The organism is Paenibacillus sp. FSL H7-0918, from assembly GCF_038007025.1.
GTDB classification, from domain to species: domain Bacteria; phylum Bacillota; class Bacilli; order Paenibacillales; family Paenibacillaceae; genus Paenibacillus_AQ; species Paenibacillus_AQ odorifer.
The window spans coordinates 2360124-2417284 of sequence record NZ_JBBOWJ010000001.1; the positions used below are offsets into that span (position 1 = coordinate 2360124).

A 57161-nucleotide genomic window follows, 5' to 3' on the forward strand; every position below is an offset into this window, starting at 1 on the left:
GAGAGAAGAAGCGAAGGTTTTCTGGGGAGCTATAACCTGCATTTGATCTTTGGTGGGGAGGGTTATGTATTCCATGAGGGCGAACGTATTCCGATGAGTAGAGGACGAGGTTTTCTGTACCCTAAAGGGGCTTATCAGCAATACGGCTCTGACCCAGGCGAGCCTTGGGATGTCCGCTGGGTTCATTTTAACACTGAAATTGTCCTTCCCTTATTAGAAGAAGTGGACCAGTCTCGTGCATACCTGTTCACTTTTGATTTGGATGCTAAGCTGGACGAGCTATTCGAGGAAATGTACCTACTAAGCGCTTCCTACGTGACCCGTAGCGAGCCAAGACTATCTGCTCTGCTGTATGAGCTTCTAGTAAAATTGCTGCAGAACTCCGAGCCGCTTCACGGCTCAGTACCGCACGAGGTTAGGCAGTCCATCCGCAGTGCTGCAGATATCATCCATGTCGAATGTGCCAGCCCTTGGTCTCTGGAATCGATGGCAAGATTGACCGGGTACAGCAGCTATCATTTTCTAAGGCTGTTCCGGGTGGTTATGGGTAAAACACCTAACCGTTATTTAACCGATTGTCGGCTGGCTAAAGCCAAGCTTTTACTAGTTTCCACAGGACTCTCCATTGCTCAGGTTGCTACTCAGTCCGGTTTTGCCCAGTCCAGCTATTTCATTAAAGTGTTCAGAAGGTTTGAAGGCATGTCTCCTGTGAAGTACCGGCAGGCTTTTGGGGCGTAGAGGATCTTCCTTCAGTCCGTAGAGATTCAATCTTAGTCTCTTGGATTTATCACCCTTAAAGATCATCCTTAAGAGAAATTTCACTCTCAATATCTAAACTTATTGTTTCGGAATGAATCTCCCCTTCATTATCATTCCATGTAATAGATAAAGTGGTATTTTCATAATTTTGTCTATTTTTATTTAATTCGTCATACGAATACGGACCTGTTATAGACGCGATATCAGTGTTACTTAATATTGAAACGGGTCCATCCGTTGACCTAGCTTCATTTACAAGAACTGTTTCATCCTTATTATTATTTTGTAATCTAAAACATCCCATGTATCCCCTGTACCCTTAAGCGTATATACTTGAACACCAGTGTTTAAATTTGTTTCGACCTCTTTATTGAAATATAAATAACTCCATATCGCATTCGAAATAATAACCACAGCTACAAGTACTAGGATTAGTTTTTTCATATCTGCTCCTTTATAAATACTCCCCAGCCATTATTTATATCTTAAATTCCACTCCTTAGACCATTTCGGGAAAGCTTCTCCGGTCAATTCTTCGAGTGTTTTTCCATCAATGGTGTAAACCCAGCCCATATGTAATTCATCGAAATCAGGAAAACTATAGCCTTCTATCACTTGATCGTCTGCTTCTAGCAGAAAAATCAGGGTTTGTTTTTTTGTATTATCCTTCTCATTATCTATGGGGTGGTTTTTAACGATGAACTTACTTGTAGTTATTTCCTTGCCTATATAATCGATTGGATCAACACTTTGAACACTCCAATATTGTATGTATGGCATTTCCGTCAGCAGTTTTTTATCTAATAAATATTCAGAAACAATTCCTTCATTACTAATGATCAGATAGCCCATATCGGTAATAAATTGTTCAGCTTTGCTATATTCTTTTTTTGAATTATCGCTAATTTGCTCCTTACTACATCCCAATAAAAAGATTAAGAATAACGGAACTATGATTGCCCTTAATTTGTTCATAGGTTCCTCTCCTTGGAGTGTTTATTATCTCCTTAATAGTCTCATAGATTAATCTTATTGTATGAATTTAGTATCATCAAACTCTTTAGCGTCTTATAGGCTCTCCATTCCAACCTCGCTGTTTCACCGGGAGGCTCCCATGTTATCTGCCATCCTCCATCATCCTCCTGTTGGTGTTCTAATACTTTTAAGTGATCAAGAATGGTTTCATCAGAAAATATGCTGCTACAGTAAGAAGTGGGTGATGGCGAAAATTCTAGAGGAGAGAGTCCATAACTGTGGGATGCGGCATCCATACAAAAGAAGTTGGCAGTAATAAGCTCCTTAGATAATTTTTGAAATAATCCTTTGATATAATCCGATTGAGGTAGGCTTTCCAATAAATAAAATGCAGTCAAAATTGTATGCGCATCGTCATATGCTTGTGCGTGAATATCTTCCAAACAAATTTCTGTCGCCTTATCAAGCCAGGAATGTTCTATCCCTTGCCACTTAAGAAGCCCGACAAGACTAGTAAGTCTGCTAAATGATGGCTCTGTAGAAAGAGGGTTACTCCAATGTTCTGCTCTTGGATAGTTTGCTGATGAAGGAAATATTGTTGGAATCCCTTTTTTTAAATCAGCATGCTTTGAAATATAATCACATGCTTTTTGAGAAAGTTCTTCGTCTTTTATGTTACAGTCATATAAAAAACGTAGTGCAAATTCCATGAAAAGTGGCTGACTACCGGGTACCCGTAAATCCGGCTCTATTGCATTTCCAAACCCACCATCTTCGTTTTGGTAGGCTGTTAGTGAAGTCATAACATTGCTCATTGATCCACCGTGGAAAATATATTCAAAAACCCTTCTTTCTAATAATCTGCCATGTGCCCAAATGAAATGGGCTGCTTTCTCAAAATCCATCTGTTCCCCTCCTCAAAATTTAGGCTAAGTATTTAAGTATTCAATGACACTTTTAATATAGGATTCAATCGGTTCCTTTGTATTAACAATATGTATTCTGACATTAGATGGCTTTTTAGCATTTTCAATAGTTTTTAGCAATGTCTCTTCAGAAGGCACTCTTTCAATCTGGCTAATCATTCTTTTTCTATTTCGCAGTCTATTATTGAGCTCATCATAGTCATTTAATAGACATTCTACATATTTATATTCCACATTATATTTCCGGGTCAGATTCAATCCTCTCTCTATCATTTCAGAGTATAAACAAGGGCTATCGAGTATAACATTATGACCTTGAGATAAGTGGAAATCTATCAAAGCCCATTCAATGTCATACGAAATTTTTCCAACTTCCTTGAACCCAATGTTTGCTCCAAGTGATTCCATAAGAGAAGACTTTACAATGTCGTGATCAAGAATAACAGCAGAAGTATGCTGCGCTATTACTCTGGCTAATGAAGACTTCCCTGATCCGGGGTATCCAGACATCTGAAGAAAAAACAACGAGGGCCACTTCCTTTCAGAATAGATTCTTATAAGCATTTATCGATTTCCATATAAGCTCCTCATCCTTAATTCCTTCATGGACAAATAACTTTATTGGAAAAAAGATTCCTTCCATAATCGATAATCTAACGTCCTCCACAAATTGTGTGTACGTGTATGCGCTCCTGATTTTATTGTTAATTGAATGAAAATACAGATCAAAAATACGTGTAGTCTCCTCACTGCCATGAAACAAATCGTGGATAAATAACATAACGAGATCCTCGGTACAAAGCCCAACCTTCACTGCTTCAAGATCAATGATGCACGGCCTTGAACTGCTGAACATCGGATATAATAAATTGCCAACATTTAGATCACCATGGATGCATGTTGTATTTTGATATCTGGAGATACGACTAATATGTTTCTGGGCATTTTCACGCAAGCTAAGTAAACACTTCTCGTAAATACTAAACTGTTCTTCCCCAAGGTTATAAGTCTGGTGCTTTCTAAAATCCAGATAATCTCTCTCCAAATACGAAATATGCTTTAAATAATGCTCTATACTTTTCAAATGCTCGGGATGAGCTAACTCGCTTGTCTCCCAAGAAGCAGAATGAAACTGTGCGATCACATCAATAATGTTTGCTAATTTATCAGATTCAATAGGTACTTCCCAGTCATCTAAATTGTTATGTGTCGGGGTCAGATCTTCCATCAACAATATCCCTTCTTGTCCAACTGTATCATATTTATTAAAAAAGACTCTCGGAACGGATACATCCTTGGTAGAGTAATGATTGTAAATAGTATTTTCAAATGGGATATGATCTGACTTCGTAATTTTCTCTAATAACGACAAAACCTTATTGTCTTTCGTATACACTTCTATTTTATTGAGTGCTGCTCGATTGCGTATTTCTTGTTTTGTTCTTTTAATCTCAAGAATCTCAGGAATACCCTGACCTCTTAATAGCTCTAATAGTTGATCATCGTTTAGTGGCATTTTCATCCTCCAATCTGAATTAGCTCTCGCCTACAGTAGCCATTTGTCTCACTTCCATTTTTCATCATTCAGCAGGTTGAACTAACGTGTATAAATTCGCTTCCAACATTCCGTCCACCTTCCAAAATATTGAATATTTCGTGCTGAGAATTCAAATAAAAAAGACAAATCACATATTAAAAGTGACTTGTCCTCCGGTGCTTCCACATATAAATTTGCTTAAAATGAATTAAACGCTAAATAATACGTTTTATTTCCGCCAAAAAGTTGAACAGTCTGCCTTATCCAAAATATTAAACTCGATCATTTTTTCAAGTAATGAGAAATCAACGGGACTTTCCCACCGGATGCGTAACAACTGCTTGGTGTGATCATAACCTGCCTGCAATATTTCATCAGAAAAACGATTAATTCCTGCAATTTCAGGGGCAACCGCCAAATGATGTTTGGATACACTAAAACCAATAATAAAAGTATCGTGATCGGTAAACATAGGCTGATTCCACGCAACTTTTGGCTTTAAATCAGTAAATTTTCCAGCTACCCAAGCCAAAACTTCTTCCATTCTTTCCCGATGTTGCGGGTTATCAATTTGCGCTAAATATTCTGAAAATACTTCCATGTCATTCTCTCCTAATAAAATATTTTCGAATGGTCTAATTGATGTTACGTCATTCCAATTACATTCTCTTAGCATAATAATTAAACAGGAAAATTCCTAAGGAGATTTGAAAAACAAAAACACCACATAACACAGTGACTACAGTTTGATCTACTCCCATTAAACTAAATACAACAGTTAGAGCCATTAGGATGTAAAAGTTAACAATATTAGTTTTCCAACCCGCTTTTTCTCTTATTCTTATTTTCCGTTCATCATTAGCCTCAATTTTACTCATTCTAACTTTCTCATCATTCTTTATTTTGTTCTGGGGCTTATTAAGCCATAACGAATACACCATATTTCCTACTCCAAGCACTGCAAGGACTGAACCCACACCAATGAGCAAACCGGAAATTCCTTTTAGCTTCTCGTCAGTTAAAATAAATCCACCCATATAAACCATAATAGCACCTGCAATTGTTAAGAGCACCCATTTACTTGCCGTTTTCATTACCCAGCTCCTCCTCGTAAATGAAAATATCTTCAATACTCATTTCAAAAAATCGCGCAATCTTAAATGCAAGAATGATGGATGGGTTATACCGGCCATTTTCAAGTGAACCAATCGTTTGCCTGGATACTTCCAATTTATCCGCTAGTTCTTCTTGTTTAATGCCCTTTTCTTTTCTAATCTCTTCAAGCCTGTTTTTCAATATCTTACCTCCTGAAGCAATTATGGAAAGTTAACTTTCCGTAAGAATAACATATTGGATTATACATGTAAAGCTAACTTTCCATCAGCTGAAGTTGATTGCAATTTAACCCGTGATCTTTATAGGTGTAATGATTTAGGGCACGCCTTGTTGATACTACATCTGTAGAATCGGGCATGAAAAAACGCCACCCGTTAACTCCCTTATAGGAGTACGGGGTGACGTTGAGTGTTTCACGGGCGACAACTTATGAAAGAAAAGTTCAGTTTGCTTAGCCTGCCTCAAGAATATACCCTCCGAAAATTTGCCTTTTGAATAAAAAGTCCCGATGATTATTCACATCATCGGGACTAACGTGTCATTGTCAGCAGAAAATAAAATATTAGACTGTCTCTGTTTCATTGAACAAAAGTCTCCTGTTAGCTTAAACGACATTACACACCGAGTTTAGCATTGCAAGGTTGTCTGCTGGCGTAGATATGATTTAATAAGCTGTCGGCAGCTTCTTCGACTATAGATTCAAATTTTTCTCTTACTGACTATGGTTTATTAAATGAGCAATTTCTTTAACTCTCTCCATTGTAATTCCTTCTCTTTGTTCAACTGCAAGTGGATGATTCATTTGTTCTAATTCTATTAACGGAACAGCACCAACCTCTTGTGTATGCACCATTGTCTTTAACGATAATGTAGTTATTGGATATATTGAAAGTTCAGTCGATAACCAACCAAAATAAGGTTCTTCCGTCTCCCTTCCTTCTACGTGCAATAATTCATTAGACTTCAGAAAGTTTTCTTCACTAAGAGAAACCCACACACTCCATATAAATTTCTCTTTGCTATCGATTATTGGTATTTCAATATGGCCTCTAATAAAGAAATGCTGTTCATCAATTACACAAAAATCTCTAATTAATTCTGTTCTTTTCTCTTCTGGTACAGTGTAAAAATAATATGGTGCTTCACTTCCGTAACATAAAGGAAGTTCACTTAATTCGTTGTTACAGTGAGGGCATTTCATGTTTTCTGCTCCTTATAGTTTCTCGCCGATTTCTTATAACGTCTTATTCGGGAACTTTGTGATAATTCCATCTTTTGAGTATTCGCGAAATTACTGAGTTATCCTGCCCCTCTACTTCAATAAAAACGGCAGCTGATCCTCTGATCGGCTGCCTTCTTGTTGCGATTAAACTATCGTGATCCGTTATTTTAATCATATCAACTCTGAGATAAACATTGGTGTAGCTCCATCCTCTGTATTAAAGCCAAACTTATTATAGAAATCCACTGCATGCGGATAAGAAATTAATACCTTTGTTTTACACCCTTTATATCTATCAAGCATTATATTCATCATTTCCTTACCTATACCTATACTCTGATAACTCGGATTAATAAGCATATAATGAAAATATACCGTTAAAACACCATCTGACAAAGCATTTATTAAACCGACAAGCTTTCCTCCTTCCCAAGCGGTAACAATTGAATGAGACCCTCCGATTGCTTGTAAAAGCTCGTTTGGATACTTGCCAGACTCCCATTCTACCGAAAGAAACAACTCTTGGAGTGCATCCTTAGTGATATCCTCTTTGCTTGAAGCGTAATAAATACTCACCCCTATACCTTCCTTTCATAAAACTAACTACGGCACACATCTGTTTTAAACTCCCATATTTCGATGGTTTTGCAATCCTTACGAAGCCATAAAATAATACCGACAAAGCAATTTCGGATTTATCAAAGTGAAAAAATCACTTTATTTACCTCAATATACTATTAAAAATATGTATAGAAAATGGATTAACTGCAGTGGAATTTGTATTTATTCACATTAGAGAATTCATTAGAATACTTTTTTCACTTAATCATACTATTCCTAAGAGGCTTATAGCGTTAATCTGCCAGTTAGCTAAATAGATAACATTGAACTATAGTTAAATGTTATCTATTTAGCTAATCGGCGAAGTATAACGTTCTTGTCCTCAGCCTGGGGCAAGAAACGTGATTGCTTAATCAAAAAAAAGCCGCTAAATTAGCGACTTTTAATCAAACGATTTTCTCTTCCTAAACCTTTTCCTTTGTATTTAATCTAACATGTGCGTTTCTTAATGAACAGTTGTATCTGATAATCCCACTGCAATATTCCAGTCACAGTAATGTTATGAAGAACAAAATCTGGACACACATCGTATTCCGTCTTTGCCCTTTCAAGTAAATTTTGTAATACAGCATTCTTATTCTCTTCGGTACAGTTTGCACACAGATAGTCCCCTTCTGGTAGCACAGTCAACCCCTCTAAAGACGGATATTTTAAGCAAACAGCAAATAACCGTGTTATTCCTTCAGTCGTGAACATTCCCGCCATATCTTCAAATAGAAATTGTGAATGCAGTGAAGTCTCAATTTGTTGATAGAAATGTCTGTGATAGTCCCATAAATTCTTAAGTGTGGGGCTTTCCATTTTATTCGAAAGCATAATTACCCTTGCCTCTATGTTTCTGATAAAGTAATTTTCACTTTGACTATAACCGTTGTGGAACTTATTTTCATAATGTAGATAGGCACGTTTAATTTTCGATTTTGCATACTGCAGACGAGCAATTTTATCGTCTGCTCTTTTTTCTGCCTGTTTTAGAAATTCAATTACTTTAGAGAGATCATTCTGCTGCAATATATCTTTAATATCCATTAAAGTAAGATCCATTGCTTTGAGCAGTTCAATGGTTTGCAGCTTTACGAGCTCCTGCTCGGAATAGTATCGATATCCCGACAATTCATCTTTATGGCATGGCTTGACTAATCCAATACGATCATAGTGCCGCAAGGTCTCACTGGTCGTCTCTACGATTTCTGCTGCTTGCTTAATTGTAAAATAGTTGTTCATATCTACCCTCTTGACCTTTTTGTAACACAAAAGTTTATGATGATTAAAACATATGCGACTGATAAACGCAACGAAATACAAAAATGATCCGATCCAACTCTTGCAACATATTTGGGTAGACTTTTCAAGATCATTATGTTCAACTCTAATACTTTGTTGCATATCGCAATTTTTTTTGCAGAGCAGCTTAGGATTGGTATTCGTAGGACTGGCTATATTAAAAAGAAAAATGATTTAACAAAGGAGCATTTTATAATGAAAAGTACTGCAAAAAAATTACTAACTACTATAGGCATATTGGTGACACTATTGATATCATTGGCAGGATGCTCCTCCCACTCCACTTCCATGGAGGAAAAAAATTACATCATCCCTGCCCAAAAGATTGATACCTTAACAATTGATGTAAAGGACAAAAAAATAACTATTCTCCAATCTAAAGATGAACAAATTCATATTGTTTACTATGAAAGTGAGAAAGATTTTTACAAGATTGATCTATCTGACGATAAAGAACTGTCAATGGTAAGTGACAGTAATAAGGAATGGAACGACTATATCGGAGGAAAAGACTCGCAAGTAACCAGAACTATTCAGGTATGGATACCTGATGCAACTTTAAAAAATTTGACATTAAAAACATCAAATGAAAATATTGTATTACCAACAATCGCGTTTTTAGGGACAGTGGAAGTAAACATAAATAACGGAAATATCCAACTGGACAAATTGAATGTAGGGACGGCTATAACCCTTGAAACAAAAAATGGAAATATTAGCGGTTCTATTCTAGGGTCATATGATGATTTCGCGATCTTAAGCAAGGTAAAGAAAGGAGATAGCAATTTGCCTGCCAATAAAGAGAATGGTTCAAAAAAATTATCTGCTTATACAAATAACGGCGATATTACCTTACAATTTTCTGAGTAGCCAGTAGTTAAATATTAGCTCGTATGAAGTCAGATACAATATTGAAAGGGATAACCCCTGTTTCACTTTTGAAACTTCTGGTCCTACCTCTTCGACTATTCCACCGGCCTATGACCGATACAATATCCCTCCCTCTTGTAATGGAAAATCACCTTGATAAAGTTGTTAATCTGACCCGTAAATCGATTATCTTATGATGTACCCGAGGGCCAAAATTAAGCTTGATCGTGAATTCCATTAAAATAAGGTATAAGCCGCATTATAGCGGCTTATACCTTCATGATTTTGTTTGACTGTTTTGAACCATCCTTTGGAACTGAATGTATCCGATGCATATAAAAAGTACTACTATCGATATAATTAAAATAATACCGTATATTTAAACTATCCTGCCAGTTAGCTTAATGAAGCATCGTCAGTCTAATCGGGTTTTCATCTGTTTCATTTAAGGTTTCATTTAAGAGCAACGAATTGGGATACGATTTAAGAAATGTTGATTCATCTACTTTTAAAAAAAACTCGCCTTCAAAAATTAGTTGATTCGTATTAGGCCCGATTTGATCTAAATTTCTTGCTATCTCCGATTCCTTAAAGATACTTTGTTTATCTGCTCGCAAGAACATGCCATGAGGTGTATATAGTTGACTATAATACCCTTTTGCGATTTTTGATTCTACGGATTCTACGTTTTTTACTGATTCTACGGATTCTACGGATTTTACGTTATTTGTTGAAAAATTAGTGTTAACAGGATTTTCAACTGTCTTATTTACGGTTTCCATTTCTGGATAGGTGTCTGCTTTTGAATTTGATATTAATGCCACTCCTGAAATAATAGTCACTGCAAAGGCTATTAAATATATTTTTTTAAACATATTATCCCGCCCTTTCTATACCAATAAATTATTTCCTACTTTAAAACATTATATTCACTTAAATGTTGAACGAATGGATAAGGTCCGTAAAGGAAAAAATTAAACTATAAAATGTATTATTTTCCTTATTTTATTATACTACCTTTTAAAGTGCATGTGAACATCAGTTTACTATAATATTAATTTCCTTGCGCAATAATCTCCAATTCTCCTCTATGTAATATTATGTTCTAATAAGTCTTTTAATGTGTAGTCTACATAGACACAGATCAATCCACTTACAAAGAGTAGCCGAAGTATGGTGAAATTATTGAAGAACAGGTGCTTCGGTATCCTGTCCTTTGTTAAACTATTCTCCCTCTATGAGGAATCACTTTTCTCTTGAATGCTCATAATATCTTAGGTTTCTGATTTTATTCGTTCAGTGCAGACGACTTCATGGTGGAATCAAGTTGAAATCGAAGAAAATGTTGGGATGAGGAAAAGCGCAAAAGAACATCTCCTTAACCACAGTCTGAAGAAAGTGGTTACCTAGGAAAAGTATGGTTGCACTTATGGATCTCCACATTCCTCATGGAGGTCAACCCTCCCAAGTCTCACAGTCCACGCCCCCACATTCCTTCATTCAACCTGTCCATGAGGTGGAGGTCAGATATGCTGCCCGACAGGATCTTCGTCCGTATGATAGTTTCGTTCCGACTCATCCGTGCTTTCAGTTGTCTGTATCTCACTGTTTTGGTTCGAACGCTAATGAACTACTGTTTCGTTATGCTGCCGTACTTAAAACATTGAATTGAGGGATATCCTCCCGTTAGTTTAATAAAAAGAACGCTCCCGCGCCTTCGCTTGGGCTGCGTCCTCCTCATTATATTCCATTTCCAATTACCTATTAAAGAACGTACGCGGGTAGCACACCATCAACATATTAACAAAATTAGATATCCTCGTCGAATAACCAGTTTAAATCAACATTAATTTCTTTCCTTAATTCTTTTAGAGTTTCGGTAGAGGGTTTAGTCTTTCCCTGCTCAATTTCACTAAGTCGGCCTTGTGAGATCATCTTCCCCCATATAAAAAAAGATAAAGCCGCCCTGTATTTTCAGGACGGCTCTAGATGTCAGTGTTGCTGTTCCACACTCATTTTTTTCTTAAGCTTTTCAAAACACAACTTTATTGCAATTTTGTTACTCAAAACAATACTTTAATGTTCAGAACAACACATTAATGTAATTAGTCAAACAACTGTACTTTCACATCACCAATTCTACTCCACAGTAACACTCTTCGCCAAGTTACGTGGTTTATCTACATCATGACCCAGCGCAAGAGAAGCATAATAGGACAATAATTGCAGAGGCACTACGGACAAAGCTGCTGTCAGCATTGGAAGTGTTTTAGGAATCACGAACACTTGATCAACTGATCTAAGCAGGTCCGTCAAATGCTCTTGGTGCGTGATTGCCAGCACATCTGCGCCCCGAGCTTTCACTTCTTTGATGTTGCTGACGGTCTTCTCAAGTACAGCTTCCTGAGTTGCCAGGGCAATAACTGGAACGCCTTCTTCGATCAGAGCCAATGTACCGTGTTTCAATTCCCCTGCAGCATAAGCTTCGGAGTGAATATAAGAAATTTCTTTCAGCTTCAAGGATCCTTCTTGAGCAACAGCGTAGTCTACGCCGCGGCCGATGAAGAACAAGTTTTTGTGCTCAGAAATTTGTTCAGCATAACCTTTGATCGCTTCTTTTTGAGCTAGGATCTCTTCCACTTGCTCTGGCAGAGATTGCATAGCTGCAAGAATCTTAGTAACTTGTGCTTCGGTTTGTGTACCACGAACTTCAGCCAAGTAAAGAGCAAACAATCCAAATGCGATCAATTGTGAAGTGTAAGCTTTGGTCGAAGCTACTGCAATTTCTGGACCTGCCAAGGTTACCAACACATCATTTGCTTCGCGAGCGATAGAACTGCCCACAACGTTAGTGATCGCCAATACATGTGCCCCGTTAGCTTGTGCTTCACGCAGAGCTGCCAAAGTATCTGCAGTCTCACCGGATTGGCTTACTACGATAACCAAAGTTTCTGGAGTCACGATTGGTGAACGGTAACGATATTCCGAAGCGATATCATTCTCAACCGGAATACGAACCAAAGATTCGATCATAGTACGTCCTACCACACCAGCGTTGTATGCCGTTCCGCAAGCAACGACTTGAATGTTACGAATGTTCTTGATTTGTTCTTCAGTCATGTTCAGTTCAGGCAATACAACCTTGTTACCTTCGGCATTGATACGACCACGCATGGTGTCGCGGTAAGCCTTAGGTTGCTCGTGTATTTCTTTCAGCATGAAATGCTCGTAGCCGCCTTTTTCTGCGGTAACTGCATCCCAATCGACAGTAATCATTTCCCGAGAAATAAAATTGCCTTCAATCGTCATCAATTCGACAGCATCTCTTGTCAGCACAGCCATTTCGCCGTCGTTCAAAATATATACGTTACGGGTATATTCAAGCAGTGCCGGAATATCTGACCCGATAAAGTTTTCTCCTTCGCCAAGACCGATAATGAGCGGGCTAGCTTGACGCACAGCCACCAGTTTATCTGGTTCATATTCAGTCAGGACGCCTAATGCAAACGCACCGCGCATGAACGTAATCGCTTTTTGTACAGCCTTCACGATATCTCCGTCATATTCGCGAGCAATCAGATGTGAAATAACTTCTGTATCGGTTTCAGAGACAAAGTGGCATCCGCCAGCGATCAGCTCTTCTTTCAGATCCAGATAGTTTTCGACAATACCGTTATGAACTACCGAGAACTTCATGCTGTTATCCGTATGTGGATGTGAATTCTCATCGGATGGTTTACCGTGAGTCGCCCAGCGTGTGTGTCCGATACCTGCGCTACCTGCCAGCGGGCTGTCTTCGAGCTTCGACTGCAGATTCGCCAAACGGCCTTGAGCTTTCACTACTTGCAGTCCTTCTTGGGTAAATACAGCAATACCAGCGGAATCATATCCACGATATTCCAATTTCTTCAAACCCTCAACCAAGATCCCCTGCGAATTCTGATTACCAATATATCCTACAATACCACACATTATAATTTCCCCCGTCCGAGTTATCGTAATGTGGCGGCATAAGGAAAGAAACGTGCCGTGCGGCATGTTTTTGAGAAAAAGCAAATATTCTGTTGTATTTTAGGATCAACAAAATAAACTGTCACTTACATTCTAATGTTCATGAAATGCACAGCCTTCTCCTCTGCCGTGGCAGAAATAACGTGTTTCCTTCTGATGCGCGCACACATGAATAATATAATTTGTTGCACCCATGAAAACGTTGTGTGAAAGGTCGCCCTTTCATTTTCCGTATCCATTTACGGCTCTGGTGCATCACCGGGAGGTCCCCGCCGAACATTTCGAACACCTCCACCTCGTCAGCTTACGTCTGCCGTGATCCGTTCAAGCCATAGCCTACATAACAAGTAAGCAGCTTTCCCTTCTCCCCCGCGCTAGACCAAGCTCTGGCGCTTGCTATTGCTAACCTCACAATCCCCGCTTTCCTTCTAGAATGACACTTAATCTATTATATGCACCTTGTAGTACTTTGGCAATGGCGCATCAACCTAAATTTTACAAAAGCAGTTCAAACGATCCAATCCTAAAATAAAATAACACTGGTGCAACGAGTCCGAATCGCTCCCGCTCACTGCACCAGCCTCATAGTTAAGGTAATGGATTATACCAATTCGCGTTGAACTACTTCCACAATTTGATTCACATAAAGATCTAGATCTGACTTATCTGGTCCCTCTGCCATAACGCGGATTAGAGATTCCGTACCTGACGGACGTACAAGCACACGGCCATTGTCACCTAGCTTACCTTCCACTTCAGCGATAGCCGCTTCTATAGCCGGGTTATTAGGATAGTTAGTCTTATCCTGTACACGAACATTAACCAGCACCTGCGGGTATTTAGTCATCATACTCTTAACTTCGCTAAGCTGTTTGCCTGTAGCCTTAAGCGTATCTACCAGCTGAATAGCTGTAAGAATACCATCACCAGTTGTATTGTAATCCAGGAAAATAACATGTCCAGACTGTTCTCCACCTAGATTAAAGCCCCCACGACGCATTTCTTCCATAACATAACGATCCCCTACAGCTGTCTTAGCAGTATTCAGGGATAATTTCTCGGTAGCTTTATAGAATCCGATGTTACTCATAACGGTTGATACAATCGTGCTATCCTTCAGCTTACCTGCACGGTTCATGGCATCACCACAAATACAAAGGATAAAGTCGCCATCGACTTCATCACCGTTATTATCAATAGCGATCAGGCGGTCAGCATCTCCGTCAAAAGCAAGTCCCAAATCGGCTCCATGACGCAAGACTTCTTCACGCAAAGTCTCTGGATGTGTCGAACCAAATCCATCATTAATATTCAATCCATCTGGCTCAGCCCCGATAGAAATAACCTCAGCGCCAAGCTCTCTGAACAGTCTTGGAGCAAGCTCATACGCTGCGCCATGCGCACAGTCCAGTACAACCTTGATTCCCTTAAAGTCCTGAGAAATGGTAGTTTTCAAATACTCCAGATAAAGATACTTAGCATCATTATCTACGGTAACCATACCTAAACCCGAACCGATAGGACGTGGCAATTCATCTACCTCAGCATCCATAAGCTCTTCAATGCGCAGTTCAGTTTCATCTGTAAGCTTGAAGCCATCCCCACCAAAGAACTTAATGCCGTTATCCTCTACAGGATTGTGAGAAGCTGAAATCATGACGCCTGCGTCTGCTTTTAACAATCTCGTAATATAAGCAACAGCAGGGGTACTCACTACGCCTATACGGATTACATCGGCTCCAATAGACAATAAGCCCGCTATCAGCGCGGATTCCAATAAAGGACCGGAAATACGTGTATCCATTCCGATAACAACCTTCGGTTTATCCAAGTTACCCGCTAGTACATATCCTCCACAACGGCCAATACTATAAGCCATTTCTGCAGTCAATTCACGGTTTGCTACTCCCCGCACACCGTCAGTTCCAAAATACTTCCCCATTATTTTTCTCCTTTGAATACGCTACGTTAGCTTAATGTACTATCATATGAATTGCATACTATTTTGGTGTACCTCTGGGCTCAAAAGATTACGTCCCGCCTGTACCTACAGGATTCTCGGAATTCGTACTTGTGTTAGCTGTGCCGTTATTCTCCGGATTGCTATCCGTCGGGACAGGCGTTGGTGTTGCTCCACCAGCCTCTCCACTATGCGTGGGCTTCTCCGTAGGTTCCACATCGCCTATAACAGGTTCAGAACTCGGCTCAGGAGTAGTCACACCCCCCGTATCTGGATGAGGCGTAGGGACTGGTGCTGCAGGCGATAGCAGCTGCACGGTCACTGTAAGTGGCACCCCTGCATTGGCTAGTGCGATGAACTTGGGTAATGATACCCGCAAAGAAACCTCGTGAGTTCCAGCTGAAAGTCCGCTAACATCAGCCACAACCCCTATATTTTTCTTATCAAGTTGATCAAGTAAAGCAGGTGCACCCTTTAAGGTAAGCGCAATTTCCTTGCTTGAAGGATTAACAATACTTCCTTCCAAATCATCCCCCACGCCTTGGAGCTTGATGGGTACCGCCTCAATCGTCCGCTCAGCAATTTCTGAAATGGTTAATGAAACATTCACAGCTTCTGGCATAACTTTCTCCGTTCCAGCCGGTGCCTTCAGATCCACCTTCACTTGTTTCGTCCCCGCAGAATCTATTGCACTAAGGTCGACTGTAGCTTCATAAGCAGATAAAGCTTTTAAAGCCTCTGCTTGTCCATACACTACGACCGTTTCCTGCTCAGGGGTCACTTTGGATAATACAAGTGAATCTGGAAGTTGCCCAGTAAAGCCAATCTCCAGCGGCACACTCTTAAAAGGTAAGGTAATCGGCAATTCCACAGATACAGTAGAAGGCTCAATTACAGCATTTTTAATTTCATTTCCGTTATTATCATAAGCGTGTAGCTTCAGCTTTTTTTCTACAAAGGTTTCGTTCTCACCGTTAAGCTCAATAGTCCCTTGTATCTTGGCTACCTTGCTTAGTTCATTATCCGCAAGTGTCACTTTTACAGTATCTGTAGGCTGCAAGACAGGCGTGCCTATTTGATAGCCCGCTGCAGGTTTTCCCTTTGTAACCAATGTTATGGGAAAAGACTTCGTGTTTCGCGGTTCTACATGTACAGTAACCTCTTTAGGATTCATTCTTACCAGAGATACACCTTTGGGTAATTTATAGTAAAGTGGCAACGTGGTGTCCCCAGGTTCAACCTTACTCAGATCAAGCATCACTTTATAGTCATCCGAGAACTGAAAGGAGATATCGGAATTTTTACCCGCTACCTCCAGACTGACACTATCGACAGCCAAGGGTTCAAGGACATATTTGTCCTCGTCAAGGCCGGTCACTTCAATCTTCACATTCTCAATAGTTTTTGTTTTAATATCCACTGTTGTCTGTCCAGAAGGCGCAGTATCGACATGAACCATCGTAAACAAAATGATCCCAAACACAAGGGCCAGAATCTTATTGAAATTGTTATTGTTCATCCACTTATCCATGATTCTTGTCCCCCTTCCGTTTCCAGAAAGTTGAACCCTTCTCCTTCAGCGATGAGCTTACACTAAGCTCTTGATGGAGCTTCGATATCATAGATTCTTCCTTAATGTCTCTCACGATCTGGCCATTGATGGCAAGGGAAATCTGCCCTGTCTCCTCTGAGACAATGACAGACACCGAGTCCGCAACCTCACTTATTCCTATAGCAGCGCGATGCCGGGTTCCCAGTTCTTTGCTGATAAAAGGATTCTCGGACAAAGGCAAGTAACAAGCAGCCGCAGCAATCTGATTTCCCTGCATAATAAGGGCCCCGTCATGCAGAGGTGTATTGGGAATGAAAATGTTAATGAGCAATTCGGAGCTGACCAGGGAGCGCATGGGTATACCTGACTCTGTATATTCGTTTAGCCCCGTCTCCCGCTCAAAAACGATTAACGCCCCTATTTTTCTGCGAGATAAATAATTCACGGCTTTAATCACTTCGCCGATTAACTTACTGATCTCTTCGTCACTTTCTCCAGCCCGTCCGAAAAATCTGCCCCGTCCAAGCTGCTCCAGTCCCCTTCGTAGTTCCGGCTGAAAAATAATAAAGACAGCTAAGACCCCGAATGTAAACATTTGATTCATTAGCCATTTAAGTGTATACAAGTCCAAGATTGTGCTTACCGCCCAAATCAAGACCAGAACCAGTATCCCTTTTAAAAGCTGAATCGCCCGCGTCCCGCGTACCATATTAAGCACTTTATAAATAATGTAACTGACGATTAGGATATCAATTATATCTTTAATGGAATCTTTCCATGTTAGCTCAGTAAAATAACTCATTGCCTAAAACCCCCGTCATTTCAAATTAGCTGGGTTTATGTAAAATGTCTGTTAGCTCTGTATCATATCTAGGTTATAACGTTCGGGCTTCAGTTGCAAGTTTAGTCCCTCAATCCTTTCCAAAACCACCCAATTTAAGGAAACAAAAAAGCGCCATCTTTCCGGAAAAAGAGGCGCTAATTAATATTCCTGCTCAAGGTAACCACTGCCCGCATTAACGGTAGGCAACTTCAGAGAACATGTTCGTCACTTTATACCAGAACCAGCTTACTGCCTGGTCTATGCTTTTGACTTGCCCAGAAATATGAGCTGTTGAAGCCTGATATAGAGATCCGTCAATGACTGTCACGTTGCCGTTCACTTCTCCATATACCTGTGCTTTACCGTTCTCTATGGTAAGGTCTCCGGTAATTATTTTGCCGGAAGGTACAATTACAGTATCCCCTTTGATGACCACTTGATCCAAATCAACACCTCTAACTACAAGTTGTCTGTCTGGACTCCAAAAAGTTACGGTGCTCATCAGCATAACGACAAGGAATAGAGATGCCGCTGTAAGTGCAGGGTGCCTCTTGATCCAGGTAATAAAGGCTTTTTCTTTCTTAGTCTTTGGCAATGAACTCATTATCCGGCTCACAAGATCATCTGAAGCTACAGGATTCTGATGCATTAGGGAGAACATCAACATATCTGTCTGTTCCAATTCTTTAAACTTTGCACGGCAATCTGGACAGGATAGAAGATGCTCCTTCAATTCCCTCTGCTGCTGTTCGGGCAAGTCGTCATCCAAGTAGTCATGCATCATAGAGACGGCCAGTTTGCATTCCATAGGAGCCAATCCTTTCATGAGTGCTATTTAATTATCCTAAGACAAAGGGTCAGGACACATAAGACTTGCTTAACTTACATACGTCGCTCTCGAAAAGATGTTTCATAAATAAAATCTATTTTTACATTTTTGGGCCTAATTTTTTACGCAAAAATTCACGGCCTCGATGTACACGCGTCTTAATCGTGGTCACGGGCATATCCAGGACATCACTAATCTCCTGAAGGGACAGATCCTGCAGGTATCTCAGAATCATCACCGACCTGTATTTCACAGGCAGACTGTCAATCGCTTCATAGATTAGCCCCTGCGTCTCAGAGAGCAATAGTTCGGTCTCAGGTGTCACATTGTCGCTCGGAATCAATGAATAGCCATCAAGGCCCTCCTGATCGTTCATTTCAGCATCCAGCGAATAGGTTGGTTTTCGTTTACGCAATCTATCAATACAGAGGTTCGTTCCAATCCGGTAAATCCATGTGGAGAACTTCTGTTTATCATCATAACGATCCAAATTCCTATACACACGCAAAAAGGTCTCCTGAACAATATCCTCCGCCTCATGGCGATTGTTCAACATCCTGTAAGCTAAATGATATATTTTGTCTTTATATAGTTCCACAAGCTCGGCAAATGCCCTTTGGTCGCCCTTCAAGGCGAGCTTTGTCAATCTGCCTTCCAAATTCTCCACCTGTTAACTCCCCCAGACTTGCCGCCCTTGGTATTTCTTCGCAAATATCCACGGTACAAGCAATTAAATCGTAATTCAAGTTTGTGTAAAAATCAAGGATTGTATTGTAACCTTCTATGTAAACTGAGTTAAAAACTGGACAACTTGGTATAGGCGATTAAGTGCAACTCCGAGAAATATTTGAACTTCCGGTCGCTGTTATCCTCACATTTCCTGATTATAAACCGCATATAGCGGTCGAAATCTGAGGATAAAGGCGAACGCTGGCGCTCCTACAGTTCCAAATATTCTCTACGCTGCTCCATCACCGAAGTAATAAGTGCCACGTTAATTACCTCCGATTACATCTCGGTTACTTGGGTAGGGCAATAAAGATATATCGGGTATGACTCTCCAATATTTAGGAACAAATAAAGTTCACAGCAGCAATATACAGTTTATGATCACAACAACTTGTATTAGGCAAAAAAAGTCCGCCCCAAATAGGGCGGACTTTTTGTTGTTGAGACTATATCAGCCGGTATTCCGAAGACCGGCGGCAATGCCGTTGATGGTAAGCAATACTTCGCGAAGCAGCTCGCTATCATCTCCATCAATTTCACGGAGCGCTCTAAGCTCAGATAGCAATTGAACCTGCAGGTAGCTAAGCGGATCAACGTATGGATTACGGAGTCTGATCGACTCTTGAATCACAGGAACGTTATCCAGAATATCCTGCTGGCCTGTAATCTTCAGGATTAGCTCAGAAGTCAGATTAAATTCATCTTCAATCTGGCCAAAGATCCGTTGACGTGCTTCCTCGTTCTTGCCCATGCTGGCGTATTCCTTAGCAATGATCAAGTCCGCTTTTGAAATAGCCATTTGCAGCGTATCTATCAGTGTAGTAAAGAATGAGAAGTTCTCATACATATGTTGCATTATCTTCAGATTCTCTTCCTTACCCTCATAGAAACTCTGCAGTCCGGTTCCAGCAGCGTACCAGGCTGGGAGCAAATAACGGCTTTGTGTCCATGCAAATACCCAAGGAATTGCGCGCAGATCTTCAAAACGATCGCTGTTCTTCCGTTTGGAAGGACGGGAACCGATATTAAGCTCTCCTACCTCAGGCAGAGGTGTTGATTCTTTGAAATAAGTCAGGAAATCCGGATCACGGAAGATCAAATCCTGATATTTGTTCAGCGAGACCTCAGAAATACGGGCAACAATCTCTTCCCATTTCTCTTCATAAAGATCCGCTTGTGGCACTCTCGCACTAATTGCTGCTGTTACAAGCGCAGATGTCGCTTGCTCCAGACTGCGGTAAGCAATCCCTTGCATGGAGTAACGGGAGGAGATTACTTCTCCCTGCTCGGTAATCTTAATCCCGCCGCCAATTGTCGAAGCAGGCTGAGCAAGAATACTGCGGTTAAGTGGCATACCCCCGCGGCCGAGCGCTCCACCACGACCATGGAAGAACTTCAGCTTGATTCCGAACTTATCCGCTGTCGCTGTAATTTCTTTTAGGGCAACACGCAGTTCCCAGTTAGCAGTAACCACGCCGCCATCTTTATTACTATCTGAATATCCAAGCATGATTTCCTGCAAATCATTCATTGCTCTTACCGCATCACGGTAGATCGGCATATTGAGCAGTGTGTTCATAATTTGCGGTGCTTCATGCAAGTCATCAATCGTTTCAAAAAGTGGCACAGCTTGCAGGGTACATACAACTGTACCGTCGTTATCCTTGCGGAATAGTCCTACCTCTTTGGCGAAGACCATAACCTCCAGAATGTCACTCGCAGCTTCAGCCATACTGATCAGATAACTGGTGATACATTGTTTGCCGTACTCTTCCTGCGATGCGAAGATCGTCCGGTAAACAGCCAGACACTCCTCTGTACTTTCAGTATAAGTCTGGTAAGAAGAGGTCAACGGACGTGGATCATTCAGCAATTTCTCCAGCAGATCAATCTTCTCGATCTCCGTCAACTTAGAGTAGTCCGGCGAAATGTTCATCTTCGCCAAAATTTCTGTCATGGCATTCTCATGTTCTTGACTGTGTTGACGCACGTCAAGAGTTGCCGTATGGAATCCGAACAGCTCCACTTGGCGGATTAGCTTTTTAATATAAGTATCGGCCACATAGTCGGCATAGTGATGCCGTAGACTGCGGTCAATGACATTCAAATCATCTATGAACTCCTCAGGTGTAGCATAACGCTCAGGAGTATCTTTTTTCTCATCATCCAAAACATTTTGTGTCTTAGAGATCATGTAGCTAAGTTTAATACGGTAAGGTTCATTGTCATTGCGCCATTCTTCCATCTTGCCTAGGTTAATGATCTGACGATCAGCTTCGATGGATTCTACGAGCTCAGGCGTCACTTTAACAATACTTGTGCTAAAGCTTAGATATTTCATGAGTTCACGCATAATACGCTGATATTCACGAATGGCCAGCTTACGCTGCATGCGTAAAGTCTGCGCAGTGACTGTTGAGGTTACCGATGGGTTACCATCACGGTCTCCGCCAATCCATGATCCAAAACGTAAGTAGGTTGGCACATGCCAATTCTGTCCTGGATAATATTTGCTCAGACAGCGTTCAAGCTCTTGATACACGTCAGGCAATACATGGAAAATCGTCTCATGAAAATAGTACATTCCATTACGCACTTCATCGAGTACTGTAGGCTTGCGGTCACGCAGCTCATCCGTTTGCCAAAGCGTAATCACTTCATTCAATAACTTCTCGCGAAGCTGTTCACGTTCACGGAAAGTTAAAGTAGGGTTATCAAGACCCATAACATCATCGGATATCCGTTTATGAATATCGAGAATCGCACGGCGCATAGCTTCCGTTGGATGTGCCGTCATTACAAGTTCCAGAGACAATCCTTCAATAATCTCGTTGACTTCCTCATGAGAGAAATCACGTTCACGAAGCTCTTGAATAGCGCTTTCTATAGAACCGGGTTGTACTGTCTCCCCAGCTGAACGTTCATAGTCACGTTTACGGCGAATCCGGTGGTTCTGTTCGGCAATATTCACCAATTGAAAATAAATGGCGAACGCTCTTATTACCTGATGACGGTTCTCCGGATCCAAAGAATTGATTAACTCCTTAAATTCACTATGCAGTTCAGGTAAAAATAGTGAGCGTAGCGATTTACTGGTCTCGCGGATCTTCTCCACGATCTCTAGCAGTTCGTTACCGCCTTGGTGAACCAAGACCTCTCCTAAAATGTTCCCCAAGAACCGTACGTCCCGTCGCAGCAGATTGTTAGAGTTGCTTTTGCTGACGGTAGTCGTAAGTTCGGTCATGCTGCTCCCCCCATTCTCTTCCGGATCAATGTGTTAAGTTTGTCTGTCTAAATATCGTCTATTAAAGCTTCCTCATATCATACAATAAAACCGTTTGAAAATCTGCAACTTTTTTGCGCTGTAAAGCGACACAGCACCTAAGATTATACACCAATTTCTGAATTTATACAGTCCTTATATTTTATGTATTCTTTCATATATATAATGGCTCTATCGTATATTCTCTATGTATGCTTATATTCGGATTGTGCGGAGCTGATCAATGAACAGTCCAATTAAAGGAGAATAATGGCGATCACGGTTATACGAATAATAAATATGTCTTTCAAAATTATAATCCGGAATGGCTCGCATTAGCAATCTTCCTCTGGCTACCTGGTCCTCCACAGCAAGGCGTGAAATAAATGAAACATGTTGTCCACTCATGAGCGATTGCTTAATTGCCTCCAGTGAATCGAGCAAAATATGCGGTTTTGATTCTTTTCCCTCTCGTTCAAACCATTTATCCGTCAACTGGCGTGTGCTTGATTCCTTGTCATGTAAAATAAAGCTCGCTGAAGCAATCATCGCTGAGTTTAAATTAGAAAATCCGGCAAAATCATGTGTAGGTGCAAAAACAAGGACAAGCTCATCCTCACATAAGGCTTGAGTATGCAGATCAGGCAGATAAAAAGATTCCGTAGACAAAATACCAAGATCAATCTCATGGCTGGCAAGCATTTCTTTGATCACCGGTGAAGGCTTAACCGATAAAGAAATGGTAATCCCCGGATGCTGTTCGCCAAACTGCCCCAATATTTGTGGAAGAATATAAGTAGCTGGAACATAACTGGCGCCAATTTTCAGTGTCCCCCGACCTGCCTGACTGAACTCTTTTACTACCCGCTCCGCTTCCGCAGCAAGCGCATTGATTTTGATCGCATAATGAAGAAAAGCTTTGCCACTCTCCGTAAGAATCATTTTATCCATTCTGGATTCAAATAACTTCTCCCCCAATTGCTGCTCTAAATTCTTCAAATGATACGTAACGGTGGGCTGCTTTAGTCCGAGTTTATCTGCTACCGTGGTAATTTTTTTATGTTTATTCAGCAGTTCTACAATTTCCAGCTTCATTAGATTAAGGTTCATTCTCTTCCACTCCCTCGCCTTTTCCTAAACGGTAACATAGAAGAATTCTATGAATGTTAAAATAAATCGGCAAAAAAGTTAATATCACAGTTACATTCAGCAAATATAGCGGGAATTCTTTACCTTTACACTAAGAACAAGCTTAAGAACAGGCAGGTAGATAGAATGAAGGAAATTACAATCCACAGATTGGAAAAGAAATTCGGAGATGTGCATGCCTTGAAGGCTGCAGATCTGAAGATTCCCGCTGGAAGCTTTACGACATTACTCGGTCCTTCAGGTTGTGGAAAGACGACACTACTCCGTCTGATTGCTGGGCTGGAAACACCGGATGCAGGAGAAATTCTGATCGATGATGAGTTTATTTTTTCAGGCAGCAAAAGAATTAGCCACCCCATTCATCGCCGTAACTTTGGCATGGTTTTTCAAGATTTCGCCCTCTGGCCGCATCTGACTGTGTTCGAGAATGTAGCCTTCGGACTTCGAGCTTCCAAACAAAAAAAGAATTTACGGGTTCGGGTGCAGGAGGCGCTTCGATCGGTCAAGCTGGAGGGGCTGGAGCTGCGTTTTCCACATCAGCTGTCCGGTGGACAACAGCAGCGGGTTGCTTTTGCCAGAGCCGTAGTCATGCGCCCTCAGCTTGTATTATTCGATGAACCATTAAGTGCGCTGGATGCGGTCTTGCGAGATGAAATGAGGCTGGAGTTAATCTCCTTGGTGAAAAACATGGGCATTACAGCCCTGTATGTGACGCATGATCAAACCGAAGCGATGTCTATGTCAGATGAAGTAGTTGTAATGCAAGGTGGTACTATTTTACAAAGTGGATCTCCTGAGGACATTTATCGTAAACCGAGTCATCCTTTTGTAGCCCACTTTATTGGTAAATCCAACTGGATCGTTCCGGATAAACAGATGCTGCGTCCAGAACATTTACGCTGGTCTCAGGAGAATGCTTCCTCTCTTCCTTTTACAGGGACTATTCAGCATGTGAGTTATATGGGGGATCGCTATGAGATCATTCTGGACATGGAGCACAATGGGACTTGGACCGCTTATCATGAGCGGCGCCTACCTGTAGGGGAAAAGATTCAGCTGTACGCTTCAGAGCACCAAATCCATCATCTGAATTAAGCGTCCACTGCATGGAATGGCTCTATATGATGCTGTTCCATGCAGCAAGATGCACACAACAATATTAGGGAGGCAATAACATTGAATCAAATGAAAAAGACAAAAGGGTTAAGTTCACTTCTTCTAACAACTGTACTTGGTATTACTTTAGTGGGCTGCGGCTCCTCGAACACCCCTGCGGCTAACGCAAGCAACAACCAAACCGATACTGCGGCGGCGACGCAAACTGAAGCCCCACAACCAACAGAAAAGACACTAAGCGGCAATCTTGTCGTTTACAGTGCAGGCCCTGAAGGTTTAGCCAATAAAATCAAAGACGGATTTGAAGCCAAAACCGGCGTTAAGGTTGAAATGTTCCAAGGCACTACAGGAAAAATACTTGCCCGCATGGAAGCAGAAAAATCCAACCCGGTCGTTGATGTTGTTGTCCTCGCCTCTCTTCCGTCCATGCAAGGAATGAAAAACGACGGATTATTACTTCCATATAAAGAAGCGATTAATGCAGACAAGCTGGTTAGCGATTGGTCAGATATAGATGAAGGTAACTATTTCAGTTACAGTGCATCCGCACTCGGTATTGTCTACAATACCAAAAAAGTAAGCTCACCGCCGACCTCCTGGGATGACCTCAGCAAAGCGGAATGGAAGGGTGCAGTCAATATCCCTGATCCTTCACTTTCCGGCTCGGCTCTTGATTTCATGACTGGGTATTTAAGTGCTAAGGGGGACAGTGGCTGGGATCTTTTCAAACAATATAAAAGCAATGAAGTAGCTATGGCAGGCGCCAATCAAGAGGCACTTGATCCGGTGATTACCGGTGCTAAATCCGTCGTTGCTGCTGGCGTAGATTACATGGCTTATAAAGCAAAGGCTGACGGAGAACCTGTGGATATCGTCTATCCTGCTGAAGGAACTGTAATCAGCCCTCGTCCGGCTGCGATCATTAAGACAAGCCCGAATGTAGATAACGCCAAGGCTTTTATCGACTACCTTCTCTCCGATGAAGCGCAAGCCCTTGTTGCCAAAGCCTATTTGCTGCCAGGCAGAACTGACGTGAAGGCAGAAAATCGTGCCAATCTTGAAGAAATCAAAACATTTGATGTGAATTGGGAATGGATGAATGAGCACGGCGATGAAGTTTCCTCGACCTTCACACAAATTTTTAAATAAGCGTAATGAATACTAACTCTTTGCGCTCATTTAAATGGGTGAGCGGTGGACTGGCTTTATTTATACTAACCGTGCTCGTGCTGCTGCCACTCCTGCTCATATTCTGGACCAGTATTTATCCAGAGGAGCATCTCGACATAGCCGCACCGCTACGCACCATTATGGGGAGCAATGACCTAGTAGAGGTGCTGCTGAATTCTATCGGGCTTGGGGTAAGCGTCATTCTGCTAACTACTTTGTTTGCGCTGCCTCTAGCCTGGATTATGGCAAAAACCGACTTAGGGCGCCACAACTGGCTGGATGTCGTGCTGTTAATTCCATTTATGACGCCGCCTTACATTGGTTCTATGGGTTGGATGTTGTTTATGCAGACGGGTGGGTATATGGAGCAGTTTCTGCCCTCCTCCTCCGTGTTGACACCATATTTCTTTAGCTATGGGGGTATGGTGCTGATCATGAGCCTTCACCTGTTTCCCTTCCTGTACCTGCTGCTGCGCAATGCGCTTTTGCAGATCGGGGGCAATCTGGAGGAAGCAGCCTCGGTTCACGGCGCCCCCTTCTTTTACAGATTTAAAAGAGTGATTATTCCTTTACTGCTCTCTAGCTATGGGCTTGGAGCACTGCTCATCTTCGTCAAAACCATTGCTGAATTCGGTACCCCTGCGACCTTTGGCCGCAGGATCGGCTTTTACGTGCTGACCTCTGAGATCCATAAATATATCTCCAGTTGGCCGATTGATTTTGGTAAGGCTACTTCACTAGCCTCCTTGCTGCTCGGAGTTTGTCTTGTCATGTGGTACATCCAGACTATAATTAGCAGCCGCTACTCTTACCGTCTGATCGGTGGAAAAGGAACTCGTACTAAACGTTATAAGAGTACAGGCATCGTAGGGTTTCTTAGCTGGGGTTATGTTCTTCTGTTGCTTCTGGCATCCATCGGCATTCCTTATTTCTCTATCATAACAGCCTCATTATTGAAGCTTCGGGGAGAAGGTGTATCCTGGAGCAATTTAACCTTAAAACATTATGCAGAGCTGTTATCCCCGGGCTCACAAGGACTTGAGGCCTTATTAAATAGCTTCACATTAGCTATCGTTGCTTCCAGTATCGCTGTTATTCTGGGGACTTGGTTTGCCTTAACGGTAGGAAAAGGGGCTACATTCAAGCAGAAAATTACAGATTTATTCAGCTTGCTTCCAAATACAGTCCCTGGAATTGTAATTGTAGTAGGGCTAATTCTGCTGTGGAATGCCCGCTGGATGCCTATCCCGCTCTATAATTCCTACTGGATGGTTGTACTGACTTATGTCGTACTTTTCCTTCCTTATACTGTTCAGTATGTAAAAGCAAGCTATGGGCAAATCGATTCCTCTCTGATGCAAGCGGGACAAGTATTCGGAGGTAGTAAGCTGTATGTGTTCCGCCGTATCCTGCTTCCCCTCATCCTTCCGGGGATGGTGGCTGGCTGGATGATGACCTTCACCATTTCCAATCGGGAACTGGTAGCCTCATTACTCATTCTTCCGCCTTCAATGCAGACCTCGGCAACATATATTTTCGCCCAGTTTGAACAAGGTGCGGTAGCGATGGGGATGGCCATGGCTGTAATCTCTGTAGGCATCACTACCTTATTACTATTAGTCTTAGAATATTTAAGCCCAGATAGAAAGCGGAGACAACAATGAGCACACTAACGATTTGGGGAGGGGCCGGAGAGCATGGCCGTTCCTCCTATCTTTTGCAGGGCAAGGATTCACGAAATGGCATCCTGCTCGATTGTGGCGTAAAAAAAGAAGGCCCCGGTGAATACCCCCTACTTGATACGGATATTATTCCACATTTGCAGGCAGTATTTCTGTCTCATGCGCATGAGGATCATTCCATAGCGCTGCCCTTACTTTATAAACACGGATACAGAGGTAAGGTATGGACTACTAGATCTACCTCATTACAGCTTCCTGATTATTTCGAGGCCTGGGATAAATATGTGGCGGCTCAATCCGCCCCGCTCCCCTATGAGGAAACGGATAAAAAAGCTATTCAATTCATGTATTTAGAGGAGTATGTCTCCCCTCACACTTGGCTGACGCTTGCGCCTAACCTTCGAGTTCAATGGGGACGTAGCGGGCATTTAGCAGGTTCGGTTTGGTTGGCCCTAGAATGGGAGGGCAAGACTGTATTTTTCTCGGGGGATTATTCGGAGGAATCGCAGCTGCTCACGGCAGACACACCAGCAATTATGGAAGCCGAAGCTAAAAATGTGGCTGATCTGTCCATTATCGATGCCGCTTATGGGGCAGATCCTGATGAGCAGCTTGTAAAATTACAGCAATTAGAGATAGCCATCCACAACACCTTGCAAAAAGGGGGTTCTGTTCTCCTTCCCGTGCCTATCCATGGCAGAAGCCAGGAATTGATCGTATGGGCAAATGAATGTTTTCCAGATCATCAATTGATCGTTGAAGAAGCACTCGTCGCTCCTTTACGAGCATTAAGCGACAAGGTGGAATGGCTGAAAGAGGACGCTATTCAGCGCGTAAATGCGCTTTTTAACAGAAAAAACTTGTGTGTTGTATCTAATTCGGACGAACGCGCGAAGGCAATGCTGAATCTTAAGGGCGCTATCGTATTTACCAATGACGGGATGATGCAGTCAGCAAAAGCACAAGAATACTTTCAGCAACTCTCTGTTTCTCCTGACAACCATGTGATTTTTACGGGACATTTAGCGGCGGGAAGCTTTGGACATCGTCTTGTTGAGCAAGCTATGATCGGAGAATCTAGCAGCGTACGCTGTACAGTCTCACTTATCCGCTATAAAGTCCATCAAGGCTTGCCGGACATTCGCAAAATGCTCCAAACGATTCCCAGCCACCGGACAGTGCTTGTCCATGCTCCCAAACCACATATCGACCAAGTAGCTTCTATATTAAAAGGAGAAGGTTTCACAGGACTATATTCTTTACAACCCGGCAGCACGCTTTCGTTCTGAAACTTATTTATGTAATATCATGAGAAAAACAATGGGGCTCTTCCTTAGGTCTTTTTCAGACTTTTTGGAACAGCCCTTTTTATAATTCGTACCTATTATCCACTTACCCTTTCGTCGTGCCCGGGCGATCCTTAAAAGCTAGCTCAAACAACCCCGTCGCAGATAAACCTGCAAGGCCCCCAGCCCAAAGGCGAAGCACTAAATCTAGTTCGGTAAAAGGATACGCTACTACGCCGATGAACAAACCTATCAATAGTCCGATAATCGGTACTGCATTACGCGGGATGTTGATACTATTTTTGACCAACTGAACCAGTGCCAGTACGAATACTGCTAATATAGAGGCGAATGCCACAACATTATCTAAAATTGTTCCAGTTTCCATCCTTTTCCCTCCTTAGCGGGTACTTATAATCTCAACCGTTCGAGTCGCAGAATCATAACCTACCTGAGCACCCAGCGCTTCTGCAATAACACGTACAGGGACGTAGGTGATGCCTTTTTCAAGCACTCCATCTGCAACCTTAACCCCGTTAACCTTTACGACAGCAATAACATCACTCTTCAATTCTTCCTCCTCCTTCCGATTGATGACCTTATACGCTGACTCCACCGCAGATGTCGAGGGCTTTGTCCCTGCTCGTAACTGTGTGAGTGTTAACCCAAACGCCATTTGAAAATGGGGGTAATCCTTGAAGCTTGTCCAGTCGCCACCCCACTCGAAGCCCAGCCCTTTTGCCTCCTTCACAACCTCCTGCCAATCTGCGATCTGGTTGTTATTGCCGTCCCGGCACATATCCCATGACACACTCGATCCATTCGGCAGCAAAAGAGCAAAATCTACGGCCAATCCAAAATTGTGATAGCTATACCCGCCTCGCGCATTGGTTACAATCGCTCCGGGCTTGGTGCGGCCTTGTGCATAAAGAGCATCCTGCTCGGCAATTGTGCGAAGTCCCTGCGTAATGAGAATGGGGATGTTGAGTTTGTAACACCGCTCGATAAGCGCAGTAGCAGCGGAACGAACTACGGGATGTAGGTTGGTTAGGCGTTTACTTGATTTTTCTTTGATTTGGGACAAAGTGAGCATCTATACCCCTCCTTTAAATAAAAAGGCAATAATAGCAAAGATAGTTCCCGCCAGAACGTATTTAAGTAAATCGATAAACACTTTTCGTTCGCTCTTGCTGTCCGTCTGGGATTGTTGCAATAGCTGGAACACACGTGAGTCCAAAGTATCCCAACGCCGCATAATCTCGTTGAATTGAATTTTCATTTCTATCGTTGATTGTTTAATTTGCTTCACATCTTCCTCATGACGTGATTGTTTTTCTTTTAATAATACAAGCTCATTACTAAAACTTAGATGTTCTGTTCCAAATCTAAAGATCTCGTCTTGGATGACTACTAGTCTACTTTCAACATCTTCTAAACGGTGCTCAATGGGCGCTGCTTCAGCATCGCCTCCTCCTGAATTTACTCCCACAATGGTCATATAACAGCCCCCTTCTAAAGTGATAAATAAAACAGCCCTCGTAGCAGCTACGAGGGCAAAATAAAAACGCCTACTATATGGCGCTATCTGTAATCTCTTCAGCTTGTTCAACCGTTATCTTTTTAGAGGTAACAAAAACCTGTACCTGCTCCGCAGTATACAATCCTGCTTCAAAGTATCGCTTAACCAGTGCGTACCAGTGCATTTACAGTACATCTCCTTCCACAAGGCTTAGAAGTAGATTCGCTTGTTCATGCTCAGCTTGATCCAATCGAGATTGAGTCGTTGCTAGTTCGAATCCTATGCCAGCACTCTCTAATTCAAGTTTTTTTACCTTTCGGTTAAAGGCTCTTGATACACAGGCTCTTGTGGGTGCTCAGGCTCGGTGTTAGGGTCAGGATAACTGAACTCTAATTTCTTAGTATTAACGTTTACGCGGTATCCGTTGCATTCTGCAAAATCTTGCTTATATTCTTCATACTCTAGTTGAAGAATTCCAACCGTTTCAGGTACGCGTTCACTCAGAGCACGATATGCAGCAAAATCCTGATCTATAGTTGTCTCAATAACATCACCGGATCTCTCTCCGGTATCTTGAACAACATAACCTGTTGTTAGTTCATAAAATATTTTTCGTCCAATTTGCATTGTATTACCTTCCCCCCTCTTAATTCCACGCCGCCCATACATATTCCTGATAAGGCATTGTGTTTGGATTATACTGTTTATCTACCGAAAATGAACCTTCATAAAACGATATAATCAACGGAACGTCTTGCCCCATAATATACATCGCTTGTATTCCCATTCCAATAACAGGGTCTAAATAATAGATAAACATCGAACTCCAACCAAGACCACTATCAGGGTTATGTTTCATTGCGATCCCTGTTGGTCTGAACCCTAAACCACTCACATTAACAACACCCCCCGTAACTAGTGAGCCAGAAGCAAATTGTTTCGGTTGCAACGTGCCTTGCACCCCATACACCCATGTTCCGTTTCGAATATTAGATGCAATTATATTACTATCTGCCCTAGCCTGTGCAGCATTCACTACTATTTCGGGTACTCCTGTGCCCCCATTATTTAAATACGCGCCTCTTGGAATGCGAACCCATAAATTAATTCCGTCCCATGTCGTACTTACTGATGAAGCGCTGGCCGGTTGCTGCACAATCGCACCGTCAACGCCAAATATCGTCTTGCCTTGTAGAATGTTAGAAGGTACAAAATTAGGGTCACTTGCAATAATAGCACCAAAACCACCTGAATTTAATCCGCTTTTATAGTATCCGGTTTCAGGCTCTAGTACTAGACTACCAGACCAATCCCCTTTCGCACTTTTTGCGGCTTTATAGCCACTCGCAGGGGCTGAAGAAAAGTCGGGAATAGCTCCATCTACGCCAAATATCGACTTGCCTCGTAACCAGTTAGCTGTGTTATAGTTAGCGTCTTTAATATTTATCACAGTAGTTCCGTCGTTATATGCCTTAACCGGAGTAACGTCCAGATTTCCGTTGTAGCCCACTACTTTAGCAGGTGCCGCCCCTGCTGCCGCTGTGGGTATCGTCCCCGTCACTAGTCCGTTATCTTGTCCTACTGTGTAAGGCGCTAGCACCTGGGCTGCTGTTGCTGTTCCATATTCACCCCCTTCACCCTGTAAGATAAAAGCCGTGCCATCATATACAACCGTGTAAACTCCGTTCAGGGCAAGTGTTGCCGCATTTCCATTGGGTTTCTTGATTGCTTTGGCCCCTAATGTATTAGGATTGAGTGTAGGATTAGCTCCGCTATCAATGTGTGTTTTGAAACTAAATTTCAGTCCTGCTATCAGCGCCGTAGGTGCTGGGCTAAGTGTAAGAGTATATGCGGTAGCTGCACCAGCCGTAGTACCAAATCCAGTGTTGTTATTCAGTAGTGTCTTGTCCACAGCAGACATCAAGCCATTTGTAGAAGTTGTAGCTACGGCTGTACCAGCTTTTGCATTCCACGCCGTCTTTTCAGCATCCGTAACAAACCGATTACTCGCGTCTTGAGCAATAATAGCTGGTGGGTGGGTAACTGGGTGAGTATAATTATTCGCTCCTGTTGCAATCCCCGCCAGCTTCGTTTTCTCGGCGGCGGTGTAATCGTTCGTGGACAGCTGTTTGCCTGTTACTTTATCGACCTTACCATTAACGGCATTGTCCAAAATGTCCATATTCCCGTTCAGATCGGCAATATCAACGATATCTGTTCCCTCTGGCTTCTTTAAGCCCAAATTTCCTGTGGTTTGCATATGTCACTCTCCTATCTATAAGTTCTTAATTCGTTCCATGTTTTACTGTGAGCACTCTCCCAAGTCAAAGCCTTAACAGATTCCCACCAGGTATAGCTGAACACAAATTCATAAGCTAAATGCGCAGGTTTAATCTCTTCGATGATTTGAATCAACCCCGCCATATTCGGGGGAATGCCCAGCGTACTCACAAAATGAATCTCAAAACGGTACTCCTCAGGCACTTCCTTTACTTCAACCACTCCACCTGAAAAAGCTGACGCCGTCCGCTGAATCATCTCCGGTGTGGTCGTCCCATTTCCACGCAGCTTTGCCTTAATCATCTCTCGGCGTGTGGCATATGACTTGGATGAATCGATATTTAGTCCAAGCTCAGCTTCCCATCGTCCAAGGCTCACCGTTGCCGTTTCAACAAAAGCCTGATCCAGTACGTCTATAGTGCCCAGCTTCAGTCCACCAATTTCTAGCCCGATGGTCTCCTGAAGCTTCTCAATTTCGCGGACATCCTTATAATAGTCCGGCAAATACTGCATTAGATCAGGCGCCTCGACTTCACCCGGATGGCTCGAATCTTTATCTGCGGAATATTGCAATTCGCTGTATAAAGAGCTGCCGTAACTCATCCTCTACACCCCCTTCAGTTGATTCCAGGTTAGGGGGCCTTTGGGCAAATAATCATGTGTATGCGCCGCCGGAGGAAATACCACTGGTTTGCCTGCTACCCCCGCCCAAGCTACACTATCCGCTTGTTGCGCAAAATCCACCTTGCCATTGTTATTCGTATCGTAAATGCTTTTCAGCATATCCCCGGTACTCTGCGCGGCTACCAGCAAGACATTACCAGCGGCAGAACCAATGTACAGCTTGCCACTGTCTGTACAATACCCAAGCTCACCAATAGCCAGCGCTCCAATGGCGCTTTCCAAGCCGCGGCGTATTTGAATCAATGTTTTTAGAGCCATTGTCCCGCCCCCTAGAATGTTCCGCCATCAATACTGGCTACGGTAAGTCTATTGCCATTCGTTGCATCATAAACGATGCTGCTTCCATCCACACTTACAACTACACCGGATCCATCTACGGTGATCCCTTTTCCTGCCGTAACCGCAATCGCGTCTGCAGTAACCGTGATTCCATTGCCTGCACCAATATTGAGTGTCACAGCATCGGCCTGCCCCCCACCAATTAACCCGTTCCCAGCTGTAATGGTCTGTAGTGCACCACCCGTGCGTACCCATGCGCTGCCATTCCAGCTATAGATCTTTTGCTCATCATCGACGTAAGCGGTCCAACCGACGGCAGGAACATAAAATACCCAAGTGGCAGATTGGTATTCAACAATTTGATTCGTTTTGCCCGCCCATGCCCCGGTTGCCCCTGCTGGAATAATATATCGATCCCCCTCAACCGGACTGGCAGGTGGAGCCAGCAGGTTCTGGTCTTTTACCGACGCTTGCGGTTCGATGTTATGCTTAGCCAGCTCAATTTCATTTTTAATCTTTTGTGCAGACCACAAGTCTGTAATCGTAGTCCCTGTATCATTGATTGTCCGGTGCTTGGCCACATCATCAATGTGAGTCTTGATCTCAGCGGCAGTCTTTACGTTTGTGCCATCCGATACTTTATTGATATGTCCCGCACTAATATCCGCTTTAAGCACCTTCGCATAGGTTGCTCCATCAGCGATATCGTCAATTGTACCTGTCAGATCGCTAAGCTTCTGCGTGTTCACCCGCCGCCAAGCTGCCCCATCATCAAAATATAAATATCCGCTATTCGAACCCGTAGTCACGTAATACAAACGACCAACGGATCCTGCAACCGGACGCGAAGCTTCTGGCCCTGACAGCGCCCTGCCGACCATGGAATTGGACGTGCCGTCACCAATATAAACTTCCTTAGTATCACTGCAAAAACCAAGCTCGCCTGCCTTCAACACGCCATAACTCGTTAGCTCAGCCTTTGTACCCCGCTTTATTTGTATGGTCTGTGCCATTTTACACCTCTCTTTTAAATGATCCTCCGTCAATCTGGCCCTTGTTCTTATAACGCTCTATTTCAGTCTGGACAGCAGTAAGACTCACCTGCAAACCGTTAATATCCTCTGCTTCAACCGTATCGCCGGGAGTTTCGTAAGTCACATATACCTCAGGCACATCGGCAAAAATCTTAATCAACCGCCGCCAGGGCGCCTCATCCGGAAAAGACACAGTGAAATTGCGTAGCTCGATCCCGGAATACTGTGACCCTGTGTACACCGCAATGGTCTGATTATTAATATTGTCATGCGCTAGAAGACCACTGTAAACGCCATTTACAAGCGGTAATCTCTCTTCGATAACATAGCTGCTACCGTTTGCTTTTTTATTAAGTTTTTCTTGAAAAATATCAATTTGCTCTGGATAACCCATGCTACACCTCCAGTAGAACGTTGCCGAACAACGGTACTTCTTCTTCGTTCAACATCACATTGCCCGCTCCACTGTTCAACTTCAGCTCTGTGTAATCCGCAACTCCTTCAGTAGCAAGCAATAATGCCCCGATGACAGACTGACTGATATAGGTTGCTGAAAAAGCCTTCTCCTTGCGATATTTCTCAAGCATCACCTGAAAGCCTTGGTTTACAGCTTGCAGTGCATAGCCAGAAGCAAGGGTTACCTTGGCGCTTATACTGATGTTTTTGCCCGCAGCCGGTGCCACGGTCACAACAGCCCCTACCGGTGCTTGTCCCTCACCCGCTCCTGAGACCGGATCAATGTATTGCTGCACCTGAGCCGCCAACAGCTCGGATGCTGGTTTTTTTTCGGCGTCCACAATAATCACCTTCACAGTTTTAGGACCTTTCCATAATGGAAAAACACGTGCGCCTCCCACACCCGGAACTTGTAGTGCCCACTCCATATAGTGATATTTATTTCCGCTAGTAGCTGGGCGTCTGGCTGAATCCAAATAACGCTGGCGTAGTGCATCATCCGTTTCAATGTCCTCCCCAGGGATCAGAAGAGAAGCTATTTCTCCGCGCGCTAGGTCTGAAATATAATCCACTGGGAGTAAAGAGCCAAAATATCGATTTCCTTCTTCTCCAGCGGTTTCACTTTCCAAGCGATACACTCCAGGAGATAACTTCTCCACAGCCGTATAATTCAGTATTTCGAGTGAGAAGCGGCTGCCGAGTGGAACATCTAACAATCCTCCATCCGCCTTATAAAAAATCCCTTTCAGCTGTGCCTTGCTAGCTTCACGCCTTACAATGCCTGACCAGGAGATACTTCGCTCTAAGTACTCTCCGGTAGCCGTATCTGCAAAATACAGATTATTATTCACATCCAGCTCAATATACATCTGTGCCAACTCAGCAGCTGCTGGAGCCAACGCGTCATAAATGATGCTGCCCTCGCGTTTATCCAATCCTGATGGAATCCGGTCCAACATCCGCTCCAAAAGAGCCTCATACGTCTGATCCTCATACATCCTCATTCCACTCCTTTCTCAGCTGAAAATTTCCGTAACGTGTGACGACCTTACAGTCAAAAGTTAGATTATCTCCGGTAAACGAAACAACAATATTCTCTAAACTAAGGATTCGTTCATCCTGAAGTAGTGCCTCACTAACGATACGTCTGATTTCAGCTCTAACCAGCAGCCGGTCCCTACCAAGCACCAACCGCCACTCTGTTCCGTAATCAGAACTGTAAATCAGATGTTCAAACCGATCGGTTCGCAATATTTTAGCCGCCGCCTGTTGAACAGCTTCTAGTCCATCCGTTTGGCCTGTAATCCTTTTTCTCTCCCAATCCATCCGGTACGTAAGACTAGGACTTTCCCCACGCTCAAGGTTGACCTCCCCCTCAAGCAGGGCCGTTATCGGTCCAGCTTTTCCAATCGCAGGGATCATATCGGGCTCACCAGCCGATCCAGAACAATGTAGCTTTGTCCGCCCTGCATTCGAACCATTAATACGCGGTCCCCACTCGCTAGTCCTCGCCGAAGTATTACTTCTTTGCCCTCGATGTCGATCTTGCTTTCCATTACCGATTCAGGCAGCACTAACGCATTCCCCGATAAAATAAACCGCTGATCCACCTGGATCTGCAAAGGAGCTGCCTCCGTTACCGTTCCATAAGAAAAAGCCACGGGATTTGTACTTCCCACGGCTCCTAGACTTGCTTTTTTAATAATATCTAACATTATTTCTACACCACCTTAATATCGAGGGACATGGTATGCTCCCCTCCAGAAATCTTATGGCTGCATTGGTCCACCAGAAACAATTGAGTCTCGAATTCATCCAATAGGACATAAATGAAATTGCCTGCTCTTACGCGCATATCACCAATCGCCTGTACGGAGAGACTGAGCTTTTCACGGTTGTGCATTTTCAGTAAATTGTTTGCCTTCTCCTGAATTTGGGCAGCATTCGCTTTGTCATCAGCCTTCTGATACAAGTGCAGGATACCCCAGCGTTTCACATTGTCCTTGTCACTAACCGGATAGAAATCGCGTTTGCCCGATGCCTCGTTATCCTTGTACAGAAAAATCGTGTTGTACGTATCGTCATCAATACTTTTTTTGAGCGAATAATCGTACAGATAATGACCCGCTCCGAGCACCAGGTTAAGCAGCATAGAACCCGGTTTACGCAGCGTCAGCTTCCCAAAATCATCGTAAAAAGCCATCAACCGCCCCTTATACTGAAGCTCACTGCCGATGGCTCCCATAATGATGTCCAACAGCTTTTTGTCATCTTCAATTAAAGAAGGAATCCGGTACTCTGTCTCCTCCAGCACACCTGTCTTTAATCCGTAGTCCGTTGTTATTTTCTTGATCACATCACTAGCCGTAACATCCTGCAAAACATAACTACCATTGCCCAGCAAATAACGAATCTGATCATAGGCAGTCAGCTTAATCTCCTGATCCGAGCCCGTATCAATGCTGAACACAAATCCGTAAAATACATCTACATTATCTTTACTGAACTGAATAATATCACCATTGCTGATCCCAAACTTGGGAAGCTGATAGATTCCGCTATCCACAAGCGTTAACTCTAGCGTTGACGGTTTACCTGACCGTGCGGTTTTCCAAGAAATATCTGAGACGATGCCAGAAATATCCCATAGATTCCCTTCTTTATTCTTCACTAGCAGTTCCATAACACCCTCCTACGGCAGCTTGATGACTTTACCGATGGGCAGCTTTTTCAGCTCACTATCCGGAATGCCATTAAGCTTCTGAATGACTTTGTACTTCGAGCCATCTCCTAGGTTTTTTTGAGCGATGCTCCATAGACTGTCTCCAGCTTTTAAGGTATAGGTAGTAGGCTTTGCTTTTTCATTGGCCCGCTTCTGCTCCGCCTTCACTTCACCTTTGACAACCTTCACAGCTACCGCCTGATAGAATACGTATTTTTTGAGAGATAACGAATATTCAATATCCCCTGACGTACCCGCACTAAGCTTCCAAGTGAAACCTTCAATGCTCATAGCCATATTCACAGCAAAATCAATTTCTAAAGATCTATCCTCACTAATTGAAGATTCCTCTAGCCATTTCTGCGGTTTGTTTAACTTCTTTTCATCCTTTTTCGTATCATCGGGATACCTCACACCGGAGAACACAAACCGAATGGGCCGACGACTCGTCATCCATTTCTTAATAAGCTCCACATATTCAAAAGGCCTTATCAGTCCATCCTCTTGCACCAATACGAACGGATACCTTTGTGCCGGGAAAATACTTTCAATTGTGATCTCCGTAAGCTTTGGATAAGCAATCGTATTGATCTCACCCAGATCGATAATGGTATAGCTTTTTCCATCCCCACTCTCCTTGATTTCCAAGGTCTCTGGATTGACTGGCAGCCGAATTGCATCCTCCTGATTATTAAAGCCCAAAAAAATTCCGTACTCTTCCACGTTACGTATACACCCCCTGCGCCGTAGAGACAAACTCCTCGTTCAGCTTTTGCCCGATCTTGTTGATAATCGTATCAATGTCTCCGGCATTGTTAATATTCCCGGTCGTCACCTGCACCGTCGGCGTAAGCTCCACAAAATTCTGGATCGCCTGAATCTCGGCCAGCTCGCGCAGCATTTTCAGATCATCACTGGAGATGTCTACGGTGTCGTTGATGGAGCCGAGCTCGTTCACACGGTTGACGGTGTTCAAATTATTGCCCTGAGTAGCTAGTAGACCTGTTGAATCCAGTGCTTTTGTACTGCTGATCGGATTCAACATATCCTTCACTTTTTCAGTAGCATCGCGCCCTTTGTCCATCAACTTGTTCGTGGCATTCTTTCCTTTTTGACTGGCGCTATTAAAACTATCTTCAAGATTAACGTACTCGATCTTAGCAGTCTTTTGCTCTGGAAAATTATCAGCGGTAGGAGCAAACGCCTTAAAATTTTGCCGGTATTTATCGATCATATCGCTTGCCGCATGAGGAATTTCCGGCTCCTTCCTCTCAACTTTTAGTTCACTTATCCCCAATTCGTCGAAGAATGGAATATGACTTAAAGCCTCAATCATGGAATTGAATTTGTCTAGTACCCAATTGATTGCTTTTGCCATTACCTTCATGAATCCCCCGGCAAAGCCCTCTGCTCCAACTGTCATATTGTAAAGAACATTAAGGGCACCCATACCCAAATCATATAGTAGCTGCTTCATAAAATTGACCGCTTCATGAAATTTATTCACTATATAATCCCATGCAGAGATAGCTGCATTCTGTATAAAAATCCAAATGTTATCCATCACTGCGCTTAACCATCCAAATGCTCCCACTATAGCTCCAACGACATCCCCCGCAGAAATACCTAACATTTGAAAAATATAAATAAGAACAGCTATAACAGCGATAACCACTAAAATAGGCCAGTTTACTACCAACCATGCTGCTGCAAGCTGATAAGCGGCTGCTACAAGTAGAGCCACTTGTACGATCATAGCTACGAGATAGACAATGGCTATCGCTTCAAGGATCGGTTGAATCCAAGACCAGTTTTCCTGCACCACTCCAACCAACCATAATAAGCCATCCACTACCATGCCAATCACATTAGCAATGATCAGAAAGCCGTTAGCCATAGCATCTATAATCGGCATAAATTGGCTTGAAGTCAGCGCCTCGTTCAATGTATCCATCACTGGCCTCAAGGCTCCCATTGCTTTCTCACCGATTTTCCCAAGTGCAGCATCTGTATTGTCATTCAGCTTATTCCAGTCAGCGATATCTCCTGGTTGTGCCGCAGCTTTTACAGCTTTCTCCCCAAAAGACTTCACGGCATTAAATGGCTTTACCACATCAACTGTCTTGAGAAACTTCATAATTCTCGAGTCAGGAGTTGGTGGGGATGGTGGAACCGGAGGTTCCTTTTTCAGATTAATTTTGGGCTTGGGGACCGGATCAGCCTTAACCTCCGGCTTTTTCTCCTCTTCTTTCTTTTTCTCCTTCGCTTTTAGCCCTTTCCACCACTCTACCTTTTTCGCCTCTTCTTCTTCAGCCTTACCTTTTTGCACACTTGGGGAGCTATTTAATGTTCGAAGCGCTAACTGTTGTGATTGCCCTGCTTGTTGGCTTTGCTTGATAACTATATCTCTGGTAACTATGACCTTAGGAGGAAGTCTCTTAAAGCCTTCAAGCAGCGTATCATTGATATCCTGCAAAGATTGGTTCACTAGATTCAGAGAACGGCTCATCTCATCGCTTGACCGCTTAACAACTACCTGCACTCCCTTGACCAATCGATTAACGATATCCAGATTGCTGTTCACACGAACACATTGTTTATTAACACTCTTCCAAATTCCCAGAGATTTCATCGGTAGCATTACGGCTTTAGATGCGTCTATCTTCATTCTCTCACCCCCTAACTATCTCTTCCTCGCCTTACTCCGTGCCTGATCCCGCTTCTCCTTCTCTACTCGAACAGCAATCATCGCATATATTGCGGCGCGTTCGCGTGAAGACAGCTTCATCAGCTCATGGGGTAAAATGTGCAGCTCATGGAGGGCGTAATAAGCAAAATTGGCTTCACTATCGCCCTCGTTGATTAGTTTTTTACTTCATCCACCAGCTCGTTCATGTCCGTGCCAAAACCATTTAAGGCCTGCACCCGCTCACCCAACGCCGCGAATTCACCTGGTAGCAGCATTTTACGCAGCAGTGTCTCAGCGCCAAGTACGCCATAAGAACGCTGCAATTCAGCATTTTTCAGATCCGGATGCACTACACTTGAGGTCATCAGCTTCGCCATATAATCGTTAGGCTCAATTTCGGAGGTATACACTCCGTTTTTACCTTTGACTTTACGGGTTGCGGCCTTGCGGCATTCCTGATTCTCATCCTCAGTCATACTGCGCAGCTTCCAAGCTACCGCATTTCCTTCCTTATCCTTAAAACGCTGGGATACTACAAACTCCTCGGTCGTGTCACATGCTACATTTTGGGCAAAAAATAAACTTAATTCGCTCATTGTCTTCCTCCTAGAATTATTTATTTAGATACTTCTCCTGCTACTAGCTGCCAATAGACAGAGAAGAGACCCGCCGCTCATTCTACGTTCGGGTCTTGCTTGCTCCAATCTATCTAGTTGTCTTAATTAAAGCCCGGAACCTGCCGGAGCACCAAAAGCTTGCACAATCTGCACATCTTCAAAGGTAAAGCTAACTTCTTCTTCTAGAGCGTCTGACTCTGTATCGAGTGAGGCCATGATGACACTATCAAGGTTCACGCCTTTTAAAATAATACGTTGTGCTCCCACGCTGGACGATGGATCTTCGTTCGTAACCTCAATATCGAAGTACTGATCAACACCCGTATTCATATAATCGAGCATCATCTGGCGGAAACGACTAGTCATATAAAAAATCGTCATCGAACCGCTGCCCGACCATCCAGTCGCTTTATGCTGAACACCCCGGCGGCCCAGTGTTTTCACCTCTGCCTTTGTTTTTTCTACTGTAGCTTCAAGAGTTTTCACATAGAACATCTCTTCGGTTTGCGTACCGATCACAGCATAAGCACGGCCCTCCTGGCCGGAAATTGTATCACTAGCTTTTAAAAATGCCATCTTAAACCACCTTCACTTTCATATATACTTTTTCTACCGAATCTACCGGTTTCACAGCCACATCCAGCACGATACTGTCACTATCTGCACCAGCCACAACTACAACATCTGTCTGCGCGTTAAAGCCCTCAATCGCACCCATATCCTGCAAATCATTCATATAAGTCGCACACTGTGACCAGAAAAGAGCACGGCCATCTTCATTATTCGCGACCTTACCGATATAGTAGTTCTCAAAAATACGCTTCATATCATTTGCAATTCCATCCAGCACGCGCAGTACACGATTTTTGGAGAATGCTTTGCCTTTGTCCGGTGAAAACGCGGTAAATGTATTGATATCCTGTTCCACCACAGCCCGTCCGCCACTGTAAGTAAAGATAAGCTCTCCTTTTAGCAACGCAGCTGTAGTCTCAGAATGGCTAAGTCTTACATCAGCATCCACCGAATCATCATAACCCTGATAAGTCAGCGATTCATTAACAGCAGCTGCTGCTGTAGCACCAGCTACCCAAGCAACGGCATTGACGTTATCAATCGTAGTTCCGTCGCTCAGTACTACCCCATTATTCACGCTAATCACACCTTCATGACCTGCAGCCGCATAATCGGATAGTACAGCCTGTACCTTTTTCCCTTCTGTATCCCGAAGCCGTCTCACAAAAGAACTGTAGAGTGCCTTCAGAGCACTATCCTGCGATACTAGACCCACTGTTTGGAATTCCTGCACCTCAAGAGCAGACAGGAAGTCACTATGTGCTCCATTCGTCACGGTTCCGTTAGCCCCCCCTGTAAGCGGCATGCCTGCAATTAGCTTCAAGCCTTCTGCACCATTTTTCTGGAATTGAACATAATCGTTCGCGACCAACTCTTCAGCCGTTCCGACCGTTTGCTTGTTCAGTTCGGTTCCATTAAGCAACGTCTTTACATCAAAAAGAGCAGCATTCTCTATATTTTTCTCAATCACAATCAAAAGATCATTTCCGCGTACACCGCCATATTTAGCTGTTACCTGAAGGCCGTTATTTGTGACTGCCGCTTTAACACCTTCATTCAATCGATAGAGCAGCAAGGTTCCCGCCCGTTTCAGCGCTTCACGCACTGGCAGTAGAGTTGGATGTTCCAAATCCACTCCTAGCAGCTTATTCACATCATCCTGCGGGGTAATCCTCATGATTACTCCCGGTTCTCCCCAAGATAGGGCAAGCGCCAATGCCGTAATCCCGCGTTCTCCCATTTTGCCGATGGCACCTTGATTTGATGCTACATTTACGTACACCCCGGGGCGCACCTTATTTTGCGTTGTCCATGTTCCGCCTGCCATTAGTTCATTACCTCCTTATTTTTGAACAATCCCATAGATTGCTTTGCTTCTTCTAGCGTATAGTTCTTGCCATCCTGCAAAATAACGTTCAATATATCCTTTTCCCTCGGCGTAAAAAGTGGGGAATTCACAATCTGTTCCTTACTGAACCCATTCCCGTTACTTCCTTTAGTACTCATTTCAATCGTTCTCCTCCAATCATTTGTCCCATCTTAATGCTGTCAGGCTTGTCGTTTTGCAAATACAACATATAGTCAACTGTAAACAGCGGCCCATGCCCTTCAGTTCCAGCTTCCCAAGCTTGCCTAACTACACGAAAAGCTCCACCATCCTGCTCCATTCCTGCCATCGCCTCACTCAGCTTATCTGCCATTCTCTCAGCTTCCAGCAAATTGCCTTGCTCATAACGGATGCCAAAACGGTAGACCGCTAAATACCGGCCCTCCCGCTGCCGATCCAGTGTTGCTGAGATCAATCCGGGATGAAAATAAGCGGTTTGAGGTTTTTCTCCTTCTACATATACAGGCACATCAGGAAAATACCGTTCAAGTGTACTTGTAATGTGTTCTCGCAATTGTTGTACCGACATCACTCCATTCCTTTCTGATCTGCGACCGTTCGTCGATCCTTGATGGTGTTAACCTTCAACTGCATGAACATTAAGCAGACACCCCCTCAACTAGATTTAAGAAAAAAGGATACTATCCGAGGTTGGATAATATCCCTTCTTCATTAGGCAAATGCGAGAAGAATCTTTCACCGCTAGGTTGTTCTCATCACCCTTAGGGCGGAACTATTAGCAGAGCATTCATGCTCTTGCGGTGTTCTTTTGCTTCATTTGCCATGTTATAATCATACCCCCATATTATCCTTGCGGAGAGGGTAAACGGACGAGATTTTGGCTAGCTTTGGGATGGTATAGAGCGGTTTTTTGGAGGTACACAATTGAAGACAAGCTAAAGAGCCTTCGACCCTCCTTTTATGGACGGCAAGCATTTGTGCAAGGATTATAAGGATAAAGTACACCCTGAAACTTATACTTTCTTATAATTCAAAAAAAGACCGCATCATCCGCTCGGACGATACAGTCTTCTTTACTAATCAAACTATTCTACTTCTATTAAGTAATACTCATTTTCTCTTTCTTTACCCTAGGCGCTGTTGTTACTAAAGTTTGCAGAGACAGTAAGCCGAGATCCGTTAACGCTAATGCCATCTTGTAAAAAGCCTTCGAGCGTATCTTCACGTAAGTGTCCTTACTTACCGGTGGATCAAACACATGATTGTAAATCGTATAATCGTACATCTCGTCTCTTCTCATATACCTTTCCCGTACCAGCTGCTGTTCTCTCGTATCGAGTCTCTCTACCACAGAGTCTATTGCGGAACAATAAGCTCTCCTTGCGGCGGGGATGTCCACATTGTAAGAAGCTATCGCAGCAGTCTGATCAGTTACAGTGTTAGTAGGACCATGAAATCTTTCTGTGTATGAATAAGTTGTGCTTGCTTCCTTAGCTTCAAATGTAACGGTCTTAAAAATACGGTATTTCTCCAACATGCTCTCTATAGCGACCTGGGTTCGGCGACGGTCCAACTCTGGTAAAGTTGATATGTTCATCATTTATGCACTCCTTTTGGGTTTAACTGAATGAGATTTAATTTGCGGAATTTTCCAGCCCAATGTGATAAAATAAATCTTGTTCGTATTCTGTTCGTATTTTTCTATAATATACCACTTCTTTACCAATCTCGTAAAACCGCGTTTTAGGCTGTTTTTATCGAAAAAGAGCGTATATCCCTCCATTATCTTGCCTTTTGGCAATTATATACGCTTTGTTGTTTACCTATTGGCAAAAATGGCTTATATTATTATCATAAGGTTACAGCCAATAAGGAGTGAGTTGAGATGAAACAGGAATTCGGAGATTATATGAAGCATCTTCGGGAAACAAAAGGACTCACCATTAATCAATTAGCAGCATCAGCCGGAATTAGCGGTTCGCAAATTTCCCGGATTGAGAATGGATTAAGAGGGGTTCCTAAACCAACCACGTTACGCAAAATTGCTGAGGCCACTGGCGTCCCCTACGGGGAGCTAATGGATCAGGCAGGGTATTTGCAGGACCAGACTCTTTCAAGCGATGAGGCTGTCCCAGATTGGGCTACAAGCAAAGATAAAAGAGACTTTCGAAAAATGCTAGAGGATGATGGAGAGCTGATGTTTGACGGAATTCCATTAGACAAAGAAGATAAACAGAGGATAAAAGATGTACTAACCGGATTGTTCTGGGAAGCCAAACAGATGAATAAGAGAAAAAAATCCAAAGACACTAAATAACTATACTAACATGCTGCAGGTGAAGAACATGGATGAACTGATCAATAGTCTGATTAAAAAATATAAAACCAACTGCCCGTTCGAGCTTGCCGCAGCACTAGGCATTCAAATTCGTTTCATGAATCTGGGGACTGGCACAAAGGGATTATATTATCGAAAACTAAGAAGAAGGTTTATCGTCATTCATAATGAGTTGCCTGTAGAATGGCAGCGCTTCGTTTGTGCGCATGAATTAGGACATGATCGGCTTCACAAGGGGATCAATCGCTTTTTTCTGGAGGAAAGCTCCTATTTCTCTCCTGGGAAGCTTGAACGTCAAGCTAATGTCTTTGCTGTAAAATTATTATCTTCAGGCAGAAGCCCCGAACAAGAGGAATCATGGAGAAACTATTATCTACGGATTGGAATTCCACCGGAAGTCCGATTTTTTTTGGAGGAATAATAGAACATATGTTCTTTGGCTGTATTTATATGTATATTAAATACATAACAAAAAAAGCCCTTACCGAAGTAAGAGCTTTTGAGCAGCGATTAAGCTGAGTATCGGGATGACACGATTTGAACATGCGACCCCCTGGTCCCAAACCAGGTGCTCTACCAAGCTGAGCTACATCCCGTTACTATAAAATTATGGAGCGGGTGATGGGAATCGAACCCACGCTATCAGCTTGGAAGGCTGAAGTTCTACCATTGAACTACACCCGCAAAGGTGAAAATCGGGATGACACGATTTGAACATGCGACCCCCTGGTCCCAAACCAGGTGCTCTACCAAGCTGAGCTACATCCCGTTATAAATACTATAATTGCTTAATAATAAAATGGCGCGCCCTGAGAGATTCGAACTCCCGGCCTTTTGATTCGTAGTCAAACGCTCTATCCAGCTGAGCTAAGGGCGCAAAATTATGGAGCGGACGACGGGAATCGAACCCGCGACCCTCGCCTTGGCAAGGCGATGCTCTACCGCTGAGCCACGTCCGCAATAAGTGGTGCGCGTGAAGGGACTTGAACCCCCACGTCGTGAAACGCCAGATCCTAAGTCTGGTGCGTCTGCCATTCCGCCACACGCGCATGATAATAATAAAAGTGAGCCATGAAGGACTCGAACCTTCGACACCCTGATTAAAAGTCAGGTGCTCTACCAACTGAGCTAATGGCTCGCACTTGGCTGGGGATATAGGATTCGAACCTATGAGTGACGGAGTCAAAGTCCGTTGCCTTACCGCTTGGCTAATCCCCATTGATGGTACCTCTATGTTGCCCATAATCTCTTAGGAAGATTATGGTGGAGGCTGAGGGGATCGAACCCCCGACCCTCTGCTTGTAAGGCAGATGCTCTCCCAGCTGAGCTAAGCCTCCATATCTATGGGACCCTCTAAGGGTAAGTACAAGTAAAAGTTGGTGACCCGTATGGGATTCGAACCCATGTTACCTCCGTGAAAGGGAGGTGTCTTAACCCCTTGACCAACGGGCCTTGCAAATCTGTGGAGCTCTCAACCGGATTCGAACCGGTGACCTCTTCCTTACCATGGAAGCACTCTACCTGCTGAGCTATGAGAGCATGGCTCCCCGAACAGGACTCGAACCTGTGACAACTCGATTAACAGTCGAGTGCTCTACCAACTGAGCTATCAGGGAATATCCGCTTGGCAACGTCCTACTCTCCCAGGACCCTTCGGTCCAAGTACCATCGGCGCTGGAGGGCTTAACGGTCGTGTTCGGGATGGGTACGTGTGGAACCCCTCCGCTATCGCCACCAAACGGGCATTTACAGCGTAAATGCTCAGGCTTAATCGCCTGAAAACTGAATCCGAAACGAATTTGCGTTTGCCCTTCTTACGGGGCCCCCGGAAAGTATTCGGAATTAGCTTCGCAGCTTCTTCTTCACTTTTTGGGGTATTTTTAGGATAAGCCCTCGACCGATTAGTATTGGTCAGCTCCATGCATTGCTGCACTTCCACCTCCAACCTATCTACCTCGTCGTCTTCAAGGGGTCTTACTAATTGGGAAATCTCATCTTGAGGGGGGCTTCACGCTTAGATGCTTTCAGCGCTTATCCCGTCCGTACGTAGCTACCCAGCCATGCTCCTGGCGGAACAACTGGTGCACCAGCGGTACGTCCATCCCGGTCCTCTCGTACTAAGGACAGCTCCTCTCAAATTTCCTGCGCCCACGACAGATAGGGACCGAACTGTCTCACGACGTTCTGAACCCAGCTCGCGTACCGCTTTAATGGGCGAACAGCCCAACCCTTGGGACCTACTTCAGCCCCAGGATGCGATGAGCCGACATCGAGGTGCCAAACCTCCCCGTCGATGTGGACTCTTGGGGGAGATAAGCCTGTTATCCCCAGGGTAGCTTTTATCCGTTGAGCGATGGCCCTTCCATGCGGTACCACCGGATCACTAAGTCCGACTTTCGTCCCTGCTCGACTTGTAGGTCTCGCAGTCAAGCTCCCTTATGCCTTTGCACTCTGCGAATGATTTCCAACCATTCTGAGGGAACCTTGGAACGCCTCCGTTACTCTTTAGGAGGCGACCGCCCCAGTCAAACTGCCCGCCTGACACGGTCCCCGTACCCGATTAGGGCACTAGGTTAGAACCTAGATACGATCAGGGTGGTATCCCAACGGCGCCTCCACCGAAGCTTGCGCTCCGATTTCTACGGCTCCCACCTATCCTGTACAGATCGTACCCAAATTCAATATCAAGCTGCAGTAAAGCTCCATGGGGTCTTTCCGTCTTGTCGCGGGTAACCTGCATCTTCACAGGTATTAAAATTTCACCGGATCTCTCGTTGAGACAGCGCCCAAGTCGTTACGCCATTCGTGCGGGTCAGAATTTACCTGACAAGGAATTTCGCTACCTTAGGACCGTTATAGTTACGGCCGCCGTTTACTGGGGCTTCGGTTCATAGCTTCGGGTTACCCCTAACCACTCCCCTTAACCTTCCAGCACCGGGCAGGCGTCAGCCCGTATACTTCGCCTTGCGGCTTCGCACAGACCTGTGTTTTTGCTAAACAGTCGCTTGGGCCTTTTCACTGCGGCCCCCTCGTGCTATTCACACTACCGGGGCACCCCTTCTCCCGAAGTTACGGGGTCATTTTGCCGAGTTCCTTAACGAGAGTTCTTCCGCGCGCCTTAGAATTCTCTTCTCGCCTACCTGTGTCGGTTTGCGGTACGGGCACCTTCTCCTGGCTAGAGGCTTTTCTTGGCAGTGTGAGATCATGACCTTCGCTACTACAATTTTCGCTCCCCATCACAGCCCAGCCTTAATGATGTGCGGATTTGCCTACACATCAGCCTCACTGCTTAGACGGACATCCATCAGTCCGCGTCACTACCCTCCTGCGTCACCCCATCGCTCATAGCGGATTACGGTGGTACAGTAATTTCAAACTGTTGTCCTTCGACTACGCCTTTCGGCCTCGCCTTAGGTCCCGACTTACCCTGAGCGGACGAGCCTTCCTCAGGAAACCTTGGGCTTTCGGCGGATCAGATTCTCACTGATCTTTTCGTTACTCATACCGGCATTCTCACTTGTGTAGTGTCCAGCGCTCTTTTCAGTACACCTTCAACCCCTACACAACGCTCCCCTACCCCAGATACATACGTATCTAGCCATAGCTTCGGTGGTGTGTTTAGCCCCGTTACATTTTCGGCGCAGAGTCACTCGACCAGTGAGCTATTACGCACTCTTTCAATGGTGGCTGCTTCTAAGCCAACATCCTGGTTGTCTGTGCAACTCCACATCCTTTCCCACTTAACACACACTTGGGGACCTTAGCTGATGGTCTGGGCTGTTTCCCTTTTGACAATGGATCTTAGCACTCACTGTCTGACTCCCGGCAATAAGTATATGGCATTCGGAGTTTGACTGAGCTTGGTAATCCTTGCGGACCCCGCACCCAATCAGTGCTCTACCTCCACTACTCTTATACCGAGGCTAGCCCTAAAGCTATTTCGGGGAGAACCAGCTATCTCCGAGTTCGATTGGAATTTCTCCGCTACCCCCACCTCATCCCCGCACTTTTCAACGTACGTGGGTTCGGGCCTCCAGTGCGTGTTACCGCACCTTCACCCTGGACAGGGGTAGATCACACGGTTTCGGGTCTACGTCCACATACTAATTCGCCCTATTCAGACTCGCTTTCGCTGCGGCTCCACCTTCTCGGCTTAACCTTGCATGTTAAACGTAACTCGCCGGTTCATTCTACAAAAGGCACGCCATCACCCATTAATAGGGCTCTGACTTTTTGTAAGCACACGGTTTCAGGTTCTATTTCACTCCCCTTCCGGGGTGCTTTTCACCTTTCCCTCACGGTACTGTTTCACTATCGGTCGCCAGGTAGTATTTAGCCTTAGCAGATGGTCCTGCTGGATTCATACGGGGTTTCACGTGCCCCGCACTACTCGGGATCCGTCTCGGAGAGAATACAGTTTAGGTTACAGGGCTTTTACCTCTATCGCGGGCCTTTCCAGACCTCTTCACCTACCATATTCCTTTGTAACTCCATGTGAGACGTCCCACAACCCCTAAGAGCAAGCTCTTAGGTTTAGGCTGTTCCGCGTTCGCTCGCCGCTACTGACGGAATCACTATTGTTTTCTCTTCCTCAGGGTACTTAGATGTTTCAGTTCCCCTGGTCTGCCTCTACACACCCTATGTATTCAGGTATGAGTAACTGCGAATTACCACAGCTGGGTTTCCCCATTCGGACACCCCCGGATCAAAGCTTGCTTACAGCTCCCCGAGGCAGTTTCGTTGTTCGCCACGTCCTTCGTCGGCTCCTGGCGCCTAGGCATCCTCCGTGTGCTCTTATTAGCTTAACCTTGATTCTTCCGAAGAAAAATCTCACTAATAACATTTACTTGTTTGCACAAGTTGCTAAAAGATGTTCTAAAACGCAAATTCGTTTCGGTATCCAGTTTTCAAGGATCAAGTTGAAAAAGTTATTCATTTAAAAATTTATGGTGGAGCCAAGCGGGATCGAACCGCTGACCTCCTGCTTGCAAGGCAGGCGCTCTCCCAGCTGAGCTATGGCCCCATAAAATTACTCTATAATGTTATATGGTGGGCCTTGGTGGACTCGAACCACCGACCTCACCCTTATCAGAGGTGCGCTCTAACCAACTGAGCTAAAAGCCCATATAACATATATAACATTGTGAATCAACCAATGAATTGGTTGTCCGCTTGGCAACGTCCTACTCTCCCAGGACCCTTCGGTCCAAGTACCATCGGCGCTGGAGGGCTTAACGGTCGTGTTCGGGATGGGTACGTGTGGAACCCCTCCGCTATCGCCACCAAACGCATACGAAAGAGACTTGCTCTTTCAAAACTGAACACGAGTGAGTGTTCGAACCCGAGGGTTCTATTGTGGAAGCTTAGCTTCCGATTTGAATGTTCTCATTGCAGAGAACGATTCTCCATAGAAAGGAGGTGATCCAGCCGCACCTTCCGATACGGCTACCTTGTTACGACTTCACCCCAATCATCTACCCCACCTTCGGCGGCTGGCTCCCTTGCGGGTTACCCCACCGACTTCGGGTGTTGTAAACTCTCGTGGTGTGACGGGCGGTGTGTACAAGACCCGGGAACGTATTCACCGCGGCATGCTGATCCGCGATTACTAGCAATTCCGACTTCATGCAGGCGAGTTGCAGCCTGCAATCCGAACTGAGACCGGCTTTGATGGGATTGGCTCCACCTCGCGGCTTCGCTTCCCGTTGTACCGGCCATTGTAGTACGTGTGTAGCCCAGGTCATAAGGGGCATGATGATTTGACGTCATCCCCACCTTCCTCCGGTTTGTCACCGGCAGTCACTCTAGAGTGCCCAGCTTAACCTGCTGGCAACTAAAGTTAAGGGTTGCGCTCGTTGCGGGACTTAACCCAACATCTCACGACACGAGCTGACGACAACCATGCACCACCTGTCTCCTCTGTCCCGAAGGCCGCCACTATCTCTAGTGGATTCAGAGGGATGTCAAGACCTGGTAAGGTTCTTCGCGTTGCTTCGAATTAAACCACATACTCCACTGCTTGTGCGGGTCCCCGTCAATTCCTTTGAGTTTCAGTCTTGCGACCGTACTCCCCAGGCGGAGTGCTTACTGTGTTAACTTCGGCACCAAGGGTATCGAAACCCCTAACACCTAGCACTCATCGTTTACGGCGTGGACTACCAGGGTATCTAATCCTGTTTGCTCCCCACGCTTTCGCGCCTCAGCGTCAGTTACAGCCCAGAAAGTCGCCTTCGCCACTGGTGTTCCTCCACATATCTACGCATTTCACCGCTACACGTGGAATTCCACTTTCCTCTTCTGTACTCAAGCCACCCAGTTTCCAGTGCGACCTCAGGTTGAGCCCAAGGTTTAAACACCAGACTTAAATAGCCGCCTGCGCGCGCTTTACGCCCAATAATTCCGGACAACGCTTGCCCCCTACGTATTACCGCGGCTGCTGGCACGTAGTTAGCCGGGGCTTTCTTCTCAGGTACCGTCACTCCGGTAACAGTTACTCTACCGGACGTTCTTCCCTGGCAACAGAGCTTTACGATCCGAAAACCTTCATCACTCACGCGGCGTTGCTCCGTCAGGCTTTCGCCCATTGCGGAAGATTCCCTACTGCTGCCTCCCGTAGGAGTCTGGGCCGTGTCTCAGTCCCAGTGTGGCCGTTCACCCTCTCAGGTCGGCTACGCATCGTCGCCTTGGTGGGCCGTTACCCCACCAACTAGCTAATGCGCCGCAGGCCCATCCCTCAGTGACAGATTGCTCCGTCTTTCATTCTTCTCTCAGGAGAAAAAAGAAATTATCCGGTATTAGCTACCGTTTCCGGTAGTTATCCCAGTCTGAAGGGCAGGTTGCCTACGTGTTACTCACCCGTCCGCCGCTAAGTTATTTTGAAAGCAAGCTTTCAAAATAACTCCGCTCGACTTGCATGTATTAGGCACGCCGCCAGCGTTCGTCCTGAGCCAGGATCAAACTCTCCAATTAGTATTGAAAAGAGCGATATGCTCATTTTGAAACATCTGACGAGAAAATTAATTCTCTAATTTTGGATTTCACTTGCGTGATTTCCCACTCACTCGTTGTTCAGTTTTCAAAGATCAATATCTGTCATTTCGTCGTCGTTGTTTATCAGCGGCGACCTTTATAATATATCACAGTGTTAAGCTGTTTGGCAAGTCTTTTTTTTGAAAAATCTTTTTTTCAATTTTTCTTGCCTTCCGCTTTCCTTTTACACAAGCAAAAGGAGCGCGAGATATAATTTATCATGAGCACTCCTTTTTAGTCAAGCTATTTTATTAAATAATCTGAAAACTTTATAAAACTGTAGCAATTCTCGTATATCTTCAGTGTTTATACTGAGAAGAACGCCCACCCCATGCATACTTGGAAAGCTCTTTCTGAGGAGCGAAGCGAGCATACATCCGGAATACAGTCTTATATCTATTAGCGATGGCGTGCCTGATATTTTGGTCCAAGCGCTGATCACTCAAATCTAACAGCATCTCATCTAGTTCTTTTCTCAAAACATAATCCAGTTCCTTGCATTCCTTTTCGTTAAACAACATTCCCAACATATGCTTGGCCTCCTTCATGAAGTTGCAATTAACACCTTCTCTAAACCCCCAAAACCTTTTTTGCATAATCAGTAAGTACATCTCATGGAGAAAGCTGCCTTAAGATCCTCTTACACTAGATTAACCGGAGTCCTCTTTTTATAACCATAATTATTAAAAATTCCCTTTATGGTTTCGTCTAGATTATATACTCCTTACCTTTAGGCAATCCTTGGATGAACGCCCTTAATGTTATGCTCTATTCCCGGAAGTTTTATGATAAAAGTGAAAAAGTAATTGTACTTTCAATAATGGCTGCAACAAATAACAGGATTACAGTCCATATGGAAGCCGTAAGTGTTTGACGCATGAAAGCAGACCAGTCTGCGCTTCTCTCCTCTTTTCTATCTGTAGATCGAAATAGACTTGAAATCACTTTTCCGCCAAAGTGCAGCCCAAAGGCACACGCGATAATGATTGCCGGAATCTCTATAATCCCGTGTGGCAGCAATCCTTTTACGATTAAATCGAACAAATCCTGTCCTTGCAGTGCGGATAAATGTATCAAGTAGCCAATTACCGCTCCGTTTATAAATAAGAATATAGCTGGCAATATGCCGAACAACGCTCCCAGGAAAATAATAACCACGCCCTTGATGGCGTTATTCAGAAATATAAATACAAAGAAGTTCCATTGCGGATTAGCGGTGTCTCTTAAGTTTCCGCTGATCTCACTAAGCCCTTCCAATTGCTGAACCAATAGTTTTTCCAGACTACTTGTCGCTACCCAGCCAACAACCGCTCCTATTACGAAGAGCAGACAGGATAGCAGCAAAGCCTTGCGGATCGATTTAATATCTTTAACAAACGTGAAGAACGACAACATAAATACCTCCTGAAATTGTGATCTCTGTTTCTTAGGTCATAACCGTGCGGTACGAGCATACATTTAGAACAAACAAGCATTTCGCATGGGAGAGGAGCGCTGTCATTAATGAATTCTTTTTATGTATTCAGCGGCAAAAAGATCAAAAGGTTCATCTATATCTTCGCCGCTGTGCTTCTTGCTGCTGGAGTTGTCTATGTCGAGAGGGGTAATATCACCGTTTTTTCTGAGGCTGGACCTTCTGCCATTTACAGTGTGCCAACAGAGAAGAAGCTGATTGCCCTAACCTTCGATATTAGCTGGGGGGAAAAGAGACCCGAACCAATTTTGAAGGTACTTGAAGACAAGAAAGTGGACAAAGCCACCTTTTTCCTATCGTCACCATGGAGTAAGACTCACCCGGATATTGTAACAAGCATTAAAAACGCAGGATTCGAAATTGGCAGCCATGGCCATAAACACGTCAATTACAGCACTCTAAGTAACGAAGAGATTCGCACTCAGATCACAACGGCTCACACTGTGCTTACAGAATTAACCGGTAAAGAACCAAATTTAATTCGTATGCCTAATGGTGATTTTGACAAAAGAGTTCTGCAAGTGGCCAATGATCTTGGTTACAAAGTCATCCAGTGGGACACAGACTCTCTAGACTGGAAGAACATAGGTGTAGACAATATCGTGAAGCGTGTAACGACTAAAGCACATCCTGGTGATATCGTTCTTCTACATGCCAGTGATTCCTGCAAACAAACTCACGAAGCTCTTCCGCAAATTATCGATGAGCTCCGCAGACAAGGTTATGAATTCGTTACCGTCTCTGAGCTGATCAGCCAAAGCAACGCAGAGGGTAAAGAGGTTCGCGACTCGGCCTCACTAAATAGTGCCTTAGAGGATGCTGCCGGGCTGTAACGCTCCTCCCAATCTTAGGTACCGCAATAGATGTTGGTTTTATCCAAATATTAATGACGCGGGGAAATGAGCTCCGATATGTCGGGTGTGGGGGTATTCAGCTTCGGATAGCTCAGATCCAGACTCTCCAGTGTCTTTACAACGATGGATAAGGCCAAATAGTTGCGGTACCATTGATGATTGGCTGGTATCCAGTACCAGGGTGCTTTATCAATACTTGACTCCTTAAAAACATCTACATATGCCTCTTGGTAATCATCCCAAAACTCCCGCTCCTGTAGATCACTTGCGTCAAATTTCCAGTGTTTTTTGGGATCTTCAAGCCGTTCTTTGATTTTCTTAAGCTGCTTCTCTTTTGAAATATGCAGAAAAAGCTTGATAACTGTCGTTCCCTCTTCCACCAGCATCTCCTCAAACTGCCGTATGTAACGAAAGCGGCGCTTCAAATCATCCTTTTTCAATCCCCCATGTACCCGCGGTACCAATACATCTTCATAGTGTGAGCGGTTAAATGCAGAGATGTAGCCTTTAGGGGGTGTCTTTTGATGCACTCTCCATAAGAAATCGTGAGCTTCTTCCTCCAGAGAAGGTTTCTTGAAGCTGGTCACTATAAAGCCTTGTGGATTAATCCCTGAAAAAATATGTTTAACCGTTCCATCCTTACCGCTGGAATCCATCCCTTGCAGAATTACGAGCAGTGAATGCTTTTTCTGTGCAAAAAGAATATCTTGAAGCTCTGCCAACCGTTCCTTTAACTGCTCTGTTTTGGCTTCTGCTTCTTTTTTTGATTTAAAGTTACCTGTATCGTCCGGGTCCAGCTTGTTAAGCTGGATTTCATTTGTGTCTTTTATCATATAACGCTTGATGTCCATATATTCCCCTCCTAAAAGTTTTGTAAAGCATGTGCATCATTGAAAAACTTCGTACAAAACTCACTTCGGAAGCATCTACTTAGTTTTGTGAGCGTTGCTACGCTTGTATTACTTCGTACAAAACTGCTTCGGAAGCATACGCTTAGTTTTGTAAAGCATGTGCATCATTGAAAAACTTCGTACAAAACTCACTTCGGAAGCATCTGCTTAGTTTTGTGAGCGTTGCTACACACAAAGAATCCGCTCTATTGTTCTTTAAGATTAACCTCCTCCAGCGGATTTTAATCGTTAGGATACATTCTAGAGCAAAAAACCCCGTTTTCTGAAGGCCAGAGCACGGGGTTCATGATTTGCTGAATTCGCCCCAGCCTTTATCCGGCTGCCGGCTTGAGAATACGGTGAAGCATCAAAATTTGGAATGCATTACAGGCGATGAGCGGAACAACAATAAACACTGTCGCACTATCAACACCTATACGGAGCACGCCGATAATTTCCACAATTGAAATAGCTGTCATAAAAAAGAGGGTTGGAATCCAAGCTGAGATGTTTGTACTTTTCACTTTGAAATAAGACACAATAATGGCAGCTAACAAAATAAAGATTCCTAATATTAGATCAGACAAGACACTTCTTTCCCCGCCAACGACGGTACGCAAAAAAATCAGTTCAAGCAATGCGAGCACAGAAAGCACCAGTTGTATGTATTTCCAAATTTTTGGCGGGAAAACACCATTGCCCATGTAATTTAAAATTAGATAAGCAAAAAAACCAAGTTGCGCATAAACACTGACAAGCATACCGTAGCCGAATAGTATCAGCGGGTATAAAAAGAAATCAGCGACACTTTTGAAATCAATTCGACCGTTCACGAATTGCAGTGCCAGACCTGCGATTACTGCTCCGCCCGCTCCTATTAGAAGGGTTGTCCAAAATAAATAAAACCATTTTTTTATACTCAGCCACTTCACCTCCCCTATGTCAGATTTATTTTACCAAGGATACCGACAAAACACCATTACATCAGCAACATAAATGTGTGTTAATGCGGCATAATACAACTGGAGAATCCTAATAAAGGAGGGCAGCGCCAATGAAATGGAGATTTATCGGATCTGTGGGTTTGGCTTTAAGCTTTGTTATGGCCTTAACGGCTTGCGGAAGTGAGCAGAGCAGTTCTTCTTCTGGTCAGGGCAGTTATAAAGAAATGAAGACCATGGTTATTGATATATTAAAAAGTGAAGATGGAAAAAAAGCAGTTGAGGAATCATTATCAAATTCCAGTTCTGGAGGCACCAGCGGAATGAGTATGAAAATGATGCCACTTCAAACAACAGAGGATATAAAAACCGCTGTTAAAGATACCCTCACTGCACCGGAATATCAAAAGGAAATCGAGAAAATTATGACTGATCCCAAGTTCGCAGGCGATTTTGCTAAAGCCATTCAATCACAAAGCAAAGAATTGCACCTGCAACTAATTAAAGATCCCACCTATCAAAAATCCGTCGAGGAAATCATGAAGTCTCCAGAAA

The 57161-nt window shown here is 43.9% G+C and carries 57 protein-coding genes, 14 tRNA genes and 4 rRNA genes (2 of these 75 cut by a window edge); 10 read left to right on the forward strand and 65 right to left on the reverse strand.

Going from position 1 to position 57161, the window contains the following annotated elements; all coding sequences use genetic code 11:
• Positions 1-738: the 3' portion of a helix-turn-helix transcriptional regulator gene (locus tag MHI15_RS10595; protein WP_111505655.1), read on the forward strand. The gene continues 96 nt to the left of window position 1, outside the view; 738 of the gene's 834 nt are visible here — the last part of the coding sequence; the start codon falls outside the window, past its left edge; the stop codon is at positions 736-738.
• 55 nt (positions 739-793) lie between these two features.
• Here MHI15_RS10595 and MHI15_RS10600 read toward each other — a convergent pair whose 3' ends face one another.
• The 11 genes from MHI15_RS10600 to MHI15_RS10650 all read right to left on the reverse strand — a co-directional run bounded on the left by MHI15_RS10600 (position 794) and on the right by MHI15_RS10650 (position 8380).
• The gene (locus MHI15_RS10600) at positions 794-1063 is read right to left on the reverse strand and encodes a hypothetical protein (protein WP_076194044.1); all 270 of its coding nucleotides are present in this window, start codon (positions 1061-1063) and stop codon (positions 794-796) included.
• Between the two features lie 170 nt (positions 1064-1233).
• The gene (locus tag MHI15_RS10605) at positions 1234-1734 is read right to left on the reverse strand and encodes a hypothetical protein (RefSeq protein ID WP_341164403.1); all 501 of its coding nucleotides are present in this window, start codon (positions 1732-1734) and stop codon (positions 1234-1236) included.
• Between the two features lie 41 nt (positions 1735-1775).
• Entirely contained in the window at positions 1776-2639 is an 864-nt protein-coding gene (locus MHI15_RS10610) for a hypothetical protein (protein WP_341164404.1), read from the reverse strand.
• A 24-nt stretch (positions 2640-2663) separates the two neighbouring features.
• Entirely contained in the window at positions 2664-3185 is a 522-nt protein-coding gene (locus MHI15_RS10615) for an AAA family ATPase (RefSeq protein ID WP_076186542.1), read from the reverse strand.
• Between the two features lie 16 nt (positions 3186-3201).
• The gene (locus MHI15_RS10620) at positions 3202-4176 is read right to left on the reverse strand and encodes an aminoglycoside phosphotransferase family protein (RefSeq protein ID WP_341164405.1); all 975 of its coding nucleotides are present in this window, start codon (positions 4174-4176) and stop codon (positions 3202-3204) included.
• A gap of 250 nt (positions 4177-4426) precedes the next feature.
• Positions 4427-4798, reverse strand: coding sequence for an iron chaperone (locus tag MHI15_RS10625; protein WP_341164406.1), 372 nt, complete (start codon positions 4796-4798; stop codon positions 4427-4429).
• Positions 4799-4856: 58 nt separating this feature from the next.
• Positions 4857-5291 carry a hypothetical protein gene (locus tag MHI15_RS10630; RefSeq protein WP_076129794.1) on the reverse strand — a complete coding sequence of 145 codons (435 nt, stop codon included), beginning with the start codon at positions 5289-5291 and terminating at the stop codon, positions 4857-4859.
• On the reverse strand, positions 5275-5493 hold the full coding sequence (locus MHI15_RS10635; protein ID WP_036681352.1) for a helix-turn-helix transcriptional regulator: 219 nt from the start codon (positions 5491-5493) through the stop codon (positions 5275-5277). Before MHI15_RS10635 ends, MHI15_RS10630 begins: the two co-directional genes overlap by 17 nt.
• Positions 5494-6025: 532 nt before the next feature.
• The gene (locus MHI15_RS10640; RefSeq protein WP_341164407.1) at positions 6026-6514 is read right to left on the reverse strand and encodes a DUF2199 domain-containing protein; all 489 of its coding nucleotides are present in this window, start codon (positions 6512-6514) and stop codon (positions 6026-6028) included.
• A gap of 192 nt (positions 6515-6706) precedes the next feature.
• On the reverse strand, positions 6707-7111 hold the full coding sequence (locus MHI15_RS10645; RefSeq protein ID WP_038573410.1) for a GNAT family N-acetyltransferase: 405 nt from the start codon (positions 7109-7111) through the stop codon (positions 6707-6709).
• 474 nt (positions 7112-7585) lie between these two features.
• Entirely contained in the window at positions 7586-8380 is a 795-nt protein-coding gene (locus tag MHI15_RS10650; RefSeq protein ID WP_341164408.1) for a MerR family transcriptional regulator, read from the reverse strand.
• A 255-nt stretch (positions 8381-8635) separates the two neighbouring features.
• On the opposite strand from MHI15_RS10650, the gene MHI15_RS10655 reads away from it, so the two are divergent.
• The gene (locus MHI15_RS10655) at positions 8636-9310 is read left to right on the forward strand and encodes a DUF4097 family beta strand repeat-containing protein (protein ID WP_341143583.1); all 675 of its coding nucleotides are present in this window, start codon (positions 8636-8638) and stop codon (positions 9308-9310) included.
• A gap of 401 nt (positions 9311-9711) precedes the next feature.
• Here MHI15_RS10655 and MHI15_RS10660 read toward each other — a convergent pair whose 3' ends face one another.
• The 10 genes from MHI15_RS10660 to MHI15_RS10700 all read right to left on the reverse strand — a co-directional run bounded on the left by MHI15_RS10660 (position 9712) and on the right by MHI15_RS10700 (position 23586).
• Positions 9712-10185: a hypothetical protein gene (locus MHI15_RS10660; RefSeq protein WP_076129788.1), complete on the reverse strand. Its 474-nt coding sequence runs from the start codon at positions 10183-10185 to the stop codon at positions 9712-9714.
• A 934-nt stretch (positions 10186-11119) separates the two neighbouring features.
• The gene (locus tag MHI15_RS30770) at positions 11120-11245 is read right to left on the reverse strand and encodes a helix-turn-helix domain-containing protein (RefSeq protein WP_445668000.1); all 126 of its coding nucleotides are present in this window, start codon (positions 11243-11245) and stop codon (positions 11120-11122) included.
• Positions 11246-11449: 204 nt separating this feature from the next.
• Positions 11450-13282: a glutamine--fructose-6-phosphate transaminase (isomerizing) gene (glmS, locus tag MHI15_RS10665; protein WP_076129781.1), complete on the reverse strand. Its 1833-nt coding sequence runs from the start codon at positions 13280-13282 to the stop codon at positions 11450-11452.
• Positions 13283-13922: 640 nt separating this feature from the next.
• Positions 13923-15263, reverse strand: a complete 1341-nt coding sequence (gene glmM, locus MHI15_RS10670) for a phosphoglucosamine mutase (protein WP_076129780.1) — start codon at positions 15261-15263, stop codon at positions 13923-13925.
• Between the two features lie 88 nt (positions 15264-15351).
• A complete protein-coding gene (locus MHI15_RS10675; RefSeq protein ID WP_081386458.1) occupies positions 15352-16812 on the reverse strand; it encodes a CdaR family protein in 1461 nt (486 codons plus the stop codon).
• Positions 16805-17635 (reverse strand): diadenylate cyclase CdaA, encoded by an 831-nt coding sequence (cdaA, locus tag MHI15_RS10680; RefSeq protein ID WP_036681290.1) that lies wholly within the window; start codon positions 17633-17635, stop codon positions 16805-16807. Before cdaA ends, MHI15_RS10675 begins: the two co-directional genes overlap by 8 nt.
• A 214-nt stretch (positions 17636-17849) precedes the next feature.
• Positions 17850-18464 carry a zf-HC2 domain-containing protein gene (locus MHI15_RS10685; RefSeq protein ID WP_036681404.1) on the reverse strand — a complete coding sequence of 205 codons (615 nt, stop codon included), beginning with the start codon at positions 18462-18464 and terminating at the stop codon, positions 17850-17852.
• A gap of 121 nt (positions 18465-18585) precedes the next feature.
• Positions 18586-19152 carry an RNA polymerase sigma factor SigW gene (gene sigW / locus MHI15_RS10690; RefSeq protein ID WP_036681288.1) on the reverse strand — a complete coding sequence of 189 codons (567 nt, stop codon included), beginning with the start codon at positions 19150-19152 and terminating at the stop codon, positions 18586-18588.
• A 513-nt stretch (positions 19153-19665) separates the two neighbouring features.
• A complete protein-coding gene (gene ppc, locus MHI15_RS10695; RefSeq protein ID WP_038573414.1) occupies positions 19666-22458 on the reverse strand; it encodes a phosphoenolpyruvate carboxylase in 2793 nt (930 codons plus the stop codon).
• Positions 22459-22692: 234 nt separating this feature from the next.
• On the reverse strand, positions 22693-23586 hold the full coding sequence (locus MHI15_RS10700) for a LysR family transcriptional regulator (RefSeq protein WP_341164409.1): 894 nt from the start codon (positions 23584-23586) through the stop codon (positions 22693-22695).
• Between the two features lie 165 nt (positions 23587-23751).
• Between MHI15_RS10700 and MHI15_RS10705 the strand changes: the two genes are divergently transcribed.
• The 4 genes from MHI15_RS10705 (at position 23752) to MHI15_RS10720 (ending at position 28882) form a co-directional block, all read left to right on the forward strand.
• A complete protein-coding gene (locus tag MHI15_RS10705; protein WP_076219057.1) occupies positions 23752-24720 on the forward strand; it encodes an ABC transporter ATP-binding protein in 969 nt (322 codons plus the stop codon).
• A gap of 90 nt (positions 24721-24810) precedes the next feature.
• Positions 24811-25890 carry an ABC transporter substrate-binding protein gene (locus MHI15_RS10710; protein WP_341164522.1) on the forward strand — a complete coding sequence of 360 codons (1080 nt, stop codon included), beginning with the start codon at positions 24811-24813 and terminating at the stop codon, positions 25888-25890.
• 5 nt (positions 25891-25895) lie between these two features.
• Positions 25896-27575, forward strand: coding sequence for an ABC transporter permease (locus MHI15_RS10715; protein WP_341164410.1), 1680 nt, complete (start codon positions 25896-25898; stop codon positions 27573-27575).
• The gene (locus MHI15_RS10720; RefSeq protein ID WP_076307203.1) at positions 27572-28882 is read left to right on the forward strand and encodes an MBL fold metallo-hydrolase; all 1311 of its coding nucleotides are present in this window, start codon (positions 27572-27574) and stop codon (positions 28880-28882) included. Before MHI15_RS10715 ends, MHI15_RS10720 begins: the two co-directional genes overlap by 4 nt.
• 103 nt (positions 28883-28985) lie before the next feature.
• Here the strand turns inward: MHI15_RS10720 and MHI15_RS10725 are convergent, their stop codons facing one another.
• The 22 genes from MHI15_RS10725 to MHI15_RS10830 form a co-directional block, all read right to left on the reverse strand.
• Positions 28986-29267, reverse strand: coding sequence for a holin (locus tag MHI15_RS10725; protein ID WP_076280160.1), 282 nt, complete (start codon positions 29265-29267; stop codon positions 28986-28988).
• Between the two features lie 12 nt (positions 29268-29279).
• Positions 29280-29972 carry a M15 family metallopeptidase gene (locus MHI15_RS10730; RefSeq protein WP_076282708.1) on the reverse strand — a complete coding sequence of 231 codons (693 nt, stop codon included), beginning with the start codon at positions 29970-29972 and terminating at the stop codon, positions 29280-29282.
• Positions 29973-30377, reverse strand: a complete 405-nt coding sequence (locus MHI15_RS10735) for a hypothetical protein (RefSeq protein WP_076309015.1) — start codon at positions 30375-30377, stop codon at positions 29973-29975.
• Between the two features lie 73 nt (positions 30378-30450).
• Positions 30451-30582 carry an XkdX family protein gene (locus tag MHI15_RS10740; protein ID WP_081388385.1) on the reverse strand — a complete coding sequence of 44 codons (132 nt, stop codon included), beginning with the start codon at positions 30580-30582 and terminating at the stop codon, positions 30451-30453.
• 125 nt (positions 30583-30707) lie between these two features.
• Positions 30708-31025: a hypothetical protein gene (locus tag MHI15_RS10745; RefSeq protein WP_076099877.1), complete on the reverse strand. Its 318-nt coding sequence runs from the start codon at positions 31023-31025 to the stop codon at positions 30708-30710.
• Between the two features lie 19 nt (positions 31026-31044).
• Positions 31045-32658, reverse strand: a complete 1614-nt coding sequence (locus MHI15_RS10750; protein ID WP_076099875.1) for a hypothetical protein — start codon at positions 32656-32658, stop codon at positions 31045-31047.
• Between the two features lie 11 nt (positions 32659-32669).
• Complete coding sequence (locus MHI15_RS10755; protein WP_341164411.1) at positions 32670-33281, reverse strand: putative phage tail protein; 612 nt, start codon at positions 33279-33281, stop codon at positions 32670-32672.
• A 3-nt stretch (positions 33282-33284) separates the two neighbouring features.
• Positions 33285-33620, reverse strand: coding sequence for a hyaluronate lyase N-terminal domain-containing protein (locus MHI15_RS10760; protein WP_076099872.1), 336 nt, complete (start codon positions 33618-33620; stop codon positions 33285-33287).
• 11 nt (positions 33621-33631) lie between these two features.
• Positions 33632-34654, reverse strand: coding sequence for a DUF2793 domain-containing protein (locus tag MHI15_RS10765; protein WP_341164412.1), 1023 nt, complete (start codon positions 34652-34654; stop codon positions 33632-33634).
• A gap of 1 nt (position 34655) precedes the next feature.
• Complete coding sequence (locus MHI15_RS10770) at positions 34656-35069, reverse strand: phosphoglucomutase (protein ID WP_341164413.1); 414 nt, start codon at positions 35067-35069, stop codon at positions 34656-34658.
• A gap of 1 nt (position 35070) precedes the next feature.
• On the reverse strand, positions 35071-36129 hold the full coding sequence (locus tag MHI15_RS10775) for a baseplate J/gp47 family protein (RefSeq protein WP_340033725.1): 1059 nt from the start codon (positions 36127-36129) through the stop codon (positions 35071-35073).
• Positions 36122-36553 (reverse strand): DUF2634 domain-containing protein, encoded by a 432-nt coding sequence (locus MHI15_RS10780; RefSeq protein WP_076186586.1) that lies wholly within the window; start codon positions 36551-36553, stop codon positions 36122-36124. Before MHI15_RS10780 ends, MHI15_RS10775 begins: the two co-directional genes overlap by 8 nt.
• Positions 36550-36846 carry a DUF2577 domain-containing protein gene (locus MHI15_RS10785; protein ID WP_076099903.1) on the reverse strand — a complete coding sequence of 99 codons (297 nt, stop codon included), beginning with the start codon at positions 36844-36846 and terminating at the stop codon, positions 36550-36552. The genes MHI15_RS10780 and MHI15_RS10785 overlap by 4 nt, the downstream gene beginning before the upstream one ends.
• 5 nt (positions 36847-36851) lie before the next feature.
• Positions 36852-37814, reverse strand: a complete 963-nt coding sequence (locus MHI15_RS10790; RefSeq protein WP_076129764.1) for an XkdQ/YqbQ family protein — start codon at positions 37812-37814, stop codon at positions 36852-36854.
• A 9-nt stretch (positions 37815-37823) separates the two neighbouring features.
• Positions 37824-38576, reverse strand: coding sequence for a LysM peptidoglycan-binding domain-containing protein (locus MHI15_RS10795; protein WP_076309020.1), 753 nt, complete (start codon positions 38574-38576; stop codon positions 37824-37826).
• Position 38577: 1 nt separating this feature from the next.
• The gene (locus tag MHI15_RS10800) at positions 38578-40521 is read right to left on the reverse strand and encodes a hypothetical protein (RefSeq protein WP_341164414.1); all 1944 of its coding nucleotides are present in this window, start codon (positions 40519-40521) and stop codon (positions 38578-38580) included.
• A 194-nt stretch (positions 40522-40715) separates the two neighbouring features.
• Positions 40716-41138, reverse strand: coding sequence for a phage tail assembly chaperone (locus MHI15_RS10805; RefSeq protein WP_076129761.1), 423 nt, complete (start codon positions 41136-41138; stop codon positions 40716-40718).
• A 126-nt stretch (positions 41139-41264) separates the two neighbouring features.
• Positions 41265-41735 (reverse strand): phage tail tube protein, encoded by a 471-nt coding sequence (locus MHI15_RS10810; protein WP_036681245.1) that lies wholly within the window; start codon positions 41733-41735, stop codon positions 41265-41267.
• Between the two features lies 1 nt (position 41736).
• Positions 41737-43059, reverse strand: coding sequence for a phage tail sheath family protein (locus MHI15_RS10815; protein ID WP_076303125.1), 1323 nt, complete (start codon positions 43057-43059; stop codon positions 41737-41739).
• Entirely contained in the window at positions 43059-43238 is a 180-nt protein-coding gene (locus MHI15_RS10820) for a hypothetical protein (RefSeq protein ID WP_076220512.1), read from the reverse strand. Before MHI15_RS10820 ends, MHI15_RS10815 begins: the two co-directional genes overlap by 1 nt.
• Entirely contained in the window at positions 43235-43648 is a 414-nt protein-coding gene (locus tag MHI15_RS10825; RefSeq protein ID WP_038573440.1) for a phage tail terminator family protein, read from the reverse strand. The genes MHI15_RS10820 and MHI15_RS10825 overlap by 4 nt, the downstream gene beginning before the upstream one ends.
• 531 nt (positions 43649-44179) lie before the next feature.
• Positions 44180-44677, reverse strand: a complete 498-nt coding sequence (locus MHI15_RS10830; protein ID WP_038574900.1) for an ArpU family phage packaging/lysis transcriptional regulator — start codon at positions 44675-44677, stop codon at positions 44180-44182.
• Between the two features lie 288 nt (positions 44678-44965).
• Between MHI15_RS10830 and MHI15_RS10835 the strand changes: the two genes are divergently transcribed.
• Both MHI15_RS10835 and MHI15_RS10840 read left to right on the forward strand, forming a co-directional pair.
• Positions 44966-45397 carry a helix-turn-helix domain-containing protein gene (locus MHI15_RS10835; protein WP_076220514.1) on the forward strand — a complete coding sequence of 144 codons (432 nt, stop codon included), beginning with the start codon at positions 44966-44968 and terminating at the stop codon, positions 45395-45397.
• A 28-nt stretch (positions 45398-45425) separates the two neighbouring features.
• Positions 45426-45839 (forward strand): ImmA/IrrE family metallo-endopeptidase, encoded by a 414-nt coding sequence (locus MHI15_RS10840; protein ID WP_036681396.1) that lies wholly within the window; start codon positions 45426-45428, stop codon positions 45837-45839.
• A 101-nt stretch (positions 45840-45940) separates the two neighbouring features.
• Here the strand turns inward: MHI15_RS10840 and MHI15_RS10845 are convergent.
• The 20 genes from MHI15_RS10845 to MHI15_RS10940 all read right to left on the reverse strand — a co-directional run bounded on the left by MHI15_RS10845 (position 45941) and on the right by MHI15_RS10940 (position 53842).
• A tRNA-Pro gene (locus MHI15_RS10845) sits at positions 45941-46014 on the reverse strand.
• Positions 46015-46028: 14 nt separating this feature from the next.
• A tRNA-Gly gene (locus tag MHI15_RS10850) sits at positions 46029-46102 on the reverse strand.
• 11 nt (positions 46103-46113) lie between these two features.
• Positions 46114-46187, reverse strand: a tRNA-Pro gene (locus MHI15_RS10855).
• Between the two features lie 31 nt (positions 46188-46218).
• A tRNA-Arg gene (locus MHI15_RS10860) sits at positions 46219-46295 on the reverse strand.
• A gap of 7 nt (positions 46296-46302) precedes the next feature.
• Positions 46303-46377 (reverse strand) — tRNA-Gly (locus MHI15_RS10865).
• Positions 46378-46383: 6 nt separating this feature from the next.
• Positions 46384-46467: transfer RNA gene (locus MHI15_RS10870), tRNA-Leu, on the reverse strand.
• A gap of 16 nt (positions 46468-46483) precedes the next feature.
• Positions 46484-46556: transfer RNA gene (locus MHI15_RS10875), tRNA-Lys, on the reverse strand.
• A gap of 5 nt (positions 46557-46561) precedes the next feature.
• Positions 46562-46636: transfer RNA gene (locus tag MHI15_RS10880), tRNA-Gln, on the reverse strand.
• 43 nt (positions 46637-46679) lie between these two features.
• A tRNA-Val gene (locus tag MHI15_RS10885) sits at positions 46680-46755 on the reverse strand.
• 40 nt (positions 46756-46795) lie between these two features.
• Positions 46796-46870 (reverse strand) — tRNA-Glu (locus tag MHI15_RS10890).
• 11 nt (positions 46871-46881) lie between these two features.
• Positions 46882-46957, reverse strand: a tRNA-Thr gene (locus MHI15_RS10895).
• Position 46958: 1 nt separating this feature from the next.
• Positions 46959-47034: transfer RNA gene (locus MHI15_RS10900), tRNA-Asn, on the reverse strand.
• A gap of 6 nt (positions 47035-47040) precedes the next feature.
• A 5S ribosomal RNA gene (gene rrf / locus MHI15_RS10905) occupies positions 47041-47157 on the reverse strand.
• Between the two features lie 142 nt (positions 47158-47299).
• A 23S ribosomal RNA gene (locus MHI15_RS10910) occupies positions 47300-50226 on the reverse strand.
• A 139-nt stretch (positions 50227-50365) separates the two neighbouring features.
• Positions 50366-50441 (reverse strand) — tRNA-Ala (locus MHI15_RS10915).
• A 24-nt stretch (positions 50442-50465) separates the two neighbouring features.
• Positions 50466-50542 (reverse strand) — tRNA-Ile (locus MHI15_RS10920).
• A 46-nt stretch (positions 50543-50588) separates the two neighbouring features.
• Positions 50589-50705 (reverse strand): 5S ribosomal RNA (gene rrf, locus MHI15_RS10925).
• 124 nt (positions 50706-50829) lie between these two features.
• A 16S ribosomal RNA gene (locus MHI15_RS10930) occupies positions 50830-52387 on the reverse strand.
• The 16S, 23S and 5S rRNA genes sit together here with 14 tRNA genes alongside, the layout of an rRNA operon.
• A 359-nt stretch (positions 52388-52746) precedes the next feature.
• Complete coding sequence (locus tag MHI15_RS10935) at positions 52747-52977, reverse strand: hypothetical protein (RefSeq protein ID WP_036680631.1); 231 nt, start codon at positions 52975-52977, stop codon at positions 52747-52749.
• Between the two features lie 253 nt (positions 52978-53230).
• Positions 53231-53842: a stage II sporulation protein M gene (locus MHI15_RS10940; protein ID WP_076138447.1), complete on the reverse strand. Its 612-nt coding sequence runs from the start codon at positions 53840-53842 to the stop codon at positions 53231-53233.
• A 108-nt stretch (positions 53843-53950) separates the two neighbouring features.
• On the opposite strand from MHI15_RS10940, the gene pdaB reads away from it, so the two are divergent.
• Positions 53951-54754, forward strand: a complete 804-nt coding sequence (gene pdaB / locus MHI15_RS10945; RefSeq protein WP_036680629.1) for a polysaccharide deacetylase family sporulation protein PdaB — start codon at positions 53951-53953, stop codon at positions 54752-54754.
• 50 nt (positions 54755-54804) lie between these two features.
• Here pdaB and MHI15_RS10950 read toward each other — a convergent pair whose 3' ends face one another.
• Together MHI15_RS10950 and MHI15_RS10955 are read right to left on the reverse strand one after the other, a co-directional pair.
• Complete coding sequence (locus MHI15_RS10950; RefSeq protein WP_076280126.1) at positions 54805-55626, reverse strand: PPK2 family polyphosphate kinase; 822 nt, start codon at positions 55624-55626, stop codon at positions 54805-54807.
• A gap of 371 nt (positions 55627-55997) precedes the next feature.
• On the reverse strand, positions 55998-56588 hold the full coding sequence (locus MHI15_RS10955; RefSeq protein ID WP_038574906.1) for a KinB-signaling pathway activation protein: 591 nt from the start codon (positions 56586-56588) through the stop codon (positions 55998-56000).
• A gap of 131 nt (positions 56589-56719) precedes the next feature.
• Between MHI15_RS10955 and gerD the strand changes: the two genes are divergently transcribed.
• Positions 56720-57161 carry the 5' portion of a spore germination lipoprotein GerD gene (gerD, locus tag MHI15_RS10960; protein WP_036680627.1) on the forward strand. It continues 245 nt past the right edge of the window, so only the first 442 of its 687 coding nucleotides appear in the window; it begins with the start codon at positions 56720-56722; its stop codon lies off the right edge, out of view.

What these genes read in the sequence shown, in the direction of transcription:
- MHI15_RS10600 (WP_076194044.1), bottom strand. Translation starts at nt 1,063, where the DNA reads ATGGGATGTTTTAGATTACAAAATAATAATAAGGATGAAACAGTTCTT.
- MHI15_RS10605 (WP_341164403.1), bottom strand. Translation starts at nt 1,734, where the DNA reads ATGAACAAATTAAGGGCAATCATAGTTCCGTTATTCTTAATCTTTTTA.
- MHI15_RS10610 (WP_341164404.1), bottom strand. Translation starts at nt 2,639, where the DNA reads ATGGATTTTGAGAAAGCAGCCCATTTCATTTGGGCACATGGCAGATTA.
- MHI15_RS10620 (WP_341164405.1), bottom strand. Translation starts at nt 4,176, where the DNA reads ATGCCACTAAACGATGATCAACTATTAGAGCTATTAAGAGGTCAGGGT.
- MHI15_RS10625 (WP_341164406.1), bottom strand. Translation starts at nt 4,798, where the DNA reads ATGGAAGTATTTTCAGAATATTTAGCGCAAATTGATAACCCGCAACAT.
- MHI15_RS10630 (WP_076129794.1), bottom strand. Translation starts at nt 5,291, where the DNA reads ATGAAAACGGCAAGTAAATGGGTGCTCTTAACAATTGCAGGTGCTATT.
- MHI15_RS10640 (WP_341164407.1), bottom strand. Translation starts at nt 6,514, where the DNA reads ATGAAATGCCCTCACTGTAACAACGAATTAAGTGAACTTCCTTTATGT.
- MHI15_RS10650 (WP_341164408.1), bottom strand. Translation starts at nt 8,380, where the DNA reads ATGAACAACTATTTTACAATTAAGCAAGCAGCAGAAATCGTAGAGACG.
- MHI15_RS10655 (WP_341143583.1), top strand. Translation starts at nt 8,636, where the DNA reads ATGAAAAGTACTGCAAAAAAATTACTAACTACTATAGGCATATTGGTG.
- MHI15_RS10660 (WP_076129788.1), bottom strand. Translation starts at nt 10,185, where the DNA reads ATGTTTAAAAAAATATATTTAATAGCCTTTGCAGTGACTATTATTTCA.
- MHI15_RS30770 (WP_445668000.1), bottom strand. Translation starts at nt 11,245, where the DNA reads ATGATCTCACAAGGCCGACTTAGTGAAATTGAGCAGGGAAAGACTAAA.
- glmS (WP_076129781.1), bottom strand. Translation starts at nt 13,282, where the DNA reads ATGTGTGGTATTGTAGGATATATTGGTAATCAGAATTCGCAGGGGATC.
- glmM (WP_076129780.1), bottom strand. Translation starts at nt 15,263, where the DNA reads ATGGGGAAGTATTTTGGAACTGACGGTGTGCGGGGAGTAGCAAACCGT.
- MHI15_RS10675 (WP_081386458.1), bottom strand. Translation starts at nt 16,812, where the DNA reads ATGGATAAGTGGATGAACAATAACAATTTCAATAAGATTCTGGCCCTT.
- cdaA (WP_036681290.1), bottom strand. Translation starts at nt 17,635, where the DNA reads ATGAGTTATTTTACTGAGCTAACATGGAAAGATTCCATTAAAGATATA.
- MHI15_RS10685 (WP_036681404.1), bottom strand. Translation starts at nt 18,464, where the DNA reads ATGGAATGCAAACTGGCCGTCTCTATGATGCATGACTACTTGGATGAC.
- ppc (WP_038573414.1), bottom strand. Translation starts at nt 22,458, where the DNA reads ATGACCGAACTTACGACTACCGTCAGCAAAAGCAACTCTAACAATCTG.
- MHI15_RS10700 (WP_341164409.1), bottom strand. Translation starts at nt 23,586, where the DNA reads ATGAACCTTAATCTAATGAAGCTGGAAATTGTAGAACTGCTGAATAAA.
- MHI15_RS10705 (WP_076219057.1), top strand. Translation starts at nt 23,752, where the DNA reads ATGAAGGAAATTACAATCCACAGATTGGAAAAGAAATTCGGAGATGTG.
- MHI15_RS10710 (WP_341164522.1), top strand. Translation starts at nt 24,811, where the DNA reads ATGAAAAAGACAAAAGGGTTAAGTTCACTTCTTCTAACAACTGTACTT.
- MHI15_RS10715 (WP_341164410.1), top strand. Translation starts at nt 25,896, where the DNA reads ATGAATACTAACTCTTTGCGCTCATTTAAATGGGTGAGCGGTGGACTG.
- MHI15_RS10720 (WP_076307203.1), top strand. Translation starts at nt 27,572, where the DNA reads ATGAGCACACTAACGATTTGGGGAGGGGCCGGAGAGCATGGCCGTTCC.
- MHI15_RS10725 (WP_076280160.1), bottom strand. Translation starts at nt 29,267, where the DNA reads ATGGAAACTGGAACAATTTTAGATAATGTTGTGGCATTCGCCTCTATA.
- MHI15_RS10730 (WP_076282708.1), bottom strand. Translation starts at nt 29,972, where the DNA reads ATGCTCACTTTGTCCCAAATCAAAGAAAAATCAAGTAAACGCCTAACC.
- MHI15_RS10735 (WP_076309015.1), bottom strand. Translation starts at nt 30,377, where the DNA reads ATGACCATTGTGGGAGTAAATTCAGGAGGAGGCGATGCTGAAGCAGCG.
- MHI15_RS10740 (WP_081388385.1), bottom strand. Translation starts at nt 30,582, where the DNA reads ATGCACTGGTACGCACTGGTTAAGCGATACTTTGAAGCAGGATTGTAT.
- MHI15_RS10745 (WP_076099877.1), bottom strand. Translation starts at nt 31,025, where the DNA reads ATGCAAATTGGACGAAAAATATTTTATGAACTAACAACAGGTTATGTT.
- MHI15_RS10750 (WP_076099875.1), bottom strand. Translation starts at nt 32,658, where the DNA reads ATGCAAACCACAGGAAATTTGGGCTTAAAGAAGCCAGAGGGAACAGAT.
- MHI15_RS10755 (WP_341164411.1), bottom strand. Translation starts at nt 33,281, where the DNA reads ATGAGTTACGGCAGCTCTTTATACAGCGAATTGCAATATTCCGCAGAT.
- MHI15_RS10760 (WP_076099872.1), bottom strand. Translation starts at nt 33,620, where the DNA reads ATGGCTCTAAAAACATTGATTCAAATACGCCGCGGCTTGGAAAGCGCC.
- MHI15_RS10765 (WP_341164412.1), bottom strand. Translation starts at nt 34,654, where the DNA reads ATGGCACAGACCATACAAATAAAGCGGGGTACAAAGGCTGAGCTAACG.
- MHI15_RS10770 (WP_341164413.1), bottom strand. Translation starts at nt 35,069, where the DNA reads ATGGGTTATCCAGAGCAAATTGATATTTTTCAAGAAAAACTTAATAAA.
- MHI15_RS10775 (WP_340033725.1), bottom strand. Translation starts at nt 36,129, where the DNA reads ATGTATGAGGATCAGACGTATGAGGCTCTTTTGGAGCGGATGTTGGAC.
- MHI15_RS10780 (WP_076186586.1), bottom strand. Translation starts at nt 36,553, where the DNA reads ATGATCCCTGCGATTGGAAAAGCTGGACCGATAACGGCCCTGCTTGAG.
- MHI15_RS10785 (WP_076099903.1), bottom strand. Translation starts at nt 36,846, where the DNA reads ATGTTAGATATTATTAAAAAAGCAAGTCTAGGAGCCGTGGGAAGTACA.
- MHI15_RS10790 (WP_076129764.1), bottom strand. Translation starts at nt 37,814, where the DNA reads ATGGAACTGCTAGTGAAGAATAAAGAAGGGAATCTATGGGATATTTCT.
- MHI15_RS10800 (WP_341164414.1), bottom strand. Translation starts at nt 40,521, where the DNA reads ATGAAGATAGACGCATCTAAAGCCGTAATGCTACCGATGAAATCTCTG.
- MHI15_RS10805 (WP_076129761.1), bottom strand. Translation starts at nt 41,138, where the DNA reads ATGAGCGAATTAAGTTTATTTTTTGCCCAAAATGTAGCATGTGACACG.
- MHI15_RS10810 (WP_036681245.1), bottom strand. Translation starts at nt 41,735, where the DNA reads ATGGCATTTTTAAAAGCTAGTGATACAATTTCCGGCCAGGAGGGCCGT.
- MHI15_RS10815 (WP_076303125.1), bottom strand. Translation starts at nt 43,059, where the DNA reads ATGGCAGGCGGAACATGGACAACGCAAAATAAGGTGCGCCCCGGGGTG.
- MHI15_RS10820 (WP_076220512.1), bottom strand. Translation starts at nt 43,238, where the DNA reads ATGAGTACTAAAGGAAGTAACGGGAATGGGTTCAGTAAGGAACAGATT.
- MHI15_RS10825 (WP_038573440.1), bottom strand. Translation starts at nt 43,648, where the DNA reads ATGTCGGTACAACAATTGCGAGAACACATTACAAGTACACTTGAACGG.
- MHI15_RS10830 (WP_038574900.1), bottom strand. Translation starts at nt 44,677, where the DNA reads ATGAACATATCAACTTTACCAGAGTTGGACCGTCGCCGAACCCAGGTC.
- MHI15_RS10835 (WP_076220514.1), top strand. Translation starts at nt 44,966, where the DNA reads ATGAAACAGGAATTCGGAGATTATATGAAGCATCTTCGGGAAACAAAA.
- MHI15_RS10840 (WP_036681396.1), top strand. Translation starts at nt 45,426, where the DNA reads ATGGATGAACTGATCAATAGTCTGATTAAAAAATATAAAACCAACTGC.
- MHI15_RS10935 (WP_036680631.1), bottom strand. Translation starts at nt 52,977, where the DNA reads ATGTTGGGAATGTTGTTTAACGAAAAGGAATGCAAGGAACTGGATTAT.
- MHI15_RS10940 (WP_076138447.1), bottom strand. Translation starts at nt 53,842, where the DNA reads ATGTTGTCGTTCTTCACGTTTGTTAAAGATATTAAATCGATCCGCAAG.
- pdaB (WP_036680629.1), top strand. Translation starts at nt 53,951, where the DNA reads ATGAATTCTTTTTATGTATTCAGCGGCAAAAAGATCAAAAGGTTCATC.
- MHI15_RS10950 (WP_076280126.1), bottom strand. Translation starts at nt 55,626, where the DNA reads ATGGACATCAAGCGTTATATGATAAAAGACACAAATGAAATCCAGCTT.